This window comes from Geodermatophilus obscurus (genome assembly GCF_900115395.1).
In the GTDB taxonomy this organism is placed as follows: domain Bacteria; phylum Actinomycetota; class Actinomycetes; order Mycobacteriales; family Geodermatophilaceae; genus Geodermatophilus; species Geodermatophilus obscurus_B.
Window position 1 is genome coordinate 340,841 of sequence record NZ_FOWE01000001.1, and the last position, 56,704, is coordinate 397,544.

General features: G+C 75.9%; 52 protein-coding genes and 1 pseudogene (2 of these 53 cut by a window edge). 23 read left to right on the top strand and 30 right to left on the bottom strand.

What is annotated here, in order from left to right; all coding sequences use genetic code 11:
* A protein-coding gene (locus tag BM165_RS01595) for a DUF6510 family protein (RefSeq protein ID WP_075011759.1) crosses the window boundary here: on the top strand, window positions 1-235 show its 3' portion. The gene continues 50 nt to the left of window position 1, outside the view; only the last 235 of its 285 coding nucleotides appear in the window; the start codon falls outside the window, past its left edge; it ends in the stop codon at window positions 233-235.
* A 13-nt stretch (window positions 236-248) separates the two neighbouring features.
* On the opposite strand, the gene BM165_RS01600 is transcribed toward BM165_RS01595, so the two are convergent.
* The 4 genes from BM165_RS01600 to BM165_RS01615 all read right to left on the bottom strand — a co-directional run bounded on the left by BM165_RS01600 (window position 249) and on the right by BM165_RS01615 (window position 3,286).
* On the bottom strand, window positions 249-677 hold the full coding sequence (locus tag BM165_RS01600; RefSeq protein ID WP_083426935.1) for a CBS domain-containing protein: 429 nt from the start codon (window positions 675-677) through the stop codon (window positions 249-251).
* A gap of 22 nt (window positions 678-699) precedes the next feature.
* Window positions 700-1,458, bottom strand: coding sequence for an FAD-binding oxidoreductase (locus tag BM165_RS01605; protein WP_075011760.1), 759 nt, complete (start codon window positions 1,456-1,458; stop codon window positions 700-702).
* A complete protein-coding gene (locus BM165_RS01610) occupies window positions 1,428-2,033 on the bottom strand; it encodes a sulfite oxidase-like oxidoreductase (RefSeq protein ID WP_075011761.1) in 606 nt (201 codons plus the stop codon). Before BM165_RS01610 ends, BM165_RS01605 begins: the two co-directional genes overlap by 31 nt.
* Before the next feature lie 86 nt (window positions 2,034-2,119).
* Entirely contained in the window at window positions 2,120-3,286 is a 1,167-nt protein-coding gene (locus BM165_RS01615; protein WP_075011762.1) for a redoxin domain-containing protein, read from the bottom strand.
* A 194-nt stretch (window positions 3,287-3,480) separates the two neighbouring features.
* On the opposite strand from BM165_RS01615, the gene zwf reads away from it, so the two are divergent.
* Window positions 3,481-4,971 carry a glucose-6-phosphate dehydrogenase gene (gene zwf, locus BM165_RS01620; RefSeq protein ID WP_075011763.1) on the top strand — a complete coding sequence of 497 codons (1,491 nt, stop codon included), beginning with the start codon at window positions 3,481-3,483 and terminating at the stop codon, window positions 4,969-4,971.
* 33 nt (window positions 4,972-5,004) lie between these two features.
* Here zwf and BM165_RS25410 read toward each other — a convergent pair whose 3' ends face one another.
* Complete coding sequence (locus BM165_RS25410) at window positions 5,005-5,979, bottom strand: FAD-dependent oxidoreductase (protein ID WP_348271781.1); 975 nt, start codon at window positions 5,977-5,979, stop codon at window positions 5,005-5,007.
* Between the two features lie 27 nt (window positions 5,980-6,006).
* Here BM165_RS25410 and BM165_RS25090 point away from each other — a divergent pair.
* Window positions 6,007-7,083 (top strand): annotated as a pseudogene (locus tag BM165_RS25090) (ATP-dependent metallopeptidase FtsH/Yme1/Tma family protein); the annotation flags it as partial.
* 171 nt (window positions 7,084-7,254) lie between these two features.
* On the opposite strand, the gene BM165_RS01645 reads toward BM165_RS25090, so the two are convergent.
* Window positions 7,255-8,847 (bottom strand): alpha-amylase family glycosyl hydrolase, encoded by a 1,593-nt coding sequence (locus BM165_RS01645; protein WP_075011765.1) that lies wholly within the window; start codon window positions 8,845-8,847, stop codon window positions 7,255-7,257.
* A gap of 86 nt (window positions 8,848-8,933) precedes the next feature.
* Here BM165_RS01645 and BM165_RS01650 point away from each other — a divergent pair, with 86 nt between their 5' ends.
* On the top strand, window positions 8,934-10,343 hold the full coding sequence (locus BM165_RS01650; protein WP_083426936.1) for an NAD(P)/FAD-dependent oxidoreductase: 1,410 nt from the start codon (window positions 8,934-8,936) through the stop codon (window positions 10,341-10,343).
* A 19-nt stretch (window positions 10,344-10,362) separates the two neighbouring features.
* On the opposite strand, the gene BM165_RS01655 is transcribed toward BM165_RS01650, so the two are convergent.
* On the bottom strand, window positions 10,363-10,578 hold the full coding sequence (locus BM165_RS01655) for a hypothetical protein (protein ID WP_244273959.1): 216 nt from the start codon (window positions 10,576-10,578) through the stop codon (window positions 10,363-10,365).
* A gap of 93 nt (window positions 10,579-10,671) precedes the next feature.
* On the opposite strand from BM165_RS01655, the gene BM165_RS01660 reads away from it, so the two are divergent.
* Window positions 10,672-11,397, top strand: coding sequence for an HpcH/HpaI aldolase family protein (locus BM165_RS01660; RefSeq protein WP_075011766.1), 726 nt, complete (start codon window positions 10,672-10,674; stop codon window positions 11,395-11,397).
* 1 nt (window position 11,398) lies between these two features.
* Here the strand turns inward: BM165_RS01660 and BM165_RS01665 are convergent, their stop codons facing one another.
* Complete coding sequence (locus tag BM165_RS01665; protein ID WP_075011767.1) at window positions 11,399-12,127, bottom strand: DNA alkylation repair protein; 729 nt, start codon at window positions 12,125-12,127, stop codon at window positions 11,399-11,401.
* Between the two features lie 76 nt (window positions 12,128-12,203).
* The gene (locus tag BM165_RS01670) at window positions 12,204-14,093 is read right to left on the bottom strand and encodes a SigE family RNA polymerase sigma factor (RefSeq protein WP_075011768.1); all 1,890 of its coding nucleotides are present in this window, start codon (window positions 14,091-14,093) and stop codon (window positions 12,204-12,206) included.
* 151 nt (window positions 14,094-14,244) lie between these two features.
* On the opposite strand from BM165_RS01670, the gene BM165_RS24085 reads away from it, so the two are divergent.
* On the top strand, window positions 14,245-14,715 hold the full coding sequence (locus BM165_RS24085; protein ID WP_075011769.1) for a hypothetical protein: 471 nt from the start codon (window positions 14,245-14,247) through the stop codon (window positions 14,713-14,715).
* Here BM165_RS24085 and BM165_RS01680 read toward each other — a convergent pair.
* Genes BM165_RS01680 through BM165_RS01690 form a run of 3 tightly spaced genes read right to left on the bottom strand, consistent with a single transcriptional unit; the run spans window position 14,678 to window position 19,220 of the window.
* On the bottom strand, window positions 14,678-15,649 hold the full coding sequence (locus BM165_RS01680; protein WP_075011770.1) for an NAD-dependent epimerase/dehydratase family protein: 972 nt from the start codon (window positions 15,647-15,649) through the stop codon (window positions 14,678-14,680). The genes BM165_RS24085 and BM165_RS01680 overlap by 38 nt on opposite strands.
* On the bottom strand, window positions 15,646-18,198 hold the full coding sequence (locus tag BM165_RS01685; protein ID WP_083426937.1) for an alpha/beta fold hydrolase: 2,553 nt from the start codon (window positions 18,196-18,198) through the stop codon (window positions 15,646-15,648). Before BM165_RS01685 ends, BM165_RS01680 begins: the two co-directional genes overlap by 4 nt.
* Window positions 18,195-19,220, bottom strand: coding sequence for a 3-oxoacyl-ACP synthase III (locus BM165_RS01690; protein ID WP_075011771.1), 1,026 nt, complete (start codon window positions 19,218-19,220; stop codon window positions 18,195-18,197). Before BM165_RS01690 ends, BM165_RS01685 begins: the two co-directional genes overlap by 4 nt.
* A gap of 398 nt (window positions 19,221-19,618) precedes the next feature.
* Here BM165_RS01690 and BM165_RS01695 point away from each other — a divergent pair, with 398 nt between their 5' ends.
* Entirely contained in the window at window positions 19,619-21,271 is a 1,653-nt protein-coding gene (locus tag BM165_RS01695) for a M28 family peptidase (RefSeq protein WP_208976600.1), read from the top strand.
* A 111-nt stretch (window positions 21,272-21,382) separates the two neighbouring features.
* On the opposite strand, the gene BM165_RS01700 is transcribed toward BM165_RS01695, so the two are convergent.
* Entirely contained in the window at window positions 21,383-22,279 is an 897-nt protein-coding gene (locus BM165_RS01700) for an SDR family oxidoreductase (protein ID WP_075011772.1), read from the bottom strand.
* A gap of 113 nt (window positions 22,280-22,392) precedes the next feature.
* On the opposite strand from BM165_RS01700, the gene BM165_RS24585 reads away from it, so the two are divergent.
* The 3 genes from BM165_RS24585 (at window position 22,393) to BM165_RS01710 (ending at window position 25,197) form a co-directional block, all read left to right on the top strand.
* The gene (locus tag BM165_RS24585; protein WP_177225059.1) at window positions 22,393-22,530 is read left to right on the top strand and encodes a hypothetical protein; all 138 of its coding nucleotides are present in this window, start codon (window positions 22,393-22,395) and stop codon (window positions 22,528-22,530) included.
* Window positions 22,531-22,625: 95 nt separating this feature from the next.
* Window positions 22,626-24,125 carry a class I adenylate-forming enzyme family protein gene (locus BM165_RS01705; RefSeq protein ID WP_075011773.1) on the top strand — a complete coding sequence of 500 codons (1,500 nt, stop codon included), beginning with the start codon at window positions 22,626-22,628 and terminating at the stop codon, window positions 24,123-24,125.
* A gap of 91 nt (window positions 24,126-24,216) precedes the next feature.
* On the top strand, window positions 24,217-25,197 hold the full coding sequence (locus tag BM165_RS01710; RefSeq protein WP_075011774.1) for a phosphotriesterase family protein: 981 nt from the start codon (window positions 24,217-24,219) through the stop codon (window positions 25,195-25,197).
* Window positions 25,198-25,300: 103 nt separating this feature from the next.
* On the opposite strand, the gene BM165_RS01715 is transcribed toward BM165_RS01710, so the two are convergent.
* From BM165_RS01715 to BM165_RS24590, 7 genes are all read right to left on the bottom strand, one after another.
* The gene (locus tag BM165_RS01715; protein WP_075011775.1) at window positions 25,301-25,630 is read right to left on the bottom strand and encodes a hypothetical protein; all 330 of its coding nucleotides are present in this window, start codon (window positions 25,628-25,630) and stop codon (window positions 25,301-25,303) included.
* A gap of 326 nt (window positions 25,631-25,956) precedes the next feature.
* On the bottom strand, window positions 25,957-26,283 hold the full coding sequence (locus tag BM165_RS01720) for a GYD domain-containing protein (protein WP_075011776.1): 327 nt from the start codon (window positions 26,281-26,283) through the stop codon (window positions 25,957-25,959).
* 96 nt (window positions 26,284-26,379) lie between these two features.
* Entirely contained in the window at window positions 26,380-27,210 is an 831-nt protein-coding gene (locus BM165_RS01725; RefSeq protein WP_075011777.1) for a succinate dehydrogenase/fumarate reductase iron-sulfur subunit, read from the bottom strand.
* Window positions 27,211-27,283: 73 nt separating this feature from the next.
* On the bottom strand, window positions 27,284-29,080 hold the full coding sequence (locus BM165_RS01730; RefSeq protein ID WP_177225060.1) for a fumarate reductase/succinate dehydrogenase flavoprotein subunit: 1,797 nt from the start codon (window positions 29,078-29,080) through the stop codon (window positions 27,284-27,286).
* Window positions 29,080-29,910, bottom strand: coding sequence for a hypothetical protein (locus BM165_RS01735; protein WP_075011778.1), 831 nt, complete (start codon window positions 29,908-29,910; stop codon window positions 29,080-29,082). The genes BM165_RS01730 and BM165_RS01735 overlap by 1 nt, the downstream gene beginning before the upstream one ends.
* The gene (locus tag BM165_RS01740) at window positions 29,907-30,089 is read right to left on the bottom strand and encodes a hypothetical protein (RefSeq protein ID WP_244273960.1); all 183 of its coding nucleotides are present in this window, start codon (window positions 30,087-30,089) and stop codon (window positions 29,907-29,909) included. The genes BM165_RS01735 and BM165_RS01740 overlap by 4 nt, the downstream gene beginning before the upstream one ends.
* Before the next feature lie 193 nt (window positions 30,090-30,282).
* The gene (locus tag BM165_RS24590) at window positions 30,283-31,251 is read right to left on the bottom strand and encodes a hypothetical protein (RefSeq protein ID WP_075011780.1); all 969 of its coding nucleotides are present in this window, start codon (window positions 31,249-31,251) and stop codon (window positions 30,283-30,285) included.
* 221 nt (window positions 31,252-31,472) lie between these two features.
* Between BM165_RS24590 and BM165_RS01750 the strand changes: the two genes are divergently transcribed.
* Entirely contained in the window at window positions 31,473-31,748 is a 276-nt protein-coding gene (locus tag BM165_RS01750) for a hypothetical protein (protein WP_075011781.1), read from the top strand.
* A 6-nt stretch (window positions 31,749-31,754) separates the two neighbouring features.
* Here the strand turns inward: BM165_RS01750 and BM165_RS01755 are convergent, their stop codons facing one another.
* The gene (locus tag BM165_RS01755) at window positions 31,755-33,884 is read right to left on the bottom strand and encodes an MMPL family transporter (protein WP_075011782.1); all 2,130 of its coding nucleotides are present in this window, start codon (window positions 33,882-33,884) and stop codon (window positions 31,755-31,757) included.
* A 485-nt stretch (window positions 33,885-34,369) separates the two neighbouring features.
* On the opposite strand from BM165_RS01755, the gene BM165_RS01765 reads away from it, so the two are divergent.
* The 4 genes from BM165_RS01765 to BM165_RS01775 all read left to right on the top strand — a co-directional run bounded on the left by BM165_RS01765 (window position 34,370) and on the right by BM165_RS01775 (window position 38,878).
* Entirely contained in the window at window positions 34,370-36,037 is a 1,668-nt protein-coding gene (locus BM165_RS01765) for a bifunctional metallophosphatase/5'-nucleotidase (RefSeq protein WP_075011784.1), read from the top strand.
* 181 nt (window positions 36,038-36,218) lie between these two features.
* Window positions 36,219-37,427, top strand: coding sequence for a phosphoglycerate dehydrogenase (serA, locus tag BM165_RS01770; protein ID WP_075011785.1), 1,209 nt, complete (start codon window positions 36,219-36,221; stop codon window positions 37,425-37,427).
* A 105-nt stretch (window positions 37,428-37,532) separates the two neighbouring features.
* The gene (locus BM165_RS24090) at window positions 37,533-38,000 is read left to right on the top strand and encodes a hypothetical protein (protein WP_143107971.1); all 468 of its coding nucleotides are present in this window, start codon (window positions 37,533-37,535) and stop codon (window positions 37,998-38,000) included.
* A 23-nt stretch (window positions 38,001-38,023) separates the two neighbouring features.
* Window positions 38,024-38,878 carry an LLM class flavin-dependent oxidoreductase gene (locus tag BM165_RS01775; protein WP_143107972.1) on the top strand — a complete coding sequence of 285 codons (855 nt, stop codon included), beginning with the start codon at window positions 38,024-38,026 and terminating at the stop codon, window positions 38,876-38,878.
* Window positions 38,879-38,882: 4 nt separating this feature from the next.
* Here the strand turns inward: BM165_RS01775 and BM165_RS01780 are convergent, their stop codons facing one another.
* From BM165_RS01780 to BM165_RS01805, 7 genes are all read right to left on the bottom strand, one after another.
* The gene (locus BM165_RS01780) at window positions 38,883-39,065 is read right to left on the bottom strand and encodes a hypothetical protein (protein ID WP_075011786.1); all 183 of its coding nucleotides are present in this window, start codon (window positions 39,063-39,065) and stop codon (window positions 38,883-38,885) included.
* Window positions 39,062-40,345: a glycerophosphodiester phosphodiesterase gene (locus BM165_RS01785; RefSeq protein WP_075011787.1), complete on the bottom strand. Its 1,284-nt coding sequence runs from the start codon at window positions 40,343-40,345 to the stop codon at window positions 39,062-39,064. The genes BM165_RS01780 and BM165_RS01785 overlap by 4 nt, the downstream gene beginning before the upstream one ends.
* An 18-nt stretch (window positions 40,346-40,363) precedes the next feature.
* On the bottom strand, window positions 40,364-40,534 hold the full coding sequence (locus BM165_RS24595) for a hypothetical protein (protein ID WP_177225061.1): 171 nt from the start codon (window positions 40,532-40,534) through the stop codon (window positions 40,364-40,366).
* Window positions 40,535-40,597: 63 nt separating this feature from the next.
* Window positions 40,598-41,752, bottom strand: a complete 1,155-nt coding sequence (locus BM165_RS01790) for an RNA polymerase sigma factor (protein WP_244273961.1) — start codon at window positions 41,750-41,752, stop codon at window positions 40,598-40,600.
* Window positions 41,749-42,156, bottom strand: a complete 408-nt coding sequence (locus tag BM165_RS01795) for a YciI family protein (protein WP_075011788.1) — start codon at window positions 42,154-42,156, stop codon at window positions 41,749-41,751. The genes BM165_RS01790 and BM165_RS01795 overlap by 4 nt, the downstream gene beginning before the upstream one ends.
* Window positions 42,157-42,267: 111 nt before the next feature.
* Complete coding sequence (locus BM165_RS01800) at window positions 42,268-44,301, bottom strand: ABC transporter ATP-binding protein (RefSeq protein WP_075011789.1); 2,034 nt, start codon at window positions 44,299-44,301, stop codon at window positions 42,268-42,270.
* Window positions 44,302-44,601: 300 nt separating this feature from the next.
* Window positions 44,602-45,576: a zinc-binding dehydrogenase gene (locus BM165_RS01805; protein ID WP_075011790.1), complete on the bottom strand. Its 975-nt coding sequence runs from the start codon at window positions 45,574-45,576 to the stop codon at window positions 44,602-44,604.
* A 117-nt stretch (window positions 45,577-45,693) separates the two neighbouring features.
* On the opposite strand from BM165_RS01805, the gene BM165_RS01810 reads away from it, so the two are divergent.
* From BM165_RS01810 to BM165_RS01830, 5 genes are all read left to right on the top strand, one after another.
* Window positions 45,694-46,473: an alpha/beta fold hydrolase gene (locus BM165_RS01810; RefSeq protein ID WP_075011791.1), complete on the top strand. Its 780-nt coding sequence runs from the start codon at window positions 45,694-45,696 to the stop codon at window positions 46,471-46,473.
* A gap of 51 nt (window positions 46,474-46,524) precedes the next feature.
* A complete protein-coding gene (locus BM165_RS01815; protein WP_083426938.1) occupies window positions 46,525-48,882 on the top strand; it encodes an alpha-galactosidase in 2,358 nt (785 codons plus the stop codon).
* A gap of 70 nt (window positions 48,883-48,952) precedes the next feature.
* Entirely contained in the window at window positions 48,953-49,195 is a 243-nt protein-coding gene (locus BM165_RS01820) for a hypothetical protein (protein WP_075011792.1), read from the top strand.
* A gap of 52 nt (window positions 49,196-49,247) precedes the next feature.
* Window positions 49,248-49,580, top strand: coding sequence for a hypothetical protein (locus tag BM165_RS01825; protein ID WP_075011793.1), 333 nt, complete (start codon window positions 49,248-49,250; stop codon window positions 49,578-49,580).
* 42 nt (window positions 49,581-49,622) lie between these two features.
* Entirely contained in the window at window positions 49,623-50,786 is a 1,164-nt protein-coding gene (locus tag BM165_RS01830) for an MFS transporter (protein ID WP_075011794.1), read from the top strand.
* A gap of 6 nt (window positions 50,787-50,792) precedes the next feature.
* Here the strand turns inward: BM165_RS01830 and BM165_RS01835 are convergent, their stop codons facing one another.
* Entirely contained in the window at window positions 50,793-51,533 is a 741-nt protein-coding gene (locus tag BM165_RS01835; RefSeq protein WP_075011795.1) for an enoyl-CoA hydratase/isomerase family protein, read from the bottom strand.
* A gap of 125 nt (window positions 51,534-51,658) precedes the next feature.
* Between BM165_RS01835 and BM165_RS01840 the strand changes: the two genes are divergently transcribed.
* Together BM165_RS01840 and BM165_RS01845 are read left to right on the top strand one after the other, a co-directional pair.
* Complete coding sequence (locus BM165_RS01840; RefSeq protein WP_177225062.1) at window positions 51,659-52,723, top strand: NAD-dependent epimerase/dehydratase family protein; 1,065 nt, start codon at window positions 51,659-51,661, stop codon at window positions 52,721-52,723.
* The gene (locus tag BM165_RS01845; protein WP_075011797.1) at window positions 52,720-54,651 is read left to right on the top strand and encodes an acyl-CoA dehydrogenase family protein; all 1,932 of its coding nucleotides are present in this window, start codon (window positions 52,720-52,722) and stop codon (window positions 54,649-54,651) included. The genes BM165_RS01840 and BM165_RS01845 overlap by 4 nt, the downstream gene beginning before the upstream one ends.
* Window positions 54,652-54,722: 71 nt before the next feature.
* On the opposite strand, the gene BM165_RS01850 is transcribed toward BM165_RS01845, so the two are convergent.
* Complete coding sequence (locus tag BM165_RS01850) at window positions 54,723-55,952, bottom strand: M20 metallopeptidase family protein (protein WP_244273962.1); 1,230 nt, start codon at window positions 55,950-55,952, stop codon at window positions 54,723-54,725.
* 164 nt (window positions 55,953-56,116) lie between these two features.
* Between BM165_RS01850 and BM165_RS01855 the strand changes: the two genes are divergently transcribed.
* Window positions 56,117-56,704, top strand: the 5' portion of a protein-coding gene (locus BM165_RS01855; RefSeq protein ID WP_075011798.1) for an Lrp/AsnC family transcriptional regulator. It continues 462 nt past the right edge of the window; the window shows 588 of its 1,050 coding nt (coding positions 1-588); it begins with the start codon at window positions 56,117-56,119; the stop codon falls past the right edge of the window.

The following is a 56,704-nucleotide window of genomic DNA, read 5'->3' on the forward strand; positions in this document are numbered from 1 at the left end:
GGCCGGCGTCCTTACCGAGGTCATGACCATGGACCCGGCGTCGGCGATGGCCACCTGTGCGCACTGCGGCGGCCGGGCGGCGCTGGGCGGGCACCTCGTCTACGCCGATGCCCCGGCGCTGGTGCTGCGCTGCCCGTCGTGCCTGCAAGTGGTCCTGCGGTGCGCGTCGGACGAGGGCGGTCGGCGGCTGGAGATGACCGGCGTGCTGCTGCTGACCTCGCCGCCGGACCGCTGACCGCCCGGGGCCGTCACGCGCCCCCGGGCGGGTCCGGCGGGACCGGTCCCAGCGAGACGGTGCACAGCCCGAGCATGTCGACGATCCCCACCAGCCGGCCGTCGGCGAGCACCAGCAGGTGGTGGATCCGGTGCTGCACCATCGTGCGCAGGGCGTCGCCGACCGTCGTGTCCGGGGTGACGGTGACGGGCATGGTGGACAGGACGTCGGTGACCCGCAGCTGCTCGAGGTCCCGGCCGTCGGCGACCGCCTGGGTGACGTCGGCGTCGGTGACGATCCCGAGCGGGACGCGGGGGTCGTCACTGCGGACGACGACGAGGGCGGTGTCGCCCGACCGCTTCATCAGGTAGGCGGCCGCGGCCAGGTGCGCCCGCTGCTCCACGGTCGTGACCGGCGGGCGCATCACGGCCTGCACGGTGGGGGTGGCGGCTGTGGTGGTCACGGGTCTCCTCGCGGCGGGATGGTCACGCCGGGTCCCCGGTGCCGCCGAACCGCTCGAGCCGGACGGCCGAGGAGGCGTGCCCGAGGTCCACCAGGGTGGTGGCGACGGTCTCGACGAAGACGGTGGGGCCGCAGACGAAGACCCGGGGCCGGGCGTCGGGCGGGAAGGTCTGCTCCTGCAGCAGGGCACGGTCGACGCGGCCGGTGCGCCCGCGCCAGCCCGGCGGCGCGCCGCGGGTCAGCGTCACCGTCGTCTCCGGCCCGAGCAGGTCGCCGCCCAGGACGTCGTCGGCGGTGCGGGCCGAGTACAGCAGCCGGACCGGGGTGGGGTCCCCGGCGCGCCGGGCGTGGTCGAGCATGGCGAGGAAGGGGGAGGCCCCGGCGCCCCCGGCGACGAGCTGCACCGGCCGCCGCTGGTCCGCCGGGGTGGCGGCGTCGGCGGCGGCCGACCACACGAAGTACCCGCCGATCGGCCCGCGCAGCTCCAGGTCGTCCCCGGCCTGCATCTCCTCGGTGAGGTAGGGCGACACCTCACCGCCCTCGAGGTCCTCCACGAGCAGGTGGAGCCGGGGGTCCTCGGGGGGTGAGGCGATCGAGTAGCTGCGCTGGGCGGTGTAGCCGTCCTCGGCCGTCAACCGGACGTCGACGTGCTGCCCGGGCAGGTGTCCCCGCCAGTCGGGGACGTCGAAGACCAACCGCCGCACCCGGGGGCTCTCGGGCAGGTTGTCCGCGAGCCTGGCGCGCAGCCAGGTCAGTCGCCGCTGTACCGCTGCTCGCGCCACGGGTCACCGCGGTCGTGGTAGCCGAAGGTCTCCCAGAAGCCGGGCTCGTTCCTCGGCGTCACGGACAGCCCGCGGACCCACTTGGCGCTCTTCCAGAAGTACAGGTGCGGGACCAGCAGCCGCGCCGGGCCGCCGTGCTCGGGTGCGAGGGGCTGCCCGTCGTAGGTGTCGACCACCCATGCCCGGCCGTTCGTCACGTCGTCGAGGGGCAGGTTGGTGGTGTACCCGCCGTCGGAGAATGCCAGCACGTGCGACCCCTGCACGCCGGCGTCGGCCAGCAGGGTGTCGACCGACACGCCCTCCCAGCGGGTGCCGAACTTCGACCACTTGGTCACGCAGTGGATGTCGACCGAGACCGACTCGCGCGGCAGCGCGCGGAACTCCTCCCACGTCCAGGTCTGCGGGGCGGCGACCTCGCCGCGCACCGCGAGGTCCCACTGCGCGGGCGGCGTGTGCGGGGTCGGGCCGGCCGACAGCACCGGGAACCGGTCGCCGGTGTCGTACTGCCCCGGCGGCAGGCGGTCGTCGGTGGTGGCCGACCGCCGGCGCCCGAAGCCCCGGGAGACCAGTGACATGGCCGTCCTCCTCCTCGTCCGGCGGACCGTGCCACCCTGCGGCCGGGCGGCGGGCGGCCGCATCGGTCAGATGACCGTGGCGCGGGTCAGCCGAAGGTGACCGCGTAGACCTCGGCGCCGCGGTCGAGGAACTCGATCTCCACGGTGGCGGCGTCGACCGCGCCCGGGCGGCGCACGAGCTGGTGCAGCCGGGGCTCCGCGATGGTCCCGGAGCCGTCGGAGGCGACGTCGAGGCCGGCGTCGGCGCCCGACGGTCGGCCGTCGAGCAGCACGCGGTACCGCACGGTCGCGCCGGCCGGTGGCGCCGCGACCAGGTGGAGGTCGCGGGCGGAGAAGCGGAGGGTGAGCCGCCCGCCGGGCTTCTGCGCCACCGCCGCCTCGCGGCCCACCGTCCAGGCGCCGGCCAGGGCCCAGTGGCCGAGCCGCAGCCGGTCGGGGGCGGCGTAGGCGCGCGGCAGGTCGGCCACGACTCCGCCCGGCGAGGCGAAGCCGGTGGTCCGGTCGTAGCCCAGGTAGGTCTCGGCGGAGCGGAGGCTGTCCCAGTCGGCCGGGGCCTCGACGCCGCGCGCCTCGACGGGTGCGGGGAAGGGCCCGAGGTCGCCGGCGCCGGCCTCGGTGAGCAGCTGCCGCAGGACCGTCTCGGTCTCCTCGTAGGAGCCCTCGCCGAAGACGTGGTGGCGCAGGCGCCCGGTGGCGTCGACGAGGTAGAGCGCCGGCCAGAAGTGGTTGTGGAAGGACCGCCAGACGCCGAAGGTGTCGTCGACCGCGACCGGGTAGCCGATCGAGCGGGACTCCACGGCCCGGCGGACGGCCTCGACGCCGTGCTCGAAGGAGAACTCGGGGGAGTGCACCCCGACCACCACCAGCCCGGCGTCGCGGTAGGCGTCGGCCCAGGCGCGCACGTGGGGCAGCTGGCGCAGCCAGTTGATGCAGGTGTGGGTCCAGAAGTCGACGAGCACCACCCGGCCGCGCAGGTCGGCGCCGGTGAGCGGGGGCGAGTTGAGCCAGTCGGTGGCCGCGGCGAGGGAGAACTCCGCCTCGACGGGCCACAGGGCGTCGGCGCCGTCGGCGTCCCCGCGGTCCTCGGCGCGGACGTCGTCGGGACGGAACAGCTGCCCGAGCCGGCGGGCGCGGTCCAGCAGGTGGTCGGAGCCCAGGTGGTCGGGGGTCGTGTGCTCGGAGGTCGTGTGCTCGGTGGTCGTGTGCTCGGTGGTCGTGTGCCGGGTCCTCTCGCGGGCGGCGTGCGCGCCCACCCTCCGACCCCACCGGGGCCGCTCGCGCCCGTGGGGATCCCTGGTGCGGGCCGGGGCCGGCGGTTCCCGCGGGTCCGGTCCACGCCTCCGGGCTTAGGGTGCTCCATCCGGTCCGGCGCGGCGGGTGACCTCGCCCTCCCGGGACCGACCGGTCCACACGCCGTGCCGCGCGAACGCGAGGGGTGCATCTCCCGATGACGACCGACCAGCCGCGACGCTCGCCCCCGTGCGTCCTCGTCATCTTCGGCGCGTCGGGGGACCTGACCGCCCGCAAGCTGCTCCCCGCGCTGGAACGGCTGGCCGCTTACGGTGCGCTGCCGGCCGAGGTCGCCCTGGTCGGGGTCGCGCGCACACCGATGACCGACGAGGAGTTCGGCAGCCACTGCCGCGAGACCGTCGCCGCCACGGACGACCCGCGATGGACGGAGCTCACCGCCACCGCGCGGTACGTCGCCGGGGACTACGACGACCCGGCCACCTACGCCCGTCTCGCCGAGGTGCTCGAGGACTGCGACCGGCGGCAGGGCACCGCCGGCGGCCGGGTGTACTACCTGGCCACCCCGCCACGGTTGTTCGGGCCGATCGCGGTGAGCCTGGGGAAGGCCGGGCTGGGCGCACCGACCGGGCAGGGGTTCGTACGCGCCGTCATCGAGAAGCCGTTCGGCTGGGACGAGACCAGCGCCCGCGAGCTGTACGCCGACCTGTCGACGGCGTTCACCGAGGAGCAGATCTTCCGCATCGACCACTACCTGGCCAAGGAGACGGTGCAGAACCTGCTGGCGCTGCGGTTCGCCAACTCGGTCTTCGAGCCCATCTGGAACCGCACCTGGGTCGAGGACGTGCAGATCACCGTCGCGGAGACCCTCGGCGTGGGCAGCCGGGGCGGGTTCTACGAGACGACCGGGGCGATGCGCGACATCGTGCAGAACCACGTGCTGCAGGTGTTGTCGCTGTTCCTCATGGAGCCCCCGACCTCGTTCCACGCCGAGGCGATCCGCGACGAGAAGGTCAAGCTCCTGCGTGCCATCCGGCCGCTGGACGAGGAGGCCCAGATCGCGACGAACGCCGTCCGTGGCCAGTACACCCGCGGGGGCACCCGCGAGGAGCTGATGCCCGGGTACCGGGAGGAGCCCGGCGTCGACCCGCTGAGCTCCACCGAGACGTTCGTGGCCCTCAAGCTCGACATCGACAACTGGCGGTGGACCGGCGTGCCGGTCTTCGTGCGGACCGGCAAGCGGCTGCCCGCCCGGGTCACCGAGGTCGCGATGCAGTTCCGGCGGCCCCCGCAGCTGCCGCTGTTCCCGGGCACCGAGGCCGGCCTGGAGCCCGACGCCCTGATCGTGCGGGTCGCGCCCGACGAGGGGGTCAGTCTCCGCTTCGGCGCCAAGGTCCCCGGCCACGCCTTCCGCGTGCAGAAGGCCTCGATGGACTTCTCCTACGAGAGCTTCGACCAGGAGTCGATCGACGCCTACGAGCGGGTGATCCTCGACGCGCTGATCGGTGACCCCACCCTCTTCATCCGGGCCGACGAGGTCGGCCGCTCCTGGCGCATCGTCGACCCGGTGCTGCGGTACTGGGCCGGCGACCCGCAGCCGATCCCGCTGTACCAGGCCGCCACCTGGGGGCCGCCGGAGGCCACCGCGCTGATGACCCGCACGGGCCGCAGCTGGCGCCACGGGACCTGACCGCACCCCTCGACGGGGAGACGCGCCCACCGGTCAGGTGCGGCCGGCCACCGCGGTGCGCAGCTCCAGCAGCGCGTCGAGGAACGCCTCCGAGAACGTCGGGAACGGCTGGACCACGTCCTCGAGGACGTCCAGCGGCACGCGGGCCCGGATGGCGAGGGTGGCCTGCTGCAGCCACTCGCCGGACCCAGGGCCCAGCGCGTGCGCGCCGGTGAGGCGTGCGCCGTCGGAGACCAGCGTGAGGTAGCCGGGCTCGGTGTCGTAGGAGCGTGTGTAGGTGGCCGTCCGCGCCACCCCGGACAGCGGGACGGTCGCCGTCAGCGGCCCGTCGGCGTCCCCCACCGCAGCGGCCTCCGGATCGGTGTAGGTCACCCGCGGGACGGCGGAGTAGTCCACCGTGCGCGGCCGGCCCAGGATGTTCGACGCCACCACGCGCGCCTGGTACTTGCCGACGTGCGTGAGCGGCCACGGTGTCATGACGTCACCGACGGCCCACAGCCCCTCGCGGGCGTTCATGCGCGCGTCGACCCGGAGCTCCTCGATGCCGACCGTCTCCAGGCCGATGTCGTGCACCCGGGGCCGCCGGCCGGTGGCGACCAGCAGCCGGTCACCGCGCAGGGGCTTCCGGTCGGGGAACTCGAGCACGAACTCCCCGTCCTCCCGGCGCGCGGCAGACGCCATCTGGCCGAAGAACAGGCCCACGCCCTCGGCCGCGAGGGCCGTGCCGAGCGCCGTGCCCAGGGCCCGTGGCTCGCGGGGGAGGAGGTGCTCCATGCCCTCGACGATCGATGCCGAGCCACCCAGCCGGGTCACCGCCTGGGCCATCTCCACGCCCACCGGGCCGCCGCCGAGAACCAGCAGGTGGCGCGGGACCTCCGTCATGCTCGTCGCGTCCCGGCTGGTCCACACGCCGGGCAGCTCGCGCAGCCCCGGGACGGGCGGCACGAACGGATCGGAGCCGGTGGCCAGGACCACGTGGGTGGCCGCGTGGGACACCCCGTCCACCACGACGCGTCCGTGCCCGGCGAGGCGGCCGTGGCCGCGGATGACGTCGAGCGACCGGCCGACTCGGCCTCGGAGTTCATCGAGGCGATCGTCGGCGTCGGCGCCAGCCGGGTGCGCGACCTGTTCGCACAGGCGAAGGCGGTGGCCCCGTCGATCGTCTTCATCGACGAGCTCGACGCCATCGGCCGGGCGCGGGGCGGGTCGGTCGCGACCGGCGGCGTCGACGAGCGGGAGCAGACGCTCAACCAGGTGCTCACCGAGATGGACGGCTTCGAGGGCAACGAGGGCGTGGTCGTGCTGGCCGCCACCAACCGGCCGGAGGTGCTGGACCCGGCGCTGCTGCGGCCGGGCCGGTTCGACCGACGGGTGGCGGTCGGCGCCCCTGACCGGCGCGGCCGGCTGGAGATCCTGCGGGTCCACACGCGGGCGGTGCCGCTGGCCCCCGACGTCGACCTGGAGGCGGTGGCCGCCGCGACGCCGGGCATGGTCGGAGCCGACCTGGCGAACCTGGTCGACGAGGCGGCGCTGCTGGCCGCCGCCCCGCGGCGCGAGGAGGTCACCGCCGCGGACTTCGGAACGGCGCTGGAGAAGACCGTGCTGGGCACCGTGCGCGGCATCGTGCTCTCCCCGGAGGAGAAGCTGAGCACCGCCCACCACGAGTCGGGGCACGCGCTGCTCGGCATGCTGACCCCCGGTGCGGACCCGGTGCGCCGGGTGACGATCGTCCCGCGGGGGCAGGCGCTGGGGGTGACCGTGCAGACCCCGCAGGCCGACCGGTACGGGTACTCCGTGCGCTAACTGCGGGGCCGCATCGTCGGGGCGCTCGGTGGCCGCGCCGCCGAGGAGGTCGTCTACGACGACGTCACGACGGGTGCCGCGAGCGACCTGGAGCAGGCCACCGCGCTGGCCCGGCAGATGGTCGGCCGCTGGGGCATGTCGGCCGCCGTCGGGCCGGTCACCGTCCTGCCCTCGGGGCCGGAGCAGTCGTTCGTCGCCGACGGCGTCGCGCCGGCGACCCGCGAGCTCGTCGACCGCGAGGTCCGCCGCCTGCTCGAGGACTGCTACCGCGAGGCGGTCGAGACGCTGCGGGGCAACCGGGAGCGGCTCGATCGCCTGGCCCCGCACCCTGCTGGACCGGGAGACGCTCGACGAGGCCGAGGCCCTCGCCGCCGCCGGGCTCACCCCGGGGACGGCGCCGGCCGCCGTCGCCCGCGGGGAGACGCCCGTCGGCGGCCGCGTCGCGGGCCTCCCTCCGGAGGACGCCGCCGCCCCAGCGGGTCAGCTGTCCTGAGCGGTCCCGGCCAGCTGCAGCAGGACGGCCTCGTCCGGCCGCAGCACCAGCTCCGACAGGGACACGCGGCCGGGAGCCCCGGCGGCGGGGTCGGTGGACAGCAGGACCGAGGCCTCGGCGTCGGGCAGGCCGCGGAGCTGCAGGCCCCGGGGTCCGGAGGCGAGGTTGACGGCGGCCAGCAGCCGCCCGGACCCGCCGGTGCGCAGCCAGGCGAGCACGTCGGGACCGGCGTCGAGGAACCGCTGGTCCCCGCTCTGCAGCGTCTCCGAGCCCGCCCGCAGGGCGCCCAGGCGGCGCACCAGGGACAGCGTCGAGGCGGGGTCGGCGGCCTGGCGCTCGGCGCACAGCTCCTCGGCGTCGCGGACCAGGGGCAGCCACGGTGTCCCCGTGGTGAAGCCGGCGCCGGGGCCGGCCACCGAGGGCGGTCGCCAGGGGAGCGGCGCCCGCTCGGGGTCGCGGCCGTCGACGTCGACGACCCGGTCGGGCGGGATCTCCGCGTCGGGCAGCCCCAGCTCGTCGCCCTGGTAGAGGAACGGCGTGCCGCGCAGCGCGGTCAGCAGCAGGGCGGCGGCGCGGGCACGGGCCGGCCCGGAGCCGCGGCCGTCGTCGTAGCGGGTGGCGATGCGCGAGTGGTCGTGGTTGCCGAGGAACCACGCCGGCCACGCGTCGGGCTCGGCGAGGTCCTCGAACTCCTCGACGACGCGGCGGAACGCGGCGGCGTCCCACGGCAGGTGCAGGAACACGAAGTTGTGGGCCATGTGCAGCTGGTCGCCGCCGGCGAGGTAGTCGACGACGCGGCGCTGGTCGAGCAGGTAGACCTCGCCGACGAGCACGCGGTCCGGGTACTCGTCCGCGACCCGGCGGATGCGGCGCAGCCTCTCGTGCGCGACCGGCTCCCAGTCCTGGTCGTGGCGCCGGTCGGATCCCGCGTTGGCGCGCAGCAGCGGGTCCTTGCCCAGGCGCTGCAGCGCGTCGACCCGCAGGCCGTCGACGCCGCGGTCGAACCAGAAGCGGACGACGTCGTACATGGCCGCCTCGACGTCGGGGTTCTCCCAGTTCAGGTCGGGCTGCTGCGGCGTGTAGGAGTGCAGGTACCACTGGCCGGTGGCCTCGTCGTGGGTCCAGGCCGGGCCGACCGCGGCGAACTCCGACCGCCAGTCGTTGGGCGGCCCGCCGTCCGGTGCGCCGTCCCGCCAGACGTACCAGTCGCGCCTCGGGTCCGCCCGCGACGACCGCGACGCCAGGAACCACGGGTGCCGGTCGGAGGAGTGGTTGGGCACCCAGTCCAGCAGCACGCGGATGCCGCGCCCGTGGCAGTCGGCGATCAGCCCGTCCAGCTCGTCGAGGGTGCCGAACAGCGGGTCGACGTCGCAGTAGTCGGCGACGTCGTAGCCGAAGTCGGCCATCGGCGAGGGGAACACCGGCGACAGCCACACGGCCTGCACGTGCAGCGCGCTCAGGTGGTCGAGGTGGGTCCGCAGGCCGCGGAGGTCGCCGACGCCGTCACCGTCCCCGTCGGCGAACGACCGGGGGTAGACCTGGTAGACCGTGCCGCGCTGCCACCACGGGGGCGAGCTCATGCGCCGAGCGTATGGGTGCCGGGCCCGCTGGGCGGGACGGTCATCCGACTGATCCGGCGCTGCCCGGCCGGTGGCAGCATCCCGGCATGACCGGCTCGCCGCGCCGCCGCATCCCGTTCCCGAGGGCGCGGGAGGGCGCCGCAGGCCCGTCCGGGCGGCCGCCCCGGGTGGTGGTCGTCGGCGGCGGGTTCGCCGGCTTCCACGCCCTGCGCTACCTGCAGCGGCACCTCCCGCGCGGCGCCGCGGAGCTCGTGCTGGTCTCCCCGAACGACTACCTGCTCTACAGCCCGCTGCTGCCGGAGGTGGCCACGGGCGTCGTCGAGGCCCGGCACATCGCGGTGTCCCTGCGGCGCACCCTGCCACGGGTGCGGCTGGTCCTGGGCCGCGTCTCCGACGTCGACCTGACCGGGCACCGGATCACCGTGCAGCGGGCCGACCTGGTGCAGCGGCTGGACTGGGACCAGCTGCTCCTCGTCCCCGGGTCGATCACCCGGCAGTTCGACATCCCCGGCGTCCCCGAGCACGCCCGCGGCCTGAAGACGCTGGTGGAGGCCGTCTACCTGCGCGACCACCTGCTCGAGCAGCTCGACCTCGCCGACGCCCAGCCCGACACCGAGGAGGGGCGGGCGGCGCGCGCGGAGATGCTCACGGTCGTCGCCGTGGGTGCCGGCTACACCGGCACCGAGTTCGTCGCCCAGGCCCAGCGGTGGCTGACCCGCATCGAGCGGCGCTGGGACCGCACCCGCGCCCGGGACGTGCGGTGGGTGCTGGTCGACGTCGCCCCGGCCGTCCTCCCCGAGCTCGGCCCGCGGCTCGGCGAGCACGCGCTGCGGGTGCTCCGCGACCGCGGCGTCGACGTCCGCCTGCGCACCAGCGTCGCCTCGGCCGAGGACACGCGCGTCGTCCTCACCGACGGGACCACGGTCGCCACCCGGACCCTGGTCTGGGGTGCCGGGGTGGTGGCCAGTCCCCTGGTGATGGGGCTGGGGCTGCCGACCCGCCGCGGCCGGCTGGTCACCGATCCCGACCTGTCGGTCCCCGGCGCCGACGGCCTGTGGGCGGCCGGCGACGCCGCGGCCGTGCCCGACCTGGCCGTGGACCCGGCCGGTGACGGGCAGCGGCCCGACACCCAGCCCACCGCGCAGCACGCGCAACGGCAGGGCGTGGCACTGGGCCGCAACGTCGCGGCCGCGCTCGGCCACGGCACCGCCCGCCCCTACCGGCACCCCGACCTCGGACTGGTCGCCGACCTCGGCGGGCTGGACGCCGTCGCCCGTCCGCTGGGCCTGCCGCTGACCGGCCCGGTGGCCAAGGTGGTCGCCCGGGGCTACCACCTCTACGCGCTGCCGGCGATGTCCAACCGGATCCGGGTGGCCCTCGACTGGGCGTTCCAGACGCTGCTCCCGCCCGACGACACGCAGCTGTCGGTGGTGCGCGAGGAGGACGCCCGCCTGGCCACCGCCCAGGCCACCGCCATCTACCGCTCGACGGCGTAGCCGGGGCAGTGCGCCCGGGTCAGCCCTGGCCGGCCATGCGCCGGACCGTGCCGACCACGTACACCACGGACAGCACGAAGAAGACCCCGCCGACCACCGCCTGCACCTGGTCGGCGTCGACCCGGGAGCGCCTGGCGATCGGTCCGGCGACGGCGTCGGCCAGCTTCGCCCGCCACCCCTGCAGTCCGGCCTTGCCGAGGGAGACGACGTCCATGGCCGGCAGGTACCCACCCACGCCGGACCTAGGCCACCGGGCCGGGGAGCCCGGTCGCGCGACCGGGCGGTCCCCCGCAGGATCGTCCCGGCGGAACCGGTGGAGGGGAGCGGGATGGCGGTCAGCGAGGTCGACCTGCGGCGGCGGTGGTCCGCCGGGCAGCCGTGCCACGGCGTGTGGAGCGTGCTCCCGGGCGCGGTGACCGGCGAGGTGCTGGCGCGGACCGGCGCCGACTACGTCGTCGTCGACCTGCAGCACGGCGCCACCGCCGAGGCCGACCTGCCGGGCGTCACCGCGGCGGTCACCGCGGCGGGTGCGGTGCCGCTCGTCCGCACCCGGAGCCCGGCCTTCGCCGACGTCGGCCGCCCGCTCGACCTGGGCGCCCGCGGGGTGGTCGTGCCCAACGTCCGCGACGCCGGGCACGCCCGGGAGGTGGTCGCCGCCTGCCGGTACGCCCCGTCCGGCGGACGGTCCGTCGGACGGCTCTCCGGCGGGGCCGACGAGCCCCTGGTGGTCCTCATGGTGGAGTCCGCGACCGCGCTCGACGACCTCGACGCCGTCCTCGCGGTCGAGGGCCTGGACGGCGTGTACGTCGGTCCCGGTGACCTCTCCCTGTCCCTGGGGCTGACCGGGGAGGAGCACCGCACGGAGCTGCGCCGGGTGCTGTCCTCGATCGTCGCCCGGGCCGTCGCCGCCGGCGTGCCCGTGGGGGTCCACGCCCACACCGGGCAGGAGGCCAGCGGGTACGCCGAGGAGGGCGCGACGATCGTCACGGTCGCCGTCGACGCCGTCGCCCTCGGCGGGGCGATCACGCACTCCCTCGGCGTCGCCCGCGGCTGAGTCACCTGCGCGCGGGGCCGCCCCGTGCGGCGCCGCCGACGAACCGTGCCCGGTCGCCCGGGGGGAGCTTGGCCGACGCGGTCCGCACCGCGGCGCGCGGCATCCGGCCGGCGTGCTCGTCGAGGAACGCCGCCACCGCGCCCGGGGCGCGCCCGCCGGCGTGCTCCAGCAGGATGCCGACCGCCTTGTGGACCAGCGGGTCGGGGTCGGCGGCCAGGCGCGCGGCGAGGGGGAAGACCTCGGCGAGGTGCTGGTCGTCGCCCCAGCGCACGAAGGCCAGGGGGGCGGTGACGGCGGTCCGCCGCCGCAGGGGGTCGCCGGCGGCGGCCAGCTCGTGCAGCGGCGTGACCGGGCGGGTGAGCAGGGCGCCGCCGACGACGCTGGGCGCCGCCCGGTCGACCATGTCCCAGGTGGTGATCCGGTCGTGGTGACCGAGGTAGAGGTCGCACAGCCGCTGCTTCCCGGCGTCGCCGGTGCGTCGGTCGCGGGCCCGCAGGTCGAGGAGGCACAGCGCGCCGAGGCGGACCTCGTAGAGCGGGCTCGCGAAGAGCCGCCCGACCTCCTCCAGCGGCATGGCCCGCGCCGCGCGGGCGGCGGCGAAGACGTCCCGCATGCGCATGCCGATCGCCCCGTCGCCCGGCGCGAGCCGCCGCCGGATCACCGGCAGCTCCTCGGGTGCCCGGAGGTCGTGCAGCGTGGCCACGAACCCCTCGGCCGTCGGTGCGGTCACGGCGGTCCTCCTCGTCCGTCCCGGGCCGGTGGGAGGGGAGACGGTCGCCGCCGCCCGTCCTCATCGGTGCGGCGGCTCAGCCCGGCGGCCCCTGGCCGTAGTCACCGAAGGGCTGCGCGGCGGCCGGGGCGACCGCGGTCTCGGCGAGCAGCCGGCCGTCGCCGGCCCGGGTCACCACGGTCGCCGCGTCGTCCGGCAGGGAGGCGACGACGCCGCCGTCGGTCAGGGGCAGGGTGCCCAGGAGCCGCCCGGAGCCGTCGACGACCTCCGCCGACGTCGCCTCCGCCGGCGCGGTGACGACCAGCCACCGGTCCTCGCCCCGCCCGCCCTCCGGCACCGGCAGCGCGCACACCCGGGCCACGGTCAGCCCCCTGGGGTCGGCGGTGCCGGGCGGGGTCTGGGTGCCGCACGCCGCCGCGCCGCCGCCGCTGCCCACCCAGGTGGTGAGCACCAGGCCCCCGCCGGGGCTCTGCGCCACCGCGACGACGACCGAGCCCGGGCGGCCGGCCGCCGGCAGCGGCGCCGACCAGAGCAGCGCCGGCTCCAGGCTCGCCGGCTCGGCGGCCAGGGGCACCGCGACGGACCGCAGCGCGGTGGCCACGAGCCGCTCGTCGGGCGGTGCCGCCGCCGGCCGCAGCGGCACCGGAGCCGGCAGCGCTGCCCTGCCGTCGCGCCCGGCCCCGGGCCAGTCCACGCCCGCGCGGTGCACCGTCCGGCCCTCCCGCAGCACCCGGACGCTGACCCCGGTGCCGTCCGGCGTCGTCCGCACGCCGACCACCGCCACGCCGTCGACGGTGGCCGCCTCCTCGTAGGTGCGCCCGACCGTGCCGCGCGGGCCGACGACCAGCCGGGGCGAGGCCTCGACCCGGTCGCCGCGTGCGGCGACGACCACCAGCGTCGCCGGCCCCGGGCCGCCGAGCACCAGCGACAGCGGGCGGTCCCGGCCCAGCCCGCGCGGCAGGCGCACCTGCAGGTCGGCGGCCGCCGCGCCGGTCGGACCGGTCAGCCACACGCCGCGGAAGTCGTCGTCGACCCGCCCGACCACGAGCGCCACCCGCCCGTCCGGGGTGTCGGTGGCCAGCACGACCTCGCGCTCGTCGGGCGGCGGCGCCTCCTGCGCGCCCCAGCCGGCCCGCCGGACGGCGTCGAGGAACGCCACGTCACCGGCGAGGGAGCCGCGCGGCGGCCCCACGAGGACGGCGGCCCGGGGCAGCGGCGGTGCCGGCGCCGCCGTCACTCGCGCGGCCTGCGCGGTCGGCGGCGGATCGGGCAGGGCGCGGGTCAGGGGGACGGCGACCGCCACCACGGCCGCGGCGGCCACCAGCGAGATCGCCACCCGCCGGGCGTCGCGGCGCACCCGGGACCGCACGTCGTCGGCGGCCTCCGCGGCGTCCAGCCGCCACCGGCCCGGGGCCCCGGCCAGCGCCGTCAGCGCCCGGTGCAGCCGCTCGTCGGGGTCGTCCGCCGGGCTCCCGTCCCGCCGGAAGGGGCCGTCGTGGGCGTCGAGGACGGCGAGCAGCGCGGCACGGCCGCGGTCGACCGCGGCGCGCGCGGTGTCCTCCGGGACGCCCAGCAGTGACGCCGACTCCCCGGCCGGGCGGAGCTCGTACCAGCGCAGCACCGTGGCGGCGCGGGTGGGCGGGTCGAGGCCGCGCAGCGCGTCGGCGACGGCAGGGGAGGTGGCCGGGGGCGGGGCGGACGGGTCGGGCAGGTCCTCGACCACCTGCGCGGCGCGGCGCCGGGCCGCCCGGCCCGACGCGCCGCGGACGAGGAGCCGCTGCACGGCCGGGGCGGGGTCCCCGGAGCCGACGAGGCGCCGCCACCGCCGCCGGGCGCGGGCGAGGGTGCGCTGCACGAGGTCCTCGGCCGGGCCGCGGTCGCCGGTCAGCAGCAGCGCGGTGGACAGCAGGGCGGCGCGCCGCCCGGCGACGAACCGCCGGAACGACTCCTCGCGCTCGCCGCTCATCCGACCTCCTCCGGGTCCGTGAGGCGTTCGCCGTCAGCCGGTCCTCCGGTTCTGCGCGGATCCGATCCCACGGTCCCCGACGTGCCCGCGGCGCGCACCGCGGGGCGCGGGGGGCACCCCGACCGGGCCCGTGGCCCTACGGTGCGGCCGCATGGCGCACCGGTCGACGCTCGCGGCGGTCTCCTCGGTCCAGCTGGCCGCCCAGCTGGCCGGCCACCTCGTCGCGCTGCGGCGGCGCCGGCACTTCGACGTCCCGTTCATGACCGGGAGCCCGGAGCACCTCGTGCGGGACTGGTTGTGGTTCGGCACCGCCTACAGCGCGCCTCCGTACCTGCTGGTGCCGCAGCTGTGGGCGACCGCCCGGCTGCTCCGCGGGTCCGACGCCGGGTCCGACGCCGGGTCCGACGACCGGGCCCGCTGGGTGCTGCGGTGGCTGGGCACCGGCCTGTCGCTGGGCTACCCGAGCGAGCGGTGGACCCGTGCCCGGCTCTCGCCCGGTGGCCTCGACCCGGTCGAGACGCCGGTCGTGGTGGCCGGCTGGGGCGGCGCGCTCGCCCTGGCCGTCCTGGCCCGTCGCCGGGCCGTCACCGGGCCGTGGCGTACCAGCCGGCCAGCCGCGTGAAGCCCTCGTCGAGGGGCACGTGCGGGCGCCACCGGAGAGCCGCCCGTGTGCGCCGCTGGTCGAACCAGTGACCGGTGGCGAGCTGCTCGGCGAGGAAGCGGGTGAGCGGCGGGGTGGAGCGCCGCCGGGTCGCCGCCCAGACCGCCTCCGCGACCGCGCCGGCTCCCCACGCGAGGGGGAACGGCACGCGGCCCCGCGGGCCCCGTACGCCGGCCGCGCGGCACAGGCGGGCGAGCACCTCGGCCACCGGGCGCGGCTCGCCGTTGGAGACCACCAGCGCCTCGCCGTGCACCGGACCGCAGGCGTCGACGGCGGCGGTCAGCGCGGTGGCGGCGTTGTCGACGTAGGTGGTGTCGATCAGCGCCGTCCCCGGCCCGATCAGCGGCAGCCGTCCCGCCCGCGCGCGGTGGACGATGCGGGCGACGAGCTGGGTGTCGCCGGTCCCCCACACCAGGTGCGGGCGGACCGCCAGCACGGCCAGCGACGCCGAGTCCGCCGCGAGGGCGTCGAGCTCGGCGATCGCCTTCGACCGCGAGTAGTGCCCCCGCGCCCGCGCGGGGTCGGCCGGATCGGCGGCCGCCCCGGCCAGCGCCGCGCCGGCGTGCGCCACCGACGGGGAGGACACGTGCACCAGCCGCCCGACACCGGCGGCCCGGCAGGCCGCCACCACCGCCCGGGTGCCCTCGACGTTGGCGTGCACGTACTCGGCCCAGGGGCCGGTGACGTCCACCTTCGCCGCGAGGTGCACGACGGCGTCCTGCCTCCGGACCGCGCGCCCGGTGACGGCCGGGTCGGCGACGTCGCCCAGCACCTCCCGGCACGGCAGGCCCGAGGGGCGGCGCTGGAGCACGGTCACGTCGTCGCCGCGCCCGATGAGCTCCGTGGCGGTGGCCCGGCCGAGCATGCCGCTCGCGCCGGTGACCAGCACCCTCACCGGTGGCGGGCCCGCGCCCCGTCGAGCGCGCGGGCGGCGCGCCGGGCGACCTCGCCGCGGTCGACCTTCGACTGGTGCCGGATGTCGACCGGCAGGGCGGGCGCGGTGAGGACGGCGGCGACGTCGGTCCCCGCGGCCGACCGCACCGCGTCGGCGAGGTCCGGGCCGGCCAGCCGCAGCCGCGACCGTCGCACGGGGCGCCTGCCGCCTGAGGGCACGACCACCACGACGACGACCTGCGCCCCGGCCGGGCCCACGCCCACGGCCGCGGCGGCCGAGACGCCGCCGAGCCGCTCCACCCGCTGCTCGATACCGACCGGCGTCACCGGGCCCGCGGCGGTGGTGACGACGTGCTGCAGGCGCCCCTCGATCCACAGCCGGCCCTCGGCGTCGAGGTGGCCGACGTCGCCGGTGCGGTGCCAGCCCGGGTCCCGCGTCGCCGCCCGCTCCAGGGCCCACAGCGCGTCGTAGCGGTCCTTGACGTGCGCGGCCCGCACGCACACCTCGCCGGTCGTGCCGGGGGAGCCGGTGAGCGGGCCGTCGGCGCGCCCGTCGGCCGACAGCGGGCTGATCCGCACCTCGACCCCGGGCAGCGGGGCGCCGACGCAGACGCCGTCGCCCTCCCCGGCCGTCTCGATCCCGGCCAGCGAGACGTCGGCGACCGGCAGCGCCTCGGTCATGCCGTAGGGGGTGTGCGCGTCGGAGGCGGGCAGCACCGTGCGCAGCGAGCGCAGCAGGGCCGCCGGCACCGGCGCGCCGGCGCTCATCAGCAGCCGGACCCGCTGCAGCGCCGCGCGCCGCGCGTCGGTCAGGTCCCCGGCGGTGGCCACGACCCGGCGCAGCGCCGCGGGGGAGGCGAACACGACCGTCGCCTCCACGGCGGCCGCGGCGTCGGCCAGCGCCGCCGCGGTCAGCGAGCCGGGGGCGGTCACGTCGACGTCGGGGACGGCCGACCCGATGCCGAGCGCCGGCCCGAGCAGGGCGAACGGCGCGAACGCGGCCACCAGCCGGTCGGCGGGCGTGAGGTCGTAGGCGGCGCGGACCAGGTCGATCTGGGCGGCGGCCTGGCGGTGGGTGTAGACGACGCCCTTGGCCGGGCCGGTGGCCCCGGAGGTGAACAGCACGGCGCAGTCGTCGTCGAGCCCGCACTCCGCCGGCAGCGGTGCCGACCGGCCGACGGCCTCCAGGTCGTCGAGGGACGGTGGCGTGCGCCGCCGCGTCCGGCCGGCCGCGACGCGCAGCCCGGGCAGCCCCATCGCCCGGGCCGCGGCGAGCCCGGTCCGGCTGCCGATCACCGCGTCGACGCCGGCGCTGCGCAGCGCGCGGCGCATCCCGGCGAACCCGAGGCCCTTGTCGGCCACGACGACGACCGCGCCGGCGCGCCACACGGCGTACACCGCCGCGGTCAGGTCGGCCGAGGGCTCGACCAGCAGCGCCACCCGCTGCCCGGGCCGCACCCCGACCGCGGCGAGACCGGCGGCCAGGTGCCGCACCCGCGCGGCGAGCGCCGACCAGGTCACCGTCGCGCCGCCGACCTCGACGACGGCCGCGCTGTCGTCGCCGGCCCGCTCGTCCAGGGCCGACCACAGGCGGCGGGCGGCGTCGCCGGTGGCGGCCGGGCGGGCGGGGACCGGCCGCTCGCCGGTTAGGTCGCCGACCCACTGCGCGACCGCGTCGGCGTACTGCGGCGCGTCCTCGGGGAGCAGGTGGGAGGCGCCCTCGTAGCGGTGCAGCCGGGCGTGCGGGAGGCGGCCGCGCAGGTCGGTGAGGTACCGCTCGCCGAAGACGGGGTCGCGCGGGCCCCACAGCAGCAGGGCCGGGACGTCGAGGCCGCGGATGCCCTCGGCGATGGCCTCCTGCACCGGGCGGGAGGGGTGGCCGGGTGAGAAGGGGATGTCGGCGACGAAGTCGCCCACGGCCCGGCGGCGGTCCGGGGAGCCGTAGGGGGCGGCGAAGGCGTCGCGGACGTCGGCGGGCAGGGCCGGCCGGGACAGCGCCGTCGTCGCCCGGACGAACACCGGGGTGCCGACGGTGACCGCGGCGCGCACCCCCGGGGCGTGCGCCATGCGGATGAGGACCGGCCCGAGGTCGCCCTCGGGCATCGCGACGGCGGTGTTGGCCAGGACGACGCCGCGCAGCTGGTCGCGGTGCTCCAGTGCCCAGCCGAGGGAGATCACCCCGCCCCAGTCGTGCCCGACGGTGACGACCGGGCCGGTGACGCCGAGCGCCGCGGTGAGGTCGCCGAGGTCGGCGACCCGCTCCCGCAGCGACCGGGGGGCGGGCAGCCGGTCGGAGAAGCCCATGCCGAGGTGGTCGGGGGCGACCACCCGCCAGCCGGGTGGGGCGGCGGCCAGCAGCCGGCGCCACAGGTAGGACCAGGTCGGGTTGCCGTGGACGCACAGCAGCGTGCCGACGGGGTCGGCGACCCCGTTGTCGAGCACGTGCCAGGTGTGCTTGGCGCCGGTCGCGTCGGCGACGGCGACCGTGCGCGACCAGGCGGGGTCCAGCCCGGGCAGGGACGGCGGCAGCACCGCGGCCGGGGCCGTCACCAGGCGATCTCGAGGCAGGAGACGTTGAGGCCCGAGCCGATGCCCATGAGCAGCACCCGGTCGCCGTCGGTCAGCGAGTCCTGCTCGCCGGCCAGGGTGAACGGCACCGAGGCCGGGCCGAGGTTGCCCCGGCTCGGGAAGGTGGTCGGCACCAGCGCGGGGTCGATGCCGAACCGGTCGCACATCGCCTTCGTGTGCACCTTCGACACCTGGTGGACGATGTAGCGGCTCATCCCGCCGGCCCAGTCCACCTCCGCCGCGGCCTCGGCCCACATGTCCTCCGACAGCGCCAGCCCCGCGTCGAGCAGGCCCTTGAGGTCGGTGCGCATGAGGTCGTTGTCGCCGACGCACAGCTCGTGGTGCTCCGTCCCCGCCCGGCTCACCGACGCCACCAGCCGGTGCCCCTCGGGGTGGCGGTCGGCGCGGCCGAGCACCATGGCGACGGCCCCCGAGCCCAGGGTCAGGGTCGCGAACTGCGCGATGACGTCCTTCGAGGTGGTGCCCGGCTCGTTGAGCCGCTCCATCGTGCGCTCCTGCACCGGCCGGGAGTCCTCGCCGTTGACGACGAGCGCGTACTCGACCAGGCCGGAGTCGATCATCGCCGCGGCCAGCTCCATGCCGTTGACGAAGCCGAGGCAGGCGTTGGTGACGTCGAAGTTCTGGCAGGAGCGGGGCAGGCCCAGGGCGTGGTGGACGGCGACCGCGGTCGAGGGCTCGAGGTGCTTGCGGCTCACCGAGGTGTTGACCATGACGCCGATCGCTGCCGGGTCGACCCCGCTCTCGCTGATCGCCTTGGCGCCGGCCTCGGCCGCGCCGTCGACGAACGTGACGCCCTCGCCCCACCAGCGGCGCTCGCGGATCCCGGCGAGGCGCTCGAGCAGGCCGGGCCGCAGCCCGACCCTCCGGTAGGTGCCGGCGAGCGCGTCGTCGATCGCGTCGGAGGTGACGACGCGGGTCGCGTCGGCCGTCTGCAGAGCCAGGACGGCGGTGTTGCCGAACCTGTGTGTGGCGTTACCGCCCATGTGTGGGTTCCAGTTCTCGGAGGGGTGGCCGCCTGCCTGCGCGCCGCCACATCAGGTCCGGTTCTACCCGACCGGTGCACCGGCATTCCGCCGGACCGGTCATCGACGGCCTCCTGGGAGCGGTGAGCATCCGAACGTGAACGGCATGTGACTGTGTGTTCCGATCACGGCGGGTGGCGTGTCACAGGTCACTCGATGTGATGAGACCAGGTCAGGACGACCGTCGGTGTGCTCACCGTGCGGCCACCTACGGCACCGGCGAGGTTCGCTCACCCCGGGGAATTGTCCGGTGGCTCTAGGCAACCGGCCTCGGCTCGGGTGAAGGTCTGCCGGGCCGACGACGGAGTCGGCCATCGACGGCGGGTGATCCCGCCGTCGACACGAGGAAGGGACGACTGTTGAGGGAACGCCGGACCGCGTCCGCACGACGGACGACGTCTCGAGCCATCGCACTGGGCGGCAGCGGACTGCTGATCGCCCTGGCGCTGCCCGCCACCGCGGCCAGCGCCGCCCCCGGTGGCAAGGCCTGCGACGACCGGAACAACAACACCTACGCCAAGCTCCTGGAGTGCGTGACGCTGGAGGGCGTCATGGACCACCAGCGGATGTTCCAGAAGATCGCCGACGACAGCGGCGACCCGGTCTACCCGGGCACCCGGGCGGCCGGCACCACGGGCTACGACGCCAGCGTCGAGTACGTCGCGGGGCTGCTCCGGGACGCCGGCTACGAGGTCACGCTCGACCCGGTCGAGGTCACCTTCAACTTCCCGGCCGTGCTGCGGCAGCTGACCCCCGTCGCGGCCGAGTACGAGACCGGCCTCTTCTCCGGCAGCGGATCGGGCACCGTCGAGGGGAACGTCATCCCCGTCGACATCAACATCACGGGTGACCGGGCCTCCACCAGCGGTTGCGAGGAGTCGGACTTCGCCGGCCTGGACTTCAGCGGCGACTACGACATCGCCCTGGTCCAGCGCGGCACCTGCAACTTCGGCGACAAGGCGTTCTTCGCCGAGCAGGCCGGGGCCGAGGCCGTGATCATCTTCAACCAGGGCAACACGCCCGACCGCACGGAGCTCTTCGTCGCCGACGCGTCGAGCCGCACCGACGGCACCCCGGTGGAGCACAACATCCCGGTGGTCGGCGCCAGCTTCGACCAGGGCGTGGCCCTCTCGGCGCCGGGCTCCACCGCCTTCGTCGACGGCAGGATCGCGAAGCGCGAGGACTTCAACGTCATCGCCGAGCTGCCGGGCAAGAACCCGGACAACGTCGTCATGGCCGGCGCGCACCTCGACAGCGTCATCGAGGGGCCGGGCATCAACGACAACGGCTCGGGTTCGGCGGCGATCCTCGAGACTGCCCTCCTGATGGCCAACTCGAAGCCGGAGAACACCATCCGCTTCGGCTGGTGGGCCGCGGAGGAGCAGGGCCTGGTCGGCTCGGCCGACTACGTCGCCGGGCTGTCCGAGGCCGAACGCGAGCGCATCGCCCTCTACATGAACTACGACATGGTCGCCTCGCCCAACTACGTCCAGATGGTCTACGACTCGGACCAGACGACGTGGGAGGCCCCGGTCGTGATCCCGGGCGGCTCGACGGCCATCGAGGACCTCTACGAGTCCTACTACACCAAGGTCGGCGTCCCCTACGACGACGCCGAGTACTCGGGGCGCAGCGACTACGAGGCGTTCATCCTCGCAGGCATCCCGTCCGGTGGTCTGTTCACCGGCGCCGAGGTGATCAAGACCGAGGAGCAGGAGGCCATCTGGGGCGGTACCGCGGGTGAGCAGTTCGACCCGTGTTACCACGAGGAGTGCGACACGATCGACAACCTCGCGCTCGACGCGTTCGAGGTCAACAGCGACCTCATCGCGTTCGCGATGCTGACGTTCTCCTACTCGACGGAGTCCGTGAACGGTGTCCCCGGCAAGAAGGTCCCGGGCCCGGCGTTCCAGCTGCCGGCCCCGGCCGGCGCCGAGGGCACGTTCGTCGAGGACGCCGGTGGCGGCGGTCTCGCGCACGACCACGTGCACGACCACGACGTCGTCGCCTGACCGCTGACGGGGAGGGCCGGCTCCGGCCGGTCCTCCCCGCCGGCGGACACCCGCTGACAGAGGCCCCGCGGTCACCGGCCGCGGGGCCTCTGCAGTCCTGGGGGCGTCCGGTCAGGGCATCGGCATCCCGCCGGTGACGCCGATGCGCTCACCGGTGATGTAGCTCGACTCCTGCGAGGCGAGGAAGACGTAGGCGGGGGCCAGCTCCGCCGGCTGGCCGGCGCGGCCGGTGGGGGTCGCCTCGCCGAAGGAGCCGACCTCCTCGGCCGGCATGGTCGCCGGGATCAGCGGGGTCCAGATCGGTCCCGGCGCGACGGTGTTGACCCGGATCCCCTTCGGGGCGAGCTGCTGGGCCAGGCCCTTCGTGAAGGTCACCAGCGCGCCCTTGGTCGAGGCGTAGTCCAGCAGGGTGGGGGAGGGCTGGTAGGCCTGGATCGAGGTCGTGACGATGATGCTCGAGCCCGGCTGCATGTGCCCGACCGCCGCCTTGCACAGCCAGAAGGTGGCGAAGACGTTGGTGTAGTACGTCCGCAGCAGCTGCTCGGTGGTGAGGTCCTCGATGCCGCCGATCGACATCTGGTAGGCCGCGTTGCTCACCAGCACGTCGATGCCGCCGAGCTCGCTGACGGTGCGCTCCACCAGTTCCCGGCAGAAGGCCTCGTCCCGGAGGTCGCCGGGCGCGGTGACGGCGGTGCGGCCGGCGTCCCGGACCAGCCGGGCGGTCACCTGCGCGTCGTCCTCCTCCGAGGGCAGGTAGGACACCACGACGTCGGCGCCCTCGCGGGCGAAGGCCAGCGCCACCGCCCGGCCGATGCCGGAGTCGCCGCCGGTGACCAGCGCGCGCTTGCCCTCCAGCCGGCCGCTGCCCCGGTAGCTCGACTCCCCGTGGTCGGGCTCGAGGTCCATGTCGGACTCCAGCCCCGGGTGGGCGATCTGCTCCTCGTTCTGCGCGTCCGGCTCGGCGTGCTGGGTGGTCGGGTCCTGGGGGGAGTACTGGTCCTGGCTCACGGCGCTCCTCGGCTACGGGGTGGACCCGGCTCCTACCCAGCCGCCGGGCGCGGCAGACCGGACGGAGCCGTCCCGACGAGCGCGGCGGCGCCGGGAGGAGGACGGTCGTCGGCATGACGGAGCCGGAGGAGACCCCCGACGTGGAGCAGCGGCTGGCCGCGGAGCTGGACCCGGAGCGGCACCGCGCGCCGTCCGAGGGGGTGCCCCAGGACCTGGCCGACGACGACGGCGAGGACCGGACGACTTCCTGACCACGGCGCGGGCCCCGGCGGCGTGGACAGCGGGCCGGTGCCCCGACAGACTCCCCCCGTCAGCGCGGACGACGACGTCAGCGGGGAGACGCGACATGGCCTACCCCTTCGACCGGAGCGGCACCGAGGTCGGCCCGGACGGCGTCCGGCGCTACACCGGCCTGCCGCGGGACCTCGTCGGGATGCTGCGCGCGGTGGTCGACGCGCACCCCGGCGCCGAGGCGCTCGTCGAGCTCGGCGGTGAGCGGCTCACCTACGGGCAGCTGTGGGACCGTGCGACCCGGGTGGCCGGGGGACTGCGGGCCGCCGGCGTGGGCCCCGGTGACCGGGTGGCCAACCGGCTGCCCAACGGCAACGACTGGGTGCTCGTCTTCTGGGGGACGCTGCTCGCCGGCGCCGTCGTCGTCCCGGTCAACACCCGCTTCACCGAGCCCGAGGTCCGCTACGTCGTCGAGGACTCCGGCGCGGCGTACGTGGTCGAGCCGGGGGCCGACCTGCCCGACGGCGAGCCGCTCGCGGTCACCGACCAGGGGCACACCGACCTCGCCGGGATCTTCTACACGAGCGGCACGACCGGCTTCCCCAAGGGTGCGATGACCACCCACGAGAACTTCCTGTCCAACGTCGAGACGTGCCTGCGCTGCCTCGCGCTGCCCCGCGACGAGCAGCTGTCGACGCTGGTCTCGGTGCCGCTCTTCCACGTGACCGGCTGCAACTCCCAGCTGCTGGTCGTCACCGCGGTGGCCGGGACGTCGGTGGTCATGCCGGCGTTCGAGGTCGGCGCGTTCCTGCGGGCCATCGAGGACGAGCGCATCTCGGTGCTGACGACCGTGCCGGCGATCTACTGGCTGGCGCTGCAGCAGCCGGGCTTCGCCGACGTCGACACCTCCTCGGTCCGGGCGCTCAGCTACGGGGGCGCGCCCATCGCCCCCGACCTGGTGCACCGCCTGCAGGCGGCGTTCCCGACGGCCCGGGTCGGCAACGGGTTCGGCCTGACCGAGACCTCGTCGGTGTCGACCTACCTGCCCGACGAGTACGCCGCCGCGCACGCCGACTCCGTCGGCTTCCCCGCGCCGGTCGTCGACCTCGACGTCGCCGACCCCGACCCGGTCACCGGGGTGGGGGAGCTGCTGATCCGCGGGCCCAACGTCGTCGCCGGGTACTGGCGCAAGCCCGAGCAGACGGCGGAGACCTTCGTCGGCGGGTGGCTGCACAGCGGGGACCTGGCCCGCATCGACGACGAGGGGCTGGTCTACGTCGTCGACCGCAAGAAGGACATGATCAACCGCGGCGGCGAGAACGTGTACTGCGTCGAGGTCGAGAACGCCCTGGCCGCGCACCCGGCGGTCGGGGAGGTCGCCGTCGTCGGCGTGCCCGACCCGATGATGGGCGAGAAGGTCGGCGCCGTCGTCGTCCCGCTGCCCGGCCGCGCGGTCGACCCCGCCGACCTGCTGGCCTTCGCCCGCGAGCGGCTGGCCGACTTCAAGGTGCCGCAGTACGTCGCCGTGCGCAGCGACCCGCTGCCGCGCAACCCCGGCGGCAAGGTCCTCAAGCCGTCGCTGCGCGAGCACACCGACTGGACCCCCGTCCGCTGAGGAAGGACCACCCCTCCCCCCACGCCTCGCACGCGCAGGCGCAGGACCCTGGAGGGTGGTCGCTCGACACCCATCTCTGGAGGCCCCCGCCGTGCCCACCGTCGAGACCGTCCGTGGCCCGATCGACACCGCCGACCTCGGCGCGACCCTCATGCACGAGCACGTGTTCGTGTTGTCCACCGAGCACCTGCAGAACTACGGCGCGGGCGACTGGTGGGACGAGGACGAGCGGGTCGCCGACGCCGTCGACCAGTTGAACGAGCTGAAGGCGCTCGGCATCGACACCATCGTCGACCCGACCGTGTGGGGTCTGGGGCGCTACATCCCGCGGGTGCAGCGGGTGGCCGAGCAGACCGACCTCAACATCGTGGTCGCGACCGGGCTCTACACCTACGACGAGGTCCCGCACCAGTACGAGCACCGCGGCCCGGGCCTGCTGCTGGACCTCCCCCGTGACCCGATGGTCGACGACTTCGTCGGGGACATCCGCGACGGCATCGCCGACACGGGGGTGAAGGCGGCGTTCCTCAAGTGCGTCGTCGAGGTCAAGGGCCTCACGCCCGGCGTCGAGCGGACCCTGCGGGCGTGCGCGGCCGCCCACCGCGAGACCGGCGCACCCATCACCGTGCACACCTCCTCGCCGGCGCAGGCGGGGCGGCTGGCGGTGCAGGTGTTCCGCGACGAGGGCGTGGACCTGACGAAGGTGGTCATCGGCCACGCCGGGGACAGCAACGACCTCGACTACCTCGGCGAGCTGGCCGACGCCGGCTGCCTGCTCGGCATGGACCGCTTCGGCCTGGACCTCTACAACCCCACGTCGTCCCGGGTGGACACCATCGTCGCGCTCGCGCAGCGGGGGTACGCCGACCGGATGGTGCTCGCCCACGACGCCAGCTGCTACATCGACTACTTCCCGGGACCGGACGCGCAGGCCGCCAAGGCGCAGATCGCGCCCAACTGGAACTACACCCACATCAGCCGCGACGTTCTGCCCGTGCTGCGCGAGCGCGGGGTGACCGACGAGCAGGTCCGGCAGATGCTGGTGGACGCCCCGCGGCGCTACTTCGAGTAGCCGGCTCGGCGGCCCCGCCGGACGCCGGGAACCCGCGGTCGGTGACCGCGGGCTCCCGCCGGGTGCGGGCCCGACGGGAGCCGCGGACGCGACCCGTCCGACGTCAGCGCTGCGGCGGCAGGTCGGCCTCGACGAACTTGGTCGCACCGGTCGCCCGGACCTCGACGGAGTCGGCTCGCTCCCGGATCCGGTCGACCAGCCCGGTGTCACCGGTGGGCACGGTCGCGACCAGGTGCGAGGCGTCCGACACCGCGGGGTCGTCGATGACGGCGTCCACCAGCCGCGCCCGCGTCCCGGGTGGGAGCTGCCCGGACTCGACGTGCATCGCGGACCGGACGACGCCCTGGTCGTCCGTCGGGCTGACCTCGGCCTGCGCGGTCGTGCGGCCGTCGTCGTCGATCGTGATCTGGTGCGGCTGGTCCGAGTGGGTCATGGGTCCTCCAGTGCTGAGAGGGGCGAGGTGCCGGGCGGCCCGCCGAACAGGAGACGTCGGGCGCTGGCTCGGTCGGGGGAGGCGATGGGGCTGTGCCGTCCGGGGTCCGGACGGGTCGGCATCCGTGCTGAGTCGGCTGGGCACAGCGCGCTCCGGGGCCGGCGACGTCGCCACCGGCTCCATCGCCGGAACAGCCCATCCCGGGCCCCGCGGTGGCGTGGACCACCGATGGATGACGGATCCAGTCAACGGCCGTGCGGGTGTGGTGTCAACCACAGTCGGCCGGTGGCCCGTACCGGGTGGTCCGCGTGCTCGACGGGCGGGGGCTATGTCCCCGGTGGCCGGTAGCGGACCTGCCCGGCCCGGCGCATGGCCTCGATGGTCTCGTCGACGGTCAGCAGCACGGTCGTCTCCACCGGATCGAGGGCCCCGCCGGCACCGAGCGCCAGCGCGACCGCGGCCATCGACACGTTGTCAGGGGCCTCCCACAGCGTGAAGCCGTCGTGCGGCCCGAACGCGTACCAGAAGCCGTGCAGCGTCCCTCCGACGGACTCGATGTAGGTCCGGGCGGCCTCGCGCCGGTCCTCCGGGTTCTCGATCAGCCGTGCCCAGGTCTGCGGCGTGTAGCCGAAGCGGGTCAGGTAGAGCGGCATCGTCGGCCCCCAGGTCCGGCTGAGCCCCCGCGCAGGCCCGACGCTAGCCGCGCGGGCGGGCGGCCGGGGCGGTCCGGTGCGCGGCGCCGACGGTGGTCACGACGGCCGGCGTCGTCCGATCTTGGAGCCCAGCCAGGTCAGCGGGTCGTAGCGCCGGTCCGCGACCCGCTCCTTGAGCGGGATGATGCCGTTGTCGGTGAGGTGGATGCCCTCGGGGCACACCTCGCTGCAGCACTTGGTGATGTTGCAGTAGCCGAGCCCGAACTCGTCCTGGGCGGCGTCCCGGCGGTCGCGCACGTCCAGCGGGTGCATCTCCAGCTCGGCCAGCCGGATGAGGAAGCGGGGCCCGGCGAAGGCCCGCTTGTTGTCCTCGTGGTCCCGGATGACGTGGCAGGTGTCCTGGCAGAGGAAGCACTCGATGCACTTGCGGAACTCCTGCGGCCGGTCGACGTCGACCTGCTGCATCCGGTGGTTGCCGTCGGGGTCGCGGGGCCGGGGCGTGAACGCGGGGATCTGCGCGGCCTTCTCGTAGTTGTAGGAGACGTCGGTGACCAGGTCGCGGATGACGGGGAACGTCCGCAGCGGGGTGACCGTCACCGTCTCGTCCTCGGCGAAGGTGCTCATCCGGGTCAGGCACATCAGCCGCGGCCGCCCGTTGACCTCCGCGCTGCAGGAGCCGCACTTGCCGGCCTTGCAGTTCCACCGGACGGCGAGGTCGCCGGCCTGCGTGGCCTGCAGCCGGTGGATGACGTCGAGGACGACCTCGCCCTCGTTCACCGGCACCGTGAAGGTCTGCAGGTCCCCGCCGGAGGCGTCGCCGCGCCAGACCCGGAACGTGGCGTCGTAGCCCCCGCCGCCCCCGCTCCCGGCGCCGCTGCCCCGGCCGTCGTCGGTCCCGCCGAGGCTCGGTTCGCCCGGCTCCGTCACGTCCCCTCCTCGCCGGCGCCCGTCGGGCACGTGCCGGGCCGTGCTGTGTCCCCGCGTGACCTCACGAGCCCGGTCACGGTGCCTCCTCGAAGACCTCGGCGAGCTCGGGCGGCATCTGCGGCAGCGGACGGCGGGCCACGGTCACCGCGCCGTCCGCCGCCCGCGAGCAGACCAGGTTGGTGCGGCCCCACTCCGGGTCGGCGGCGGGGAAGTCGTCGCGCGTGTGCCCGCCGCGGCTCTCCTCGCGCTCGAGCGCCGCCCGGGCGATGCACTCGCTGACGACCAGCAGGTGCGGCAGGTCCAGGGCCAGGTGCCAGCCGGGGTTGTACTGCCGGTGCCCCTCGACCGAGAGCGCGGCGACCCGCTCCCGCAGCGCGGCGATCCGCGTCAGCGCCTGCTCCATCTCCGGCGCGGTGCGGATGATCCCGACCAGGTCGTGCATCGTCTGCTGCAGGTCCTGTTGCACGGTGTAGGGGTTCTCGCCGCCCTCGCGCTCGAACGGCGCCAGCGCCGCCCGGGCGGCGTCGGTCAGCGCCTCCTCGGCCAGCGCCACGAGGCCGGACCGCTTGGCCGCGTGCTCGGCGGCGGCCGCGCCCGCGCGGCGGCCGAACACCAGCAGGTCCGACAGCGAGTTGCCGCCCAGCCGGTTGGACCCGTGCATCCCGCCGGCGACCTCACCGGCCGCGAACAGCCCCGGCACGCCGGCCGCGGCGGTGTCCGGGTCGACCTCCACGCCGCCCATCACGTAGTGGCAGGTGGGGCCGACCTCCATCGCCTCGGCGGTGATGTCGACGTCGGCCAGCTCCTTGAACTGGTGGTACATCGACGGCAGCCGCCGGCGGACGTACTCGGCCGGGCGGCGGCTGGCGATGTCGAGGAACACCCCGCCGTGCGGCGAGCCGCGGCCGGCCTTGACCTCGCTGTTGATGGCCCGGGCGACCTCGTCGCGGGGCAGCAGCTCGGGCGGGCGGCGGTTGTTCTTCTTGTCGTCGTACCAGCGGTCGGCCTCGTCCTCGGTCTCCGCCGTCTCCTTGCGGAAGTAGTCGGGGATGTAGTCGAACATGAACCGGTTGCCGGCCGAGTTGCGCAGCACGCCTCCGTCGCCGCGCACGCTCTCGGTGACGAGGATGCCGCGCACCGACGGCGGCCAGACCATCCCCGTCGGGTGGAACTGGACGAACTCCATGTTCACCAGCCCGGCCCCGGCCTGCAGCGCCAGCGAGTGCCCGTCGCCGGTGTACTCCCAGGAGTTGGAGGTGACCTTGTAGGCCTTGCCGATGCCGCCGGTGGCCAGCACCACCGACGGCGCCTCCCAGGCGACGAACCGGCCCGACTCCCGCCAGTAGCCGAAGGCCCCGGTGACGCCCTCGTCGTCGGTGAGCAGCCGGGTGACCGTGCACTCCATGAAGACGTCGACGCCGAGGGCGACGGTGCGCTGCTGCAGCGTGCGGATGAGCTCCAGGCCGGTGCGGTCGCCGACGTGCGCCAGCCGGGCGAAGCGGTGCCCGCCGAAGTCGCGCTGGCTGATCAGCCCGTCGGGGGTGCGGTCGAACAGGGCGCCCCAGTCCTCGAGCTCGCGGACCCGGTCGGGGGCCTCCTGCGCGTGCAGCTGGGCCATGCGCCAGTGGTTGAGCATCTTCCCGCCGCGCATGGTGTCCCGGAAGTGCACCCGCCAGCCGTCCTCCGGCCAGGCGTTGCCCATGGCGGCGGCGATGCCGCCCTCGGCCATGACCGTGTGCGCCTTGCCCAGCAGGGACTTGCAGACGACGGCGGTGCGGGCGCCGGCCTCGTGCGCGGCGATGGCGGCCCGCAGCCCCGCGCCACCGGCCCCGACGACCACGACGTCGTAGGCGTGCCGTTCGAAGTCCATCAGAAGAACCTCACGTCCTGGATCGTGTCGGTGGCGAGCAGCAGGACGTAGAAGTCGGCGAAGGCGACGGCGAACAGCGAGGTCCAGGCGTACTGCATGTGCCGGGCGTTCAACCGCGAGACCCAGGTCCACGCCCGGTACCTCAGCGGGTGCTCCGAGAAGTCGTTCAGCCGCCCGCCGACGATGTGCCGGCAGGAGTGGCAGGAGATCGAGTACAGGAAGAGCAGGACGGCGTTGACCAGCAGGACCAGCGTGCCGAGCCCCATGTGTCCCCACTCGCCGGTCTCGTCGCGGAAGCCGCGGACGGCCTCGTAGAAGAGGATCACGTTGAACACCAGCGCCGCGTAGAGGAAGTAGCGGTGCACGTTCTGCCCGACGAGGGGGAGCCGCGTCTCCCCGGTGTAGCGCCGGTGCGGCTCGGCCACCGCGCACGCCGGCGGGGAAAGCCAGAACGACCGGTAGTAGGCCTTGCGGTAGTAGTAGCAGGTCAGCCGGATGCCCAGGGGCAGCACGAGGATGTAGAGCGCCGGCGATATCCACGCCGGGCCGGTGAAGAACTCGGGGAAGCTGTCGCCCTCGCACCGGGTGGTGATGCAGGGGGAGTAGAACGGCGAGATGTAGGGCTCGGCGTGGTAGTACGCGTTCTGGAAGGCCCGGAACGACGAGTACGCGATGAACAGCACGAGCACGACGACGGTGACGAGCGGCTGCACCCACCACCGGTCGGTGCGCAGCGTCCGCGCCGCGATCGTCGCCCGCCGCGGGGCCGGCCCGCCGTCACCACGACCGGGGGTGACCGCCCCCGTGCCGCGCGGCGCGGTGGCGGTCACCGGCGCGTGCGGCCGGACCCGCCGATGCCGTCGTCGTCGCCGTCGCCGTACACCGTGGCCAGGGGCTCGTGCCGGATGCGGAACCGCGCACCGCACAGCAGGTCCAGGTCGTCCCGGAGCCGCGCGACGTCGATCCTCAGCCGCCGGGTGTCGACGGTGTCGCCGAAGTGTCTCGTCACCGGTCCGCACGCCTGCTCGAGGGCATCGACGGCCTCGCGAGCCACCGCTACGTCCTGCTCCAGGGACATCGCTGCCTCCAGGTCGCTCGTGGCGCCGCCCCGACGGCGGGAGTGGAGTCCACCACCGACGTCGAGCGGGGGAAAGGGGCTTCGCGCTGGTGCCTCGACCGCCCGAGGCCGTGCAGCCGTGGTCTCAGGCGACGGGCACGGACCGGGGCCGCCGCCGGACCCCGCGCAGGAGGCGGCGGACGGACGGTCCCGGCCCGTCGCCGGCGGGACCGGCGACCGGCCCGGCCGGCGCTGCCGCCTCGGCCCGGAGCCCGGACCGCCGGAGCTCAAGGACCGCCACCTCCTCCAGGAGCGCGGCCCGGCGCTGCGCGGCCTCCCGGTCCAGGCGCGTCCGGCCGGCGGCGGCCACCTCGTCGGCCCGGCGCCGCTCGTCCCGTCCGGTGACGAGGAGACGGACGACGTCGTCGCGGGCGTGCAGCCGGGCGGCGGCCGCCTCCTGCTCCGCCTGCCGCCGGGTCCGCCCGGCCTCCGCGGCCGCCCGCTCGCCGGCGGCGCGGGCCTGCTCCCGCAGCACCGCGGCCGACGCGCGGGCCTCCCGGACCGTCGCCGCGGCCCGGGCGGCGGCCTCCTCGGTCAGCTCACCGGCCCGTGCACGGGCGTCGGCCACCGACTCCCGCGCCCGTGCGCGGGAGTCGGCGAGGAGCCGGCGCGCGTACGTCCCCGCGGCGGCCCGGTCGGCCTCCGCCTCGGCGCGGAGGGTCGCCGCCGCCACCCGGTCGGCCTCCGCCTCGGCCCGGATGGCCGCCGCCTCGTCCGCGGCCGCGGCCAGCAGCGCCCCCATCCGCTCCGACAGGCGCAGCAGCTCCCCGCCGTCGGGGGAGTGGCCGAGCAGTCGTCGGGCGTCGTCGAGGGTGGCCTCCGTCCGCAGCAGGCGCGCGACGAGGTGCTCGTGCGCGCGGTCGGCGGTGGCGAGCTCGTCCTCGGCCCAGCGGACGTAGGCGTCCACCTGGAACCGGTCGTAGCCGGCCACGGTCCGGCCGAACACCGGGCCCGCCGCGAGGGCGGTGTCCAGCCCGCCGGGGCCGGCGGGCCGCCCGGACCCGGCCGGGTCGGGGGCAGCGATCCCGTCGTGGACGTGCAGGTCGGTGCTCATGGCGTCCGCCTCCCTCCGCGGTACCGGGTCCGGAGCGCGGACGCTAGGCCGCCCCACGCCGGGCCGCCCCGCGAGCGGGGGCACGTCACCGGGGAGAGGGCACCGGGCCGCCCGTTCGGGTCCGGCAGCCGCAGGTGCTCGCCGAGCGTCACGTCCCCCGTGCGGGTGGTCGGCCGCGCGCCGTCCTGCCGGGGACGGCCGGGGAGCCCCACGCTCGTGCCGTGCCCTCCGACGACCGGCTGCCGGCTCCCGGCGACATGACCGTCCCGCCCTGGTCGGGGTGGGAGGAGGTCCTCGCCGGGGTGCTGGTCCTCATGGCGGCCGGCGTCGTCCTCCTGCTCGCCGCGCTGGCGCGCGGCGGGGCAGGGGAGCGCGCCGACTGGCAGGCCTGGCTGGCGGCCCGGCCGACCCGGCGCACCGCGGACTCCCCGGCCGCGGCGCCGGGGCCTGCGACGGCGCCGGGGCCGGAGACGTGCGGGGGCCCGCCCGGCCGCTGACCGGCGTCAGCTCCCGACCGGGGCCTGCGACGGCGCCGGGGCCGCGGCGACCCCGGCGGCGGGCACCTCGGGCTCGTCGGGACGCCGCGCCAGCCGGCTGGGCCACCACATCCACCGGCCGACGTCGAGGGTCAGGGCGGTGACCAGCACCGAGCGGACGACGATCGTGTCCAGCAGCACCCCCAGGGCGACGGCGACGCCGAGCTGCGTGAGGAAGGTCAGCGGCAGGGTGCCCAGCACCGCGAAGGTCGCCGCGAGCACCAGCCCGGCCGAGGTGATGACCCCGCCGGTGGCGGCCAGCCCGACGAGCGCGCCGCGCCGGGTGCCGTGGTCGGCGGCCTCCTCCCGCACCCGGGTCATCAGGAAGATGTTGTAGTCGATGCCGAGCGCGACGAGGAACACGAAGACGAACAGCGGGAAGGAGCTGTCGGTCGCGGTCACGCCGATCGTCCAGTCGAAGACGAGGGCGCTCAGGCCGAGGGCGGCGCCGTAGGACAGCACCACCGTCGCGATCAGCAGCAACGGGGCCACCAGCGCCCGGAGCAGCAGGGCGAGCACCGCCAGGACGACGAGCATGATCAGCGGGATGACCACGCGGTTGTCCCGCTGCGAGGCGTTCTGGACGTCGAGGTTCAGGGCGGTGTTCCCGCCGACCAGCGCCTGGCCGTCGCCGGCGTCGTCGAGCGCGGTGCGCAGCCGGTCGATGGTGGCGTAGGCGGCGGCGCTGTCGAAGCGGTCGGCCAGCGAGGCCTCCACGAGCGCGTCGTCCCCGACCACCTGCGGGTCCCCGACCTGGGCGATGCCGTCGGTCGCGGCCACGGCGTCGGCGACCTCGTCGGCGGTGTCGGCCGTCGTCACGACGTAGACGGAGTTGCCCGCGACGGCGGGGAAGTGCCGGGCCGCCGCGGCGTCGCCCGCGATGGACTCCGGGGTCCCGCGGAAGCTCTCGGCCTGGGTCAGCCCGCTCGGGTCGAGCCGGGTCACGGCCAGGCAGGCGAGCAGGAGCAGCACGCTCGTGACCACCCAGGTGGCCCGGGGGCGCGGCCGGATCGCGGCACCCACGCGGGCCCAGATCCCCGTCGCGCTCGGCTCGGCGCTGCCGAAGCTCGGCCGCACCGGCCAGAACACCCAGCGGCCGCAGATGACCAGCAGCGACGGCAGCAGCGTCATGAGCACGAGCAGGGTGACGGCGACGCCGATGGCGGCGACCGGGCCCAGGCCCGCGGTCGAGTTCATCTGCGCGGCGACCAGGCACAGCATGCCCAGCACCACGGTGCCGCCGCTGGCCAGGACGGCCGGCCCGGCCCGGTGCACGGCCTCGGTCATGGCCTCGTGCCGGTCGGTGTGCAGCCGCAGCTCCTCCCGGTACCGCGCGACCAGCAGCAGGGCGTAGTCGGTGCCCGCGCCGACCACCAGGACGGTGAGGATGCTCGCGCTCTGGGCGTTCACCGTGAGGTCGGCGTAGCGGGCCAGCAGGTAGACCACCGCCTGCGAGCAGAACAGGGCGATGACCGCCGAGAAGATCGGCAGGATCCACAGCACCGGGCTGCGGTAGGTGAGCAGCAGGATCACGATGACGACGCCCAGGGCCGCGATCAGCAGCGTGCCGTCGATCCCGGCGAAGGCCTCGGAGGAGTCGGCCGCGGAGCCGGCGGGACCGGTCACGTAGGCGGTCAGCCCGTCGGGGCCGTCGGAGGCCTCGGCGCGCATCCCGTCGACCAGCGGGGCGATCGCCTCCCAGCCGTCGGGTCCCACGTTCAGCGGAACGACCAGCTGCAGCGCCTGCCCGTCCTCGGACGGGATGGGCCCCACCACGGCGCCGTCGAGCGCGTCCAGGCGGCCGAAGGCCTCGACGTCCTGCTGCACCGCCGCCTGGTCCTCCGGCGTCAGCCCGTCCGTGCGCTCGTAGAGCACCACCGCGGGGATGAGGTCGGGGTCCGAGCCCAGGTCGACCTGCCGCTCCAGTGCCCGGGTCGACTCCGCGTCCGACGGCAGCCACGCCGCGACGTCGTTCTCCTGCTGGTCGGTCAGCCCGCCGGCCAGCGGGGCCGACACCCCGGCCAGCACCAGCCAGACCACGAGCACCACCCACTTCAGGCGCGGGTGGCTGACACGGGACGCGAACGACCTGCCCACGGCGGGCTCCTCCGGGTCTGCCGGGCCCCCGCACCCCGGACGGCGACGGTGCGGCGCGGACGCTAGCGAGGGAGGGTGTGACCCGTCACCCGACTTCCGCGCGCGGACGGCGGCCCGCGGCGGGGCCCGGCGTGCGCTGCACCGACGTCACCGGCCGTTTGCGCACCGTGACCGGTCCCGGGCGCCGCGCTCGCGGACGACGCACCGGGACCGCCCTGCCGGTCGCCCCGGGTCCCTCGGCGGGCCACGGTCACGGGGCTCCGGGCGTCGGCGACCACGTGCTGGCCGACCGGAGCGAGGACGGCTACCGGTCCCGCGACGTCGGGGTGACCGGGAGCGCGTGGACCGGACCGGGGCCGCGCGCCCGGCCGTGTCGGCAGGGTGTCGGTCCCGTGACGGACCGTTCACACCCCGGCTTCCTCCGGTCCACCCGGGTCACCTAGCCTCCTGCGCACTGGCCTGTGCCCCATGAGGGAGATCACTGCATGAAGTCCCGTCCCGTCGTCGCACTCACCGCCACGGCGTGCCTGTCCGTCCTCGCGGTCACGACCGCCGCCCCCGCCGCCGCCAAGCCGGCCGGGCCCAAGCCGGTCGACGTCCAGCTGCTCGCCTTCAACGACTTCCACGGCGCGCTCACGCCGCCGTCGGGCTCGGGCGGGCGGGTGTCCACCGGCGCCACCACCACCGTCGACGCCGGCGGCGCGGCCTACTTCGCCACCCACCTGCGCCAGCAGGAGGCGGAGAACAAGGACACGCTGACGATCAGCAACGGTGACCTGATCGGCGGCAGCCCGTTCCTGTCGGCGCTGTTCCGTGACGAGCCGACCGTCGAGGCGATGAACCTCCTCGGCCTCGACATCGCCACCGTGGGCAACCACGAGTTCGACGAGGGCGTCGCCGAGCTGCGCCGCGTGATCGACGGCGGCGCCTGCCACCCCATCGACGGTTGCCTCGACGGCGACGGTTACGCGGGCTCCGACGCCGACTGGCTGGCCGCCAACGTCGTCGACCGGAGGACGCAGCAGCCGATCCTGCCCCCGTACGAGGTCCGCAAGGTCCGCGGCGTGGAGATCGGCGTCATCGGCGCGGTCCTGGAGGGCACCCCGTCCATCGTGTCGGCCGCCGGCATCGCCGACGTCCAGTTCCTCGACGAGATCCAGACGATCAACCGCTACGTCGCCGAGCTCCAGCGCCAGGGCGTCGAGACGATCGTGGTGTCGCTGCACGAGGGCGGCTCCGCCGGGACCGACGTCAACGGCTGCACCAACCCGACCGGCCCGGCCTTCGACATCACCCGCGGGATCTCCGACGCGGTCGACGTCGTCATGACCGGCCACTCGCACAGCGGCTACGTCTGCGAGGGCGCCAACGAGGTCGACGGCAAGCTCGTCACCCAGGCGCTGTCCAACGGCCGGCTCATCACCGACATCGACCTGAGCATCGACCGCCGCAGCGGCGACGTGGTGGCCGCGGCCGCCGAGAACGTGGTCGTCACCCGGGACGTGGCACCTGCCGCCGACGTGCAGGCCCTCGTCGACCGGTACGCCGCCATCGCCGCGCCGATCGCGAACGAGCCGGTCGGGGACGTCACCGCCGACATCACCCGCGCGCAGGAGCCCCTGTACGGCGCCGTCCTCGGCGAGTCGTCGCTGGGCAACCTCATCGCCGATGCGCAGCTGGCGGCCACCGACGACGAGGCGGGCGCCGTCGCGGCGTTCATGAACCCCGGCGGCGTGCGCGCCGACCTGCTGGCCGGCGAGGTCACCTACGGCGAGGCGTTCGAGGTGCAGCCGTTCAACAACCTGCTCACCACGCTCGACCTCACCGGTGCGCAGCTGTACGCGCTGCTGGACCAGCAGTTCACCCTCGGTCGGGTGCTCGCCCCGTCGGCGTCGGTCGCCTACACCGTCGACGACGCCACCGGCACGGTGGTGCCCGGGAGCCTGACGATCGGCGGCGTGGCCGTCGACCCCGCCGGGACCTACCGGATCACGGTGAACAACTTCCTGGCCGGGGGCGGTGACGGCTTCACGGTGCTGACGCAGGGCACCGACGTCGAGAACCAGCCCGGCTTCGACGTCGACGCGCTGATCGCCTACCTGGCCGGGGAGCCGGTGGCCCCGCCGGCGACCGACCGGATCACGGTCGGCTGACCTCCCGCCCACCCGCAGCACACGGCGGGCGTCGCCGGTCCTCACGGGCCGGCGGCGCCCGCCGTCGGCGTTCCCGGGGCCGGTGCGCGGCCGCGACGGGCACGCTGGGATGCTCGTGGGGTCACCGTCCCGGACCGGCGGGCGCGGCCTGCGGTCCCGCGCCCGAGGAGGTCCGCGCACCGTGCCCAGAGCCCTGCTGCTGGAGAACATCGACCCGGTGGCGGTCGGCCTGCTCGAGGCGGCCGGCTACGAGGTGGAGTCGCGGCGGGGGGCGCTCGACGAGGACGACCTCGTCGCCGCGCTCGACGGCGTCGACGTGCTGGGTATCCGGTCCAAGACCCAGGTCAGCGCCGAGGTGGCGCGGGCCCGTCCCGGCCTGGCAGCGGTGGGCGCCTTCTGCATCGGCACCAACCAGATCGACCTGGGCGCGGCGGCAGCGGCCGGCGTCGCGGTGTTCAACGCGCCGTACTCCAACACCCGCAGCGTGGTCGAGATGGCGATCGCCGAGATCATCGTCCTGGCCCGCCGGCTGGTCGACCGGGACCGCGCGCTGCACGCCGGCACCTGGGACAAGTCGGCGGCCGGCAGCCACGAGGTCCGCGGGCGGACGCTGGGCATCGTCGGCTACGGCAACATCGGCAGCCAGCTGTCGGTGCTCGCCGAGGCGCTGGGCATGCGGGTGCTGTTCTACGACCTCGAGGACAAGCTCGCGCTCGGCAACGCCGAACGCTGCGACACCCTCGAGGAGCTGCTCGAGCGCGCGGAGACGGTCACGTTGCACGTCGACGGGCGGGCCGGCAACGCGGGGATGTTCGGCGCCGAGCAGTTCGCCCGGATGCGCCGGCGCAGCCTGTTCCTCAACCTCTCGCGCGGGTTCGTCGTCGACCACGAGGCGCTGCGCGAGCACGTGCTCAGCGGGCACGTCGCCGGGGCCGCCGTCGACGTCTTCCCCGACGAGCCCCGCGAGCAGGGCGACGCGTTCACCTCCGTGCTGCGCGGCCTGCCCAACGTCATCCTCACGCCGCACGTCGGCGGGTCGACGCAGGAGGCACAGCACGACATCGGGCGGTTCGTCGCCGGCAAGCTCGTCGACTACACCGCCGCCGGGACGACGACGCTGAGCGTCAACCTGCCCACCGTGGTCCTGCACGGCTCGTCGGCGGCGCGCTTCGCGTTGCTGCACCGCAACGTGCCCGGTGTCCTCGCCCGCGTCGACGCGCTGGTCGGCGGGCACGGGCTCAACGTCGACGGTCAGGTGCTGGCCACCCGCGGCGAGCTCGGCTACGCCGTCACCGACGTGAGCGCGCCGCTGCCGCCGGACCTGCTGGCGGCGCTGCGGGCGCTCCCGGAGACCCTGCGGCTGACCGTCCTCGGCGGCCGGGCCGACTGACGATCCGTCGACCGCGCACCCCCGCGCGGTCCGGACGCGCCGTCCCCCGGTCGCGGCGGGCGCCGGCCACCGCCCACGGCCGGGCCGGGAGGCCACGGTGCCCCCATGGCAGCCGACCAGCCGTCCCCGTGGACCGGAGCGCTCGCGGGGTACGCGGCGAGTCACGCCATGGACGTCGCGACCGGCTGGGTCTACGACCGGCAGAGCGAGGCGTCCCGGCGGCGGGCGGGGGAGATCGCGCCGGGCGGCACGCTCGTCCAGCTGGGCAAGCAGCTCGGCCGCGCCGCGGGCCGCGACCTCGACGGTGCGACGGCGGGCCGGGTGGCGACGGCGGTGCACCGCACGCTGGGTGTCGGCTACGGCGTGCTCGCCGCGGCGCTGGTGCGCCGGGGCGTGCGCCCCCTCGCCGCCGGTCCCCTCGTCGGTGCCGGCGCCTTCCTGCTCGTCGACGAGGGCACGGCGCTGCCGGCGATGACCGCCTACCCGCTGGTGAGCCACCTGCGCGGCGTGGTCGGGCACGCCACGGTCGGGGTCGTGATCGGCGTCCTGCTCCGGCTGACCGCCCGGCCCTGACGACCGCACGCCAGGATGGTCCGGTGCGACTCGGCCTGACGTACGTCCCCACCTTCCCCCCGGAGCGGCTGCGGGAGGTGGCCATCGGCGCGGAGGCCGCCGGCCTCGACGAGCTGTGGGTGTGGGAGGACTGCTTCGAGCAGAGCGGCATCGCCTCGGCCGCGGCGGCGCTGGCCTGGACGAGCACGATCCCGGTGGGCATCGGGCTGCTGCCGGCCCCGCTGCGCAACGTCGCCCTCACCGCGATGGAGCTGGCCACGCTGGGGCGGCTGTTCCCCGGCCGGCTGGTCGCCGGCGTCGGGCACGGCGTCCAGTCGTGGATGGGCCAGGCCGGTGCCCGGGTGGCGTCCCCGCTGACGCTGCTGGAGGAGTACGCCACCGCGCTGCGGCGGCTGCTCGGTGGGGACCGGGTCACCGTCCAGGGCCGCTACGTCACCCTCGACGACGTCGCCCTCGGCTGGGCGCCGTCCCCGCCACCGCCGTTGATGCTGGGCGGGGTGGGGCCGCGGTCGCTCACGCAGGCCGCCCGGCTCGGCGACGGCAACCTGCTGGGCACCGCGATGACCGAGGAGGAGGTCCGCGCCGCCTGCGACGCGGTGCGCGCCGCCCGCGACGGCGACCCGCACCCGGTGGTGGTGAGCGTGATCGTCGCGACCGGACCGGACGCGCAGGAGCGGGTCGACCGCGAGGTGCCGCACTGGGGCCGGGCGCCGGGGGAGGGGGCCGCCGTCGCCGGGGACGCGGCGACCGTCGCCGCGGCGTTCCGCCGGCTCGGGGACGCCGGCGTCACCTCCGTCGCCGTCCACCCGACCCGGGACGAGCCGGACCTGGCCGGCCTCCTGCGCTTCCTCGGCCGGGAGGTCCGGCCCCTGCTGTGAGCCGTCAGGGGGCCCGGTCGGACGCGGCGGAGGCGACGGCCTCGTCCCGGGTCGGGAAGGGCCCGGCGGTGCGGCCGTCGGACCGACAGGTCCAGCCGTAGCCGCCGGGGACCTGCTCGACGAGGTAGCCGTCCGGGTCGGCGGGTCCGTGTCCCGGGCGGTCGGTCGGGTCGCCGGGGTCGGTCACGAGACCTCCACGTCGCGGAAGCGGACGGCGGCGCAGGCGCCGCCGAGGTGGACGACGGGCACGGGCCGGTGGGTGGCGTCGGGGACGGTGACCGTCCCCCCGGCGCTGCCCGCGCCCGCGGACAGCCCCGCGCCGGTGACGGTGACCTGCAGCGATGTCCAGGTGCCCGGCGCCGGCGGGTCGCCGCCCGTCGAGGCCGCCGGCACGGTGGCCTCCCCGTCGGTGAGCCGCCGGACCTCCAGGTCGCCGTCGGCCCGCAGGGTGACCAGGTAGCCGTCGACCCCGGGGGAGTCGGCCGACGGCCGGTACGGGTGGTCGTCGGTGCTGAGCAGCACCGACGCGCAGCAGCTGCCCGGGTCCCCGCGGGTCGCGTCGATGCGGAGGTCGAGGCGCAGCGTGAACGCCGCCGGGTCGGGCGGGGCGAGGAAGCCCAGCAGCGTGCAGGCGGTGGTCTCGGCGACGTCGAAGCCCCAGGTCGCGTCGTCCGGGTGGAACCGGCCGCGGCTGGTGTCGGGCAGCATGCCCGGCAGCCACACCTGCCGGGCGAACAGGTCGCGGGTGCGGCGCGCGGCGTCCCCGGCGACGTACACGGGGTCGTCGGAGAAGAGCGCGTCGACGCCGGCGGCGACGAGGGCGTCCCGGTGGTGGCGCCGGTTGACGGTGTGGCAGGCCACCTCGATCCCCGCCGCGTGCGCGCGGGCGCACAGCTCCGCGGTGACGGAGCCGGCCTCCGGGCCGATCCAGCCGACGCCCTCGGCCGCCGCCCGGTCGACGTCGGTGGTGCCGAGCCAGATCACCCGGTACCCCCGGGCGAGGGCCAGCCGGCAGTCGGCGAGGGCGAAGGACTGCAGGAGCACCGTGGCCGGGTCGATGCCCCGCCGGTCCAAGGCGTCGACCATGGGCCCCATCGCGTCGGCGCTCTTGGCCTCGGCGCACAGCAGGACGCGGTTGCCGAACTCCACGAGCACCTCGTCGAACAGCGGCGGGCGCAGTCCGTCGGGCCAGCCGCCGCCCAGCGTGGCCGAGGCGTCGATGTCGAGCTGCTTCCACGAGACCGACGTGTGCTCGGCGACGTTCCCGCTGGAGGTGGTCATCCGGTCCACGGTGCCGTCGTGCATGACGCCGAGCCCGCCGTCGGCGAGCCGCGCCACGTCCTGCTCGATGACGGGCAGACCCTGGCCGACCGCGACGCGGTAGCCCTCCATCGTGTGCTCGGGCACCTGCAGGGCGCCGCCGCGGTGCGCGATGACGAAGGGCCGGGGCAGGTCGGCGAAGTCCACGCGGGGCCGGGGACGGGGTCAGGCGGGCTCGGGCACGCCGCCGGTGTCGCCGCCCGGGTCGTCCGGCGTCGCCTCGATCGGCGGGGGCGGCAGCGGCTCGGGAGCGTCGGGCAGCAGCTCGGCCGGGTCGTCGGGCACCGGCTGGGTGGGGTCGAGCTCCGGCTCCGGCTCGGGCAGCGGCGAGACCATGCGGGCAGTCAACCAGCGGGGAGCCGCGCAGGCGAGGCCCGGCCGCAGCGGACCCCCCGCCGGTCAGCCGCGCAGCGCGGCGTTGAGCCGGGCCGCCCGGCGCACCAGGTGGTCCCGCTCGGGCACGGTGGACGCCGACCGGGCCGCCTCGGCGTAGAGCCGCGCCGCGGTCGCCAGGTCGCCGTCGCGCTCGTGCAGATAGGCCGCGGCGGCGGTGTGCCGGGGCAGGGCGGGGTCGAGCCCGGCCAGCGCCGCCAGCCCCGCCCGCGGCCCGTCGGCCTCACCCACCGCCACCGCCCGGTTGAGGCGGGCCACCGGGCTGCCGGTGAGCCGCACCAGCTCGTCGTACCACTCGACGATCTGCACCCAGTCGGTCTCCGCCGCCGTGCGGGCGTCGGCGTGCAGCGCGGCGACGGCGGCCTGGGCCTGGTACTCGCCGAGCCGGTCGCGGGCCAGGGCGGCCTGCAGCACCGCGACGCCCTCCGCGACCAGCCGCGTGTCCCACAGCCCGCGGTCCTGCTCGGCCAGGGGCACGAGGCTGCCGTCGGGCCGGGTCCGGGCGGGGCGCCGCGCGTGGTGCAGCAGCACGAGCGCGAGCAGGCCCGACACCTCCGCGTCGTCGACGGCCGCCGCCAGCCGGCGGGTGAGCCGGATCGCCTCGGCGGCGAGGTCGACGTCGCCGGTGTAGCCCTCGTTGAAGACGAGGTAGAGCACGCGCAGCACCGTGGCGACGTCGCCGGGGCGGTCGAGCCGGACGCCGGCGACGGTCCGCTTGGCCCGGCTGATCCGCTGGGCCATCGTCGCCTCCGGGACGAGGTGGGCCCGCGCGATCTGGCGCGTGGTCAGCCCGCCGACCGCGCGCAGGGTGAGCGCGACCGCCGAGGCCGGGCTGAGCGACGGATGGGCGCACAGGAAGTACAGCGCGAGCGTGTCGTCCTCCTCCCGGCCCGGCTCCGGTGCCGGCTCCTCCTCGACGACCAGCTCCCGCCGGCGCCGGGAGGTGTCGGCGCGGACGGCGTCGAGGAACCGGCGCCACGCGACCGCCACCAGCCAGGCCCGCGGGTCCCGCGGCGGGTCGTCCGGCCACACGCGCAGGGCCTCGACCAGCGCGTCCTGGACGGCGTCCTCGGCCGCCGCGAAGTCGGCTCCGCGGCGGACGAGGACCCCGATGACGGTGGGGACGACCGCCCTCAGAAGGGCCTCGTCCACCGGCGTCACTCCGTGATGGTCGCGGGCATGGACAGCAGGGGACGCAGCTCGAGCCACTCGTGGATCGGCCGCCCGCCCGCACCCGGGGCCGCGGACAGCTCGGCGGCGACCTCCAGCGCCCGCTCGTGGCTGTCGACGTCGATGAGCATCCAGCCGGCGACGAGGTCCTTGGTCTCGGCGAAGGGGCCGTCGGTGACCGGCGGGCGGCCCTCGCCGTCGGAGCGGACCCAGGTGCCCTCCACGGACAGCGCCTGGCCGTCCACGAACTCGCCGGTGCCCTCCAGGCGGGTGGCCCAGTCCTGCATGTAGCGCACGTGGGCGTCGACCTCCTCCGGCGTCCAGCGGTCCATCGGGACGTCGTTCACCGCCGCCGGCGCGCCGCGGTAGTGCTTGAGCAGCAGGTACTTGGCCATGTCGTTCTCCCTGGTGAGGTACGGCCCATCGTGGCCGTGACACCCAGGGGACGAAACCGGGCCCCCGTTCTCGACATCCGTCCGCGACGGCCCTCGGGTCGCCGGCAGGCGCTACTCCCGCCGGGTGGACACCAGGGGCGACGGCGGGACCGTCCCCGGGGCCGGACGGCGGGACCCGTCCGGCGGGTCGTGCGGGAGGACGGCGCCGTCGCTCAGGACGACGCCGTCGTCGCACCGCGCCTCGATCGTGCCGCCGCCGAACTGCTCGGCGTAGAGGGAGGCGTAGAGGCCGCCGCGGTCGAGCAGCTCGGTGTGGGTGCCGCGCTCGACCACCCGCCCCCGGTCGAGCACGAAGATGGTGTCGGCGGCCAGGACGGTCGACAGCCGGTGGGCGATCGCGATGGTGGTGCGGCCGCGCATCGCCTCCTCGAGAGCCTGCTGCACCAGCCGCTCGCTGGCCGTGTCGAGGGCGGAGGTCGCCTCGTCGAGGATGAGCACGCGGGGGTCGGCGAGCAGCACCCGCGCGATGGCCAGGCGCTGCTTCTCACCGCCGGAGAGCCGGTAGCCGCGCTCGCCGACGGTCGTGTCGTAGCCCTCGGCCAGCCGCTCGATCCGCTCGTCGATGTTGGCCGCGCGGGCCGCGGCCCGGACCTCCTCATCGGTGGCGTCCGGGCGGCCGTAGCGCAGGTTGTCCCGCACCGAGGCGTGGAAGAGGTAGGACTCCTGCGTCACGACGCCGACCGCGCGCGCCAGCGTCGCCCGGGTCAGGTCGCGGACGTCGTGGCCGTCGAGGGTCACCCGGCCGCCGTCGACGTCGTAGAGGCGCGGCACCAGGTAGGACGCCGTCGTCTTGCCGGCGCCGCTGGGGCCGACGAAGGCGACCAGCGACCCGGCGGGGACGTCGAGGGTCACCCCGTCGAGCACCCACGGCTGCGTCCCGTCGGCGGCCGCGCGGTCGCCGGTCGCGTAGCGGAACCGCACGTCCTCGAAGGCCACGTGGCCGGCCACGTCCTCCTTCCGCAGGTCGAGCGCGCCGGGCCGGTCCTCGATCGCGGGCTCGAGGTCGAGGTACTCGAAGACGCGCTCGAACAGCGCGAGCGAGGTCTGCACGTCCACCCCGACGCGCAGCAGCGCGACCACGGGGAACAGCAGCCGGGTCTGCAGGGTCGTGAACGCCACGATCGTCCCGGCGGTGAGCGTGTCGGCGCCCCCGGCGAGGAAGACGCCGCCGATCGACAGCCCGGCCACCAGGTACACCAGCGCCGGGGTGAGCCCGAAGAAGGCCTGGACGGTGGCGAAGAAGGACTGGCCGGTCATGGTCTGCCGCACCTGCAGGTCGGCCTGCCGGGCGTTCTCCTCCGCGTAGCGCCGCACCTCGGCGTCCTGGCGGTCGAAGACCTTGGCCAGCAGCACCCCGCTGACCGACAGCGTCTCCTGGGTGATGGCGGTCATGTCGGCCACCGACCGCTGCGTGGCGCCGGCGACGCGGCGCCGGACCCGGCCGACCCGCACCTGCAGCAGGACGAACACCGGCAGCAGCACCACCGCGACCAGCGTCAGCCGCCAGGACAGCACCAGCATGGCGACCAGCGCGCTGAGGACGGTCACGACGTTGCCGAGGATCGAGGACGCGGTGTCGGTGACCACCGACTGGACGCCGGCGACGTCGCTGCCCAGCCGGCTCTGGATCTCCCCGGTGCGGGTGCCGGTGAAGAACGCCAGCTCCATCCGCTGCAGGTGGGCGAACAGCCGGTCGCGCAGGTCCCGCATGACGGCGTTGCCCAGGCGGGTGGTCAGCCAGGTGGTGGCCACCCCCAGGACAGCGCCCAGCAGGGTGATGCCGACGCTGGCGGCCACGAGCGCGACCAGCAGGCCCAGCCGCGGCTCCCCGATCGAGCCGTCGGCCGTGCGCGGGAACAGGGCGCGGTCGAAGACCGCCTGGGTGAGGAACGGCAGCACGATGCCCAGCAGCGACGACACGAGGATCGCCGCGGCGACGACGGCGACCCGCCGGCGGTAGGGGCGGAACAGGGCCACGACCCGCCGCCCGGTGCGGTCGGGCGCCGCGGCGCGCTCCCCGGCGGGCCCGCTCCCGCCGGCGCCGCCCACCGCCGCCCGGGCGGGCCCGGGCGGGCCGACGGTCATGGACAGACCCTGTCGGACGGGGGGCGGGGAGTCCAGTGCTCCCCGGGGTCGCCGGTGCGCCGTGGGCGAACACCCGCCGCCGCGGCCGTCAGGTCATGTACGGCAGCGAGGTGACTCCTGGACCTCGCGCACGTCCGCTCACCCTCGGGAACCGCGCCCGGCGCAGTGCTCCTGCGGTGTCCTCCACGCTCCTGCGGCACCGCACGACCGCGGGAGCGTGGACGACGCCGCAGGACCCCGGCCCGATGCGTGCCCGAGGCGGCTCGATGCCTCCCCCCTCGCGCCCCCTGCTGGCGGCCGTCAGGTCATGTCGACGGCGATCTTCAGCTGGCCGGGCCGCGGCGCGATGGCGGCGGTGAACGCGGCCTGCACGTCGGCGACGGGGTGGACGTGCGTGACGTAGCGCTCCCGCAGCTCCGGGTGGCCGGCGAGGTAGGTGCCGGCGTCGGCGAGCACCCGGCGCCGCTCCAGGGCGACACCCGAGCGCAGCGTCAGGTTCTTGCGCAGGAAGGTCATCATGTCGAACGGGTAGACCGGGTCGTCGGGGACGCCGAAGTAGAAGACCTGGCCGCCGTGGGCCACCGCGTCCAGCGCCGGCTGCAGCGTCGAGACCTGGTGGCCCACCGCCTCCACGACCACCGAGGGCCGGTCGGCGTCGGACAGCCCGGCCGCCCACCGCTCGGCCCGCGCGGTCACGACCTCGTCGACGCCGAAGACGGCCGCGTCGTCGGAGCGGTCGACCGGGTCGACGCCGGTCACCCGGGCCGCGCCGCGGGCCTGGAGCACGGAGCTGAACAGCAGGCCGATCGGGCCCTGGCCGATGACGGCGACCCGCTGCCCCGACACGTCGCCGAGCTGCTCGACGGCGTAGAGCACGCAGGCCAGCGGCTGCAGCATCACCGCCGTCGTGGGTGGCAGCGCGGCGTCGTAGGGGGCCAGGCCCTCGCCGTCGGTGACGACGAGCTCGGCGATGCCGTCGAACATCGACGCCCACCCGACGACGAGGTCACCGGGGGAGTGGCCCGGGTGCCTGCTGGCCACGACCTCCCCGACGGTCTCGTGCATCGGGAAGCCCGGCGCCCGGGTGGCACCCCAGCCGTCCTCGGCCGCCGGGTGGGGCCACAGGCCGCCGCGGAAGTTGGGCAGGTCGCTGCCGCAGATCGCGCCGGCGCGGGGGGCCAGCAGCACGTGACCGGGCGCCAGGGCGGCGGGGTCGGGTGCCGCGACCTCGACCTGCTCGAACCGGAAGGGGCCGCTGAGCGTCTGTGCCCACACGAGGCGTCTCCGTCCTGCTGGGTGCCGGGGAGCCCCAGCGTGCAGGACCACCGCGGGAGTGCGCGCGTCCGGTGCGGGTCGTTGCCGCGGGGGGCGTCGGCACGGTTGGCTGGCGGGGTGCGGACCCGGGTCGGCGACGTGGAGGTCCACTCCGTCGAGCACGGGAGCGGCCGGCCGGTGCTGGTGCTGCACGGTGGCGGCGTCGACCACCGCGAGGCCGAGGCCTGCTTCGAGCCGGCCCTCGCCGGGGTCCCCGGGCTGCGGCGGGTCTACCCCGACCTGCCCGGCACGGGCCGCACCCCCGCGCCCGCGACCCTGCGCAGCGCCGACGACGTCGTGGGCGTGCTGCTCGCCTTCGCCGACGCGGTCGCCGGGAGTGCCCGGTACCTGCTCGCCGGCCACTCCGCGGGCGGGTACCTCGCGCTGGGGATGGCCGCCCGCCGGCCGGAGCGCGTCGCCGGCCTGGCCCTCGTCTGCCCGCTGCTCACCGGGGTGCGCGACGTCCCGGCGCACCGCGTCGTCACCGGGACCGGGACGCTCGGCGACGACGGGTTCCGCGGTTACTTCGTGGTGCAGACCCCCGGGATGCTCGACCGGTACGAGCGGTTCGTCGCCCCGGCCGCCGCCCTCGTGGACCACCCGGCCCTCGAGCGGATCGGCGAGCGGTGGGAGCTCGCCCCCGACCCCGGGCAGGCGTACCCGGGCCCGGTGCTGGTCGTGGCGGGGCGGCTGGACTCGACGGTGGGCTCGGCCGCCGCCACCGACCTCGCCGGCCGCCACCCGCACGCCACGCTGGCCGTGCTCGACGACGCGGGCCACGCGCTGCCCCACGAGCAGCCGGACCTGCTGCGCGCCCTGCTCACCGAGTGGCTGGCGCGGGCCGCGCGCGCCCGCTGACCCGGGGAGTCGCGGGCGAGGTCGCCGGCCACCACGGGGCGGTGGGCGACAATGCGGGGAACCGCCCGCCGGCGCACGTCCGCCGGCCCGCCCGCCGGCGAGGACCACCGCAGCGGCGGACGTCCGGCCGACCTGACCCCGGAGAGCACCCTGACCAGCACGTCCCGCACCGCACCGACGCCCCCCACCGCCAGCGAGGCGGCGACCGAGCGCCGGAGCACCGAGCCGGTGACACCCGCGCCGGCCGCCGCCGACCGGTTCGTGCACTGGCGGGCGGCCGGCGTGAGCGTCGTGCTCGCCCTCGACCCGGTGGGTGGCCTCCTGCCGCAGGTCGTGCACTGGGGCGCCGACCTGGGCGACCTCGACGCCCGCGACCTCGCGGCTCTGGCACTGGCCGCGGTGCCGTCGGTGGGGGACCACCCGACCGACGTCGTGCGTCAGCTGACCCCGCTGCCGGAGCACGCCCGGGGCTGGGTCGGCCGGCCCGGGCTGGAGGGGTCGCGCGCCGGCCGGGACTGGTCGCCGACCCTGCGCCTGCGCGACCAGGACGTCACGACGGCCGGTGACGGGACCGCCCGGCTCACCGCCCGCGCCGGCGACCCGGTCGCCCGGCTGGAGGTGCTGCTCGAGCTGGAGCTCACGCCGTCGGGCCTGCTCCGGACCCGGGCGCAGGTGACCAACACCGACGGCGTCGAGCCGTACCGCCTCGACGCGCTGCGCCTGGTGCTGCCGGTGCCGCCGGAGGCCGGGGAGCTGCTGGACTTCACCGGCCGGCACACCCTGGAGCGGGTGCCGCAGCGCACCCCGTTCGCCGCGGGCCTGCACGCGCGGGAGGTGCGCACCGGCCGCACCGGCCTCGACGCGGTGCACCTGCTCTGCGCCGGCACCCCCGGCTTCTCGTCCCGCGCGGGCGAGGTGTGGGCGGTGCACCTGGGCTGGTCGGGCAACCAGGTGCACGACGCCGAGCGGCTGCACAACGGGGCCCGGGTGCTCGGTGCCGGCGAGCTGCTGCTGGCCGGCGAGGTGGAACTGGCGCCCGGCGCGGCGTACCGCTCGCCGTGGCTGTACGCCTCCCACGGGCAGGGCCTCGATGCCGTCGCGGGCCGCTTCCACGCCTGGCTGCGCGCCCGGCCGGACCACCCGGCCCGCCCGCGTCCGGTCACGCTGAACACCTGGGAGGCGGTGTACTTCGACCACGACGTCGAGCGGCTCACCGGCCTCGCCGGGATCGCCGCGCGGCTCGGGATCGAGCGGTTCGTCCTCGACGACGGCTGGTTCGGCTCGCGGCGGGACGACACGTCGGGGCTGGGGGACTGGCGGGTCTCCGCCGACGTCTGGCCCGACGGCCTGCACCCGCTGGTCGACCGGGTGCGCGAGCTCGGCATGGAGTTCGGGCTGTGGGTGGAGCCGGAGATGGTCAACCTCGACTCCGAGCTGGCCCGTGCCCACCCGGAGTGGCTGTTCAGCGCCGGCGGGCGGGTCGGCGACCCGTCCCGCAACCAGCACGTGCTCGACCTGGCCCACCCGGAGGCCCACGAGCACGTGCGCTCGCACCTGCAGGCGCTGCTCGACGAGTACGCGATCGCCTACCTGAAGTGGGACCACAACCGCTACCTCGTCGACGCCGGCCACACGCCCGGAGGCGAGCCGGGGGTGCACGCCCAGACCCGGGCGACCTACCGCCTGCTCGACGAGCTGCGCGCGGCCAACCCCGGCCTGGAGATCGAGTCCTGCGCCTCCGGCGGGGGGCGGGTGGACCTGGGGATCCTGCAGCGCACCGACCGGGTGTGGGCGTCGGACACCAACGACGCGCTCGAGCGGCAGGGCATCCAGCGCTGGACGCAGCTGCTGCTGCCGCCCGAGCTGGTCGGCACCCCCGTGGGGCCGCCGCGGTCGCACACCACCGGCCGCACCCACGACCTGTCCTTCCGCGCGGGGACGGCGCTGTGGGGACACATGGGCGTCGAGTGGGACCTCGCCGCCGCCTCACCGGGCGAGCAGGAGGAGCTGGCCGCGTGGATCGCGCTGCACAAGCAGCTCCGTCCGCTGCTGCACACCGGGACCGTCGTCAACGGCGACCACCCCGACCCGCACGTGCAGGTGCACGGCGTCGTCGTGCCCGGGCACGACGACGCCCTGTACGCGCTGGTCGCCGTCGGCCGCTCGGTCACCTGGCCGCCCGGGCCCGCCCGCCTGCCCGGCCTGCACCCCGATCGCCGGTACCGCGTGCGCCTGCAGCCGCCGGGCACCGACACCGGCGGCGGCTGGCCGGGCCTGCCGCCCTGGTGCGCCGACGACGCCGGCGTCGTGCTGACCGGCCGCAGCCTCGCCCTCGCGGGGCTGCAGGTCCCGCCGATGCACCCCGAGCACGTCCTCCTGGTCCGCGCCACGGCCGTGACGGAGGACTGAGCCAGACGCGCCGGCCCCCCGCGGACCGTCGCGGTGTGTGACAGTCCTGCGCTCCGACGGGAGGAGTGTCATGCGGGCGCGGACGGTGTGGGGCGTCGTGTGGATCGTGGTGGGGCTGGCGGTGTCGATCGGCGGGATGGTGCTGGCGATCGTCGACCCCGGACGTGCCGTGCTCGGCGGCATCGGCTTCGGGGTCGGGATCCTGCCCTTCGTGGTCGGGTTGTTCCTGGTCCGGCACGCCCTGCCCGAGCCGGAGAACGGCGGCGGGCGGCCGTGGAACACGGCGGGCAGCCTCTGGGACGTCTTCGACTGAGCGCTGCTGGAACCCCTTGCCGGGACGGCGGCGCGCGAGGAGCTTCCGCGCCGTGCCGGACAGCAGCGCGGGGCCGCCGCTCGAGGAGTTCCTGACCGCGGCGGACGCGGTGGCCCGGGCGCGGCCCGGGGGGGACCCCGAGTCGGCCCGCGAGGTGTTCCGGGAGGCGGCCACCCTGCTCGACGACGGCCTCGCCCTCGACGGGCTGGACGCCCACGACAGGCGGGCCGTCGTCGCCGGGCTGTGCGCCGACCTGGTCACGGCGGACCCCGGCGCCGCGATCCGTGCACGGTCCCGGGCCACGACGGGCGACCGCTGCGACCTGCACGACCCGGAGGCCGTGTCCGCGGCCTACGTCCTCGCCGCGCAGGTCCTGCAGCTCTGACGGCCCGACCGGGGACGTCCCGGCCTCGTATCGTCCTCCGGCATGCGAGCCCCGGCGCCGGTCGACTCCGCCCGCGGCTGGGGGATGGTCGCCGCGGCGTTCGCCGGGATGTTCGCCTCGTTCGGGATCGCCTACTCCTTCGGCGCCTTCCTGGAGCCGATGGCCGAGGAGTTCGGGGCCGGTCGCGGTGCCACGTCGGCCTTCTTCGCGCTGACCTCGCTCACCTACTTCGGCCTCGGTGCTCTCAGTGGGGTCGCGGTGGACCGCTACGGGCCCCGGCGGGTGCTGCTCGTCGGGGCGCTCGCCCTCGGCGCGGGGCTGGCCGCGACCTCGCGCGCCGGCGAGCTGTGGATCGGGCTGGTCACCTACGGGCTCGGCGTCGGCATCGGGGTGGCCTGTGCCTACGTCCCGATGGTGGCCGTCGTCGGCGGGTGGTTCGAGCGGCGGCGCACGCTCGCGATCGGGGTGGCGGTCACCGGGATCGGCCTGGGCACCCTCACCGTCGCCCCGCTGGCCGCCCTGCTCATCGACGAGGTCGGGTGGCGCACCACGCACTTGCTGCTCGGCGGGGCCGGCGCGGCCGTCCTCCTGGTCTGCGCGGCGGTGGTCACCCGCCCGCCGGTGCAGACCGGGCCGGCGGCGCTGACGCTGGGGGAGGCCGTGCGCAACCGCGACTACCGGCGGCTGTACCTGGCGTCCGGGCTGCTGTCGGTCGCGCTGTTCGTCCCCTTCGTGCACCTGCCCGGGTACGCCGTCGCGGCCGGGGCCGACCAGGTCGCGGCGGCGGCACTGGTCGGGGTGATCGGCGCCGCCAGCACCGCCGGCCGGCTGGTGCTCGGGGTGGTCGCGGCGCGCACCGGCGCGCTGCGCGCCTTCCAGGGGTGCTTCCTCACCATGGGCGCGAGCTTCGCGCTGTGGCTCCTCGGCGGCGGCTACGGCCTGCTGCTCGCCTTCGCCGTGGTGCTGGGCGTCGGGTACGGCGGCTTCGTCGCCCTCGGCCCCGCGGTCGTCGCCGAGCGCTTCGGCACCACCCGCCTGGGCGGGCTGCTGGGCGTGCTCTACACCAGCGCCGGTCTCGGGTCGGCGGTGGGCGCTCCGCTCGCCGGGGTGACCGTCGACGCCACCGGCTCCTACGCCCCGGCCGTGCTCGGGTGCCTGGTCCTCGGGCTGGTCGCGTACCTGGTCACGCTCACCGTCGGCCGCTGAGGCCCCCTACCGCCGGGACAGCGACGCGAGCGCGGCCTCGATCCGCCGCCGGGTGTCGTCGGAGGTCCAGCCGGCGAGGACGGCGGCGTCGCCGCCGGCGGTGGCGTCGATGGTGGCGTCGATGGCGGCGTCGGCGGGACGGTGCAGGGCCGCCTTGGCCATCCGGTAGGCCTCCGGCGACCGGGCGGCCGCCTCGCCGGCCAGCGCGAGCGCCCGCGGGAGCAGGTCGGCGGGTCCGGGGAGCTCGTCGGCCATCCCCAGGGCGAGCGCCTGCTCGGGCTCCACGGCCTCGGCGCCGAGCACCACCCGGCCGGCACGGGGGCCGAGCGCGTGGCGGGCGATCTCCAGGGCGGCCGCCGGGAAGGGGACGCCCACCACCAGCTCGGTCAGCCCCATCCGCCCGGCCGACACCAGCCGCACGTCGCAGGCCAGCGCGAGCACACACCCGCCGGCGATGGCGTGCCCGTTCACCGCCGCGACCGTCGGCCGCGGGTGGTCGAACACGGCGCGGAACGTCCGGGACAGCGCGGTGAGGAGCTCCGCGGTGTAGGGCCGGCCGCCGTCGAGGACGCGGCGCAGGTCCACCCCGGCGGAGAACGACGAGCCGCTGCCGGTGATCACCAGCGCCCGGTCGGACGCGGTGACGGCGCCGGTGAGGGCGTCGAGCAGCTCCACGTCGAGGGCGCCGACCCGGCCGTGCTCGATGCGCAGGACCGTGACGTCGCCGTGGTCCTTGGTGACCAGCACCGGGCCATCATGCCCGCAGGGAGGCGGCGCTGCCCGGCACGGAGGTGGTTGTCCCGGTGCCGCCCCCGGCGTACGTTCCGCCGCCCGGGCACACCCCGGTGAGGGGACCGTCACGAGGAGCGCCGGTGAGGGCAGATCCACAGGCACCCGGCGGAGCCCCCGCCGAGCCGACGGTGCCGGTCGCCGACCCCACGGCCGTGCACGCCGTCGTGGGAGCCGGGGGAGCCACCGGACGGCGGCTGGTGGCCCACCTGCACCGCGCCGGGTACCGCGTGCGCGCGGTCACCCGCGACGGCCGGGACGTCGGCGTCCCGGGCGTGGAGACGGCGGGCGCGGACGCCACCGACGCCCGGGACCTGGCGGCCGCCTGCCGGGGCGCGGTCGCCGTCCACCACTGCGTCATGCCGGTGCTCGCGCGCTGGCGCAGCGACTTCCCCGTGGTCACCGACGCCCTCGTCGACGCCGCCTCCCGCGTCGGGGCGCGCCTGGTCTACGCGGACGACACGTGGATGTACGGCCGCGTCGGCGGGCCGATGACCGAGGACACCCCGTGGCGGCCGGTGAGCTCCAAGGGGGTGCTGCGCGCATGGCTGGCCGAGCGGATGCTCCACGCCGCCGCGGCCGGGCGCCTGCAGGTCAGCGTCGTGCGTGCGGGGGAGCTGTACGGGCCCGGCGTGCGGTCGCTGCTCGGCGACAACGTGTTCGTCCCGGCACTGCGCGGATGGCCGGTGCAGTACCTCGGCGACCCCGACCTGCCGCTGACGCCGACGTTCATCGACGACTTCGCCGCCACCCTCGCCGCCGCCGGGACGGCGGACACCTCCGACGCCGGGGTGTGGCACGTGCCCCACCCCGGTGCGACCACCGGGCGGGCGCTGGCGGCCGAGGCGTGCCGGCAGGCCGGCACCCGGCTGCGGCTGGTGCGGCACGGGAGTGCGCGGGTCCGCCGGCTCGGCTCGGTCCTGCCGCTGGCCCGCGAGGGCGCCGAGATGGTCTACCAGTTCGAGCAGCCGTTCGTGGTGGACGGCGGGCGCGCTGCCCGGGCGTTCGGGACCACCCCCACTCCCTACGAGGAGGGGGTGCGCCGCACCCTGGCCGCCGTGCGCCACGGCGGCCACGGCGGTCGGGGCGGTCGGGGCGGTCGGGAACCGTTGTCCGACGGGGGGGACAGGGGTGATGGTGGTGCATGACGTCGCACCCGTCGTACGAGCAGTCGAAGCAGGTGGCCGAGGCCGGCCGTGAGACCGAGTGGACCAGGCCGTCGTTCGGCAAGGAGCTCTTCCTCGGCAACTTCCGTCTCGAGCTGATCCACCCGCAGCCGGAGCTCGACGCGGCCGCGGTCGACGAGGGTGAGGCGTTCCTCGGGCGCCTCCGTACCTTCCTCGTCGACCGGGTCGACCCGCGGCGGATCGAGCGGGAGGCGAGGATCCCCGAGGACGTCATCCGGGGCCTCGAGGACCTGGGCGCGCTGGGCATGAAGATCCCGAGGGAACACGGTGGGCTCGGGCTCAGCCAGGTCTACTACAACAGGGCCCTGGCGATGGCCGGCACCTGGCACTCGTCGCTCTCGACACTGCTGTCCGCCCACCAGTCGATCGGTCTGCCCGAGCCGTTGCGCCTGTTCGGTTCCGAGGAGCAGAAGCGCACGTGGCTGCCCCGGCTGGCCAGGGACTCCATCTCGGCGTTCCTGCTCACCGAGCCCGACGTCGGCTCGGACCCGGCGCGCATGAGCACGACCGCCGTCCCGACCGAGGACGGCACGGGCTACCGGATCAGCGGCACCAAGCTGTGGGCGACCAACGGCGCCATCGCCGACGTGGTGGTGGTCATGGCCGTGGTCCCGGAGTCCGACGGCCACCGGGGCGGCATCACCGCCTTCATCTGTCCCTGCGATCGCGAGGGCATCACCGTCGAGCACCGCAACGAGTTCATGGGACTCCGGGGCATCGAGAACTCGGTCACGCGCTTCGACGACGTCTTCGTCCCCACCGAGGACGTCATCGGCGGCGAGGGCAAGGGCCTGCGGATCGCGCTCACCACGCTCAACACCGGCCGGCTGTCGCTGCCGGCGTTCTGCGTGTCGGCGGTCAAGTACTCGCTCAAGATCGCGCGCGAGTGGTCGGCCGAACGGAAGCAGTGGGGCCGGCCCATCGGCGAGCACGACCCGATCGCGCAGAAGCTCGCCTGGCTGGCGGGCACCGCGTTCGGCCTCGAGGCGGTGCTCGACGTGTCCAGCCGCCTGGCCGACGACAAGCGCAACGACATCCGCATCGAGGCCGCCCTCGCCAAGCTGTACGCGTCGGAACTCGGCTGGACCGCCGTCGACGAGATGGTGCAGATCCGCGGCGGTCGCGCCTACGAGACCGCCGAGTCGCTCGCGCGACGCGGCGAGAAGCCGGTACCGGCCGAGCAGATGCTGCGCGACATGCGGATCAACCGCATCTTCGAGGGGTCCACGGAGATCATGCACCTGCTGATCGCCCGCGAGGCCGTCGACGAGCACCTCAAGGTGGCGGGGGACCTGGTGCTCGGGAACGCCGGCCCGGCCCGGAAGGCGAGGGCCGCCGCGACGGCCGGCGCCTTCTACGCCACCTGGTTCCCGAGGCTCACCGTGGGCGCCGGCCAGCGGCCGGGCTCCTTCACCGAGTTCGGGGAGCTGGCCGGGCACGTGCGCTACGTCGAACGCTCCTCCCGCAAGCTCGCGCGCTCGACCTTCTACGCGATGGCCCGCTACCAGGCGCGCCTCGAGCGGAAGGGCCACCTGCTCGGCCGGATCGTCGACATCGGTGCCGAGCTCTACGCGATCTCCTGCGCGTGCGTCCACGCGGACACCATCGGGCGCGAGCAGCCCGGCCGCCGCCAGGAGGCCAGGGAGCTGGCCGACCTGTTCTGCACCCAGGCGCGCCGCCGGGCCGACCGGCTCTTCGCGCAGCTGTGGGCCAACGACGACCACGCCCAGTACGAGGCCGCGCAGCGGGTGCTCGCCGGCCGGTACGCGTGGTTCGAGGAGGACGTGCTCGACCCGGCGGGCGACGGCCCGATGATGCCGACGCACGCGCCGCCGACCGCCGAGCGGTCCGGGGCTCCCCGGGCGGCGGAGGCCACGGCCACCCGTTAGCCGGTCCCGCCGGGGGGCGCCACGGGCCCGGCCGCGAGCCGCTCCGGGGCGGTGCGGCGGGCTGCTCGACGTCAGCCGGTCGCCGCGACCGTCCCGGCGGCGTCCCGCTCGAGCGCGCGCACCGCGAGCTCGGCGTGCAGCAGCACGCCGTCGGCCAGCACCTCGTCGCTGAACTGGGCCCGCGGGCTGTGGTTGTTGGGGGCCGTGGACCAGTCCTCGCCGACGGTGGCGCCGAGGAACAGGTAGCAGCCGGGGACCGCCTCCAGCACCCGGGAGAAGTCCTCGGACCCCGCGTGCGGGAACACCCTGGGCGCGTACCGGTCCGCGCCGAACACCTCCGTGGCGACCGCCGCGGCGAACGCCGCGTGGTCGGGTGCGTTCACGGTGACCGGGTACTCCTCGAGGTACTGAGCGTCGGCCTCCAGGCCGTAGCCGGCGGCCACCGACCGGCAGAGGAGCACCGACGCCTCCCGCATCCTGTCCCGGGCCTCAGCCGAGAACGTGCGGACGGTCGCCTGGAAGGTGGCCTCGTCCGGGATGATGTTCCGCTTCGTGCCGGCGTGGAAGAGCCCGACGGTCAGGATGACCGGGTCGAAGACGTCGAACGTGCGGGTGACCATCGTCTGCAGGTCGCCGACCAGCTGCGCGGCCACGGTCACCGGGTCCTTGGCCAGGTGCGGCGCCGAGCCGTGGCCACCGGCGCCGCGCACGGTCACCCGGAGCTCGTCGCTCGCGGCCATCAGCGTGCCCGGCCGGGTGGTGAACTGCCCTCGGGGGTTCATCGCCGACATGACGTGCATGCCGTAGGCCGAGGACACCCGCTGTCCCGCCGCGTCCAGCACGCCCTCGGCGAGCATGTGGCCGGCGCCGTCCCAGCCCTCCTCGCCGGGCTGGAACATGAAGACCACGTCCCCGGCCAGGGTCTCCCGGTGGGCGTGCAGGAGCCGCGCCGCCCCGACGAGCATCGCGGTGTGCAGGTCGTGCCCGCAGGCGTGCATCACCCCCTCGACCTCGCTGCTGAACGCCAGGCCGGTCTCCTCCTGCACCGGCAGCGCGTCCATGTCGCCGCGGAGCAGCACCGCCGGCCCCCGCCGGCCGCCACGCAGCACAGCGGTCACCGAGGTGGTCGACGTCCCGGTCGACACCTCCAGCCCGAGGCCCTCCAGGGCCGCGAGCACCGTCTCCTGGGTGCGGGGCAGCTGCAGCCCGACCTCCGGCTGCCGGTGCAGCCGGTGCCGCAGCTCCACCAGCTCGCCCTGCATCGCGCGGGCGTCCTCGCGCAGTGCCTCTGACCGGCTCACGTGTTCTCCTCGCCCGCGCCCGTCGACCGTGCCCGACGGCGCTCCGTCCCCGCGGGGCCTCGCTCGCTCGACCACGGACCCCTCCAGTGCGCTGCTCGGATCGTTGGGCATCGGCGACCACTCGTCCCGCGATTTGCAGGCATCGGTCATGGGAGGCTCCGTGGATGCCAGAAGTGGTTGCGCTGGACGAGGACGACCTGGCGCTGGCCGAGGCGCTGCAACGCGACCCCCGGGCCCCGTGGACGACGGTGGCGGAGGTGGTCGGCACCAACGCCGTCACCGCGTCGCGGAGGTGGGAGCGGCTGCGGACCACCGGTGCCGCCTGGGTCACGGGCACCCCCGGACCCGGCTCGCACCACGCCCAGGTGCTGGCCTACGTCGACGTCACCTGCATGCCCAGCGAGAAGACCAGGGTCGCCCACGAACTCGCCCGCGACGCGCACGCGCTCTCGGTCGACATCACCGCCGGCGGCCGCGACCTGCTCCTGACCGTGGCCGCCGTCGACCTGCCCACCCTCGGCAGCTACCTGCTCGAGCGGCTCGACCGGGTGCCCGGCGTGACCGGCACGAGGGCCCGGATCGCCACCCGGCTCCACGCCGAGGGCAGCACCTGGCGGCTGGGGGTGCTGCCCGCCAACGGCGCGACCGGCGCCGCGATACCGTTCATCCGCCCCGCCGTCCTGGACGAGGTGGACCGGGAGCTCATGTCGGCTCTCGGGGAGGACGGCCGGGCCTCCTACGCCGCGCTGGCC

Excerpts from the sequence above, each read along its gene's own strand:
- BM165_RS01610 (WP_075011761.1), bottom strand. The coding sequence starts at position 2,033 with ATGTCACTGGTCTCCCGGGGCTTCGGGCGCCGGCGGTCGGCCACCACC.
- zwf (WP_075011763.1), top strand. The coding sequence starts at position 3,481 with ATGACGACCGACCAGCCGCGACGCTCGCCCCCGTGCGTCCTCGTCATC.
- BM165_RS01645 (WP_075011765.1), bottom strand. The coding sequence starts at position 8,847 with ATGAGCTCGCCCCCGTGGTGGCAGCGCGGCACGGTCTACCAGGTCTAC.
- BM165_RS01650 (WP_083426936.1), top strand. The coding sequence starts at position 8,934 with ATGACCGGCTCGCCGCGCCGCCGCATCCCGTTCCCGAGGGCGCGGGAG.
- BM165_RS01660 (WP_075011766.1), top strand. The coding sequence starts at position 10,672 with ATGGCGGTCAGCGAGGTCGACCTGCGGCGGCGGTGGTCCGCCGGGCAG.
- BM165_RS01670 (WP_075011768.1), bottom strand. The coding sequence starts at position 14,093 with ATGAGCGGCGAGCGCGAGGAGTCGTTCCGGCGGTTCGTCGCCGGGCGG.
- BM165_RS24085 (WP_075011769.1), top strand. The coding sequence starts at position 14,245 with ATGGCGCACCGGTCGACGCTCGCGGCGGTCTCCTCGGTCCAGCTGGCC.
- BM165_RS01690 (WP_075011771.1), bottom strand. The coding sequence starts at position 19,220 with ATGGGCGGTAACGCCACACACAGGTTCGGCAACACCGCCGTCCTGGCT.
- BM165_RS24585 (WP_177225059.1), top strand. The coding sequence starts at position 22,393 with ATGACGGAGCCGGAGGAGACCCCCGACGTGGAGCAGCGGCTGGCCGCG.
- BM165_RS01705 (WP_075011773.1), top strand. The coding sequence starts at position 22,626 with ATGGCCTACCCCTTCGACCGGAGCGGCACCGAGGTCGGCCCGGACGGC.
- BM165_RS01715 (WP_075011775.1), bottom strand. The coding sequence starts at position 25,630 with ATGACCCACTCGGACCAGCCGCACCAGATCACGATCGACGACGACGGC.
- BM165_RS01720 (WP_075011776.1), bottom strand. The coding sequence starts at position 26,283 with ATGCCGCTCTACCTGACCCGCTTCGGCTACACGCCGCAGACCTGGGCA.
- BM165_RS01730 (WP_177225060.1), bottom strand. The coding sequence starts at position 29,080 with ATGGACTTCGAACGGCACGCCTACGACGTCGTGGTCGTCGGGGCCGGT.
- BM165_RS24590 (WP_075011780.1), bottom strand. The coding sequence starts at position 31,251 with ATGAGCACCGACCTGCACGTCCACGACGGGATCGCTGCCCCCGACCCG.
- BM165_RS01765 (WP_075011784.1), top strand. The coding sequence starts at position 34,370 with ATGAAGTCCCGTCCCGTCGTCGCACTCACCGCCACGGCGTGCCTGTCC.
- BM165_RS24090 (WP_143107971.1), top strand. The coding sequence starts at position 37,533 with ATGGCAGCCGACCAGCCGTCCCCGTGGACCGGAGCGCTCGCGGGGTAC.
- BM165_RS24595 (WP_177225061.1), bottom strand. The coding sequence starts at position 40,534 with ATGGTCTCGCCGCTGCCCGAGCCGGAGCCGGAGCTCGACCCCACCCAG.
- BM165_RS01795 (WP_075011788.1), bottom strand. The coding sequence starts at position 42,156 with ATGGCCAAGTACCTGCTGCTCAAGCACTACCGCGGCGCGCCGGCGGCG.
- BM165_RS01800 (WP_075011789.1), bottom strand. The coding sequence starts at position 44,301 with ATGACCGTCGGCCCGCCCGGGCCCGCCCGGGCGGCGGTGGGCGGCGCC.
- BM165_RS01815 (WP_083426938.1), top strand. The coding sequence starts at position 46,525 with ATGCGGGGAACCGCCCGCCGGCGCACGTCCGCCGGCCCGCCCGCCGGC.
- BM165_RS01820 (WP_075011792.1), top strand. The coding sequence starts at position 48,953 with ATGCGGGCGCGGACGGTGTGGGGCGTCGTGTGGATCGTGGTGGGGCTG.
- BM165_RS01830 (WP_075011794.1), top strand. The coding sequence starts at position 49,623 with ATGCGAGCCCCGGCGCCGGTCGACTCCGCCCGCGGCTGGGGGATGGTC.
- BM165_RS01845 (WP_075011797.1), top strand. The coding sequence starts at position 52,720 with ATGACGTCGCACCCGTCGTACGAGCAGTCGAAGCAGGTGGCCGAGGCC.